General features: G+C 71.5%; 49 protein-coding genes and 1 pseudogene. 30 read left to right on the top strand and 20 right to left on the bottom strand.

From position 1 onward, the window contains the following. Positions 1-192: 192 nt before the first annotated feature. Entirely contained in the window at positions 193-981 is a 789-nt protein-coding gene (locus tag D458_RS35450) for a VanZ family protein (protein ID WP_083936291.1), read from the bottom strand. 301 nt (positions 982-1282) lie between these two features. Next, positions 1283-2203, bottom strand: a complete 921-nt coding sequence (locus D458_RS0111545) for a fumarylacetoacetate hydrolase family protein (RefSeq protein ID WP_017586909.1) — start codon at positions 2201-2203, stop codon at positions 1283-1285. A 168-nt stretch (positions 2204-2371) separates the two neighbouring features. Here D458_RS0111545 and D458_RS0111540 point away from each other — a divergent pair, with 168 nt between their 5' ends. Both D458_RS0111540 and D458_RS0111535 read left to right on the top strand, forming a co-directional pair. Next, positions 2372-4150, top strand: a complete 1779-nt coding sequence (locus D458_RS0111540) for an IlvD/Edd family dehydratase (RefSeq protein WP_017586908.1) — start codon at positions 2372-2374, stop codon at positions 4148-4150. A 68-nt stretch (positions 4151-4218) separates the two neighbouring features. After that, positions 4219-4977 (top strand): IclR family transcriptional regulator, encoded by a 759-nt coding sequence (locus tag D458_RS0111535; protein ID WP_017586907.1) that lies wholly within the window; start codon positions 4219-4221, stop codon positions 4975-4977. An 18-nt stretch (positions 4978-4995) separates the two neighbouring features. Here D458_RS0111535 and D458_RS0111530 read toward each other — a convergent pair whose 3' ends face one another. Beyond that, a complete protein-coding gene (locus tag D458_RS0111530; RefSeq protein WP_026119206.1) occupies positions 4996-6381 on the bottom strand; it encodes a GntP family permease in 1386 nt (461 codons plus the stop codon). 239 nt (positions 6382-6620) lie between these two features. Between D458_RS0111530 and D458_RS0111525 the strand changes: the two genes are divergently transcribed. Then, positions 6621-7631 carry a hypothetical protein gene (locus tag D458_RS0111525; protein ID WP_017586905.1) on the top strand — a complete coding sequence of 337 codons (1011 nt, stop codon included), beginning with the start codon at positions 6621-6623 and terminating at the stop codon, positions 7629-7631. A gap of 250 nt (positions 7632-7881) precedes the next feature. Further along, positions 7882-9405 (top strand): depupylase/deamidase Dop, encoded by a 1524-nt coding sequence (gene dop, locus D458_RS0111520; protein ID WP_040702370.1) that lies wholly within the window; start codon positions 7882-7884, stop codon positions 9403-9405. A 42-nt stretch (positions 9406-9447) separates the two neighbouring features. On the opposite strand, the gene D458_RS0111515 is transcribed toward dop, so the two are convergent. From D458_RS0111515 to D458_RS0111505, 3 genes are all read right to left on the bottom strand, one after another. Next, the gene (locus D458_RS0111515; protein WP_017586903.1) at positions 9448-10092 is read right to left on the bottom strand and encodes a DUF4352 domain-containing protein; all 645 of its coding nucleotides are present in this window, start codon (positions 10090-10092) and stop codon (positions 9448-9450) included. Positions 10093-10325: 233 nt separating this feature from the next. Continuing rightward, positions 10326-11477: a S1 family peptidase gene (locus D458_RS0111510; RefSeq protein ID WP_017586902.1), complete on the bottom strand. Its 1152-nt coding sequence runs from the start codon at positions 11475-11477 to the stop codon at positions 10326-10328. Between the two features lie 492 nt (positions 11478-11969). Further along, positions 11970-13121, bottom strand: coding sequence for a S1 family peptidase (locus tag D458_RS0111505; RefSeq protein ID WP_017586901.1), 1152 nt, complete (start codon positions 13119-13121; stop codon positions 11970-11972). A 678-nt stretch (positions 13122-13799) separates the two neighbouring features. Between D458_RS0111505 and D458_RS0111500 the strand changes: the two genes are divergently transcribed. The 6 genes from D458_RS0111500 (at position 13800) to D458_RS0111475 (ending at position 19994) form a co-directional block, all read left to right on the top strand. Continuing rightward, a complete protein-coding gene (locus D458_RS0111500; RefSeq protein WP_017586900.1) occupies positions 13800-14000 on the top strand; it encodes a ubiquitin-like protein Pup in 201 nt (66 codons plus the stop codon). A gap of 173 nt (positions 14001-14173) precedes the next feature. Then, a complete protein-coding gene (gene prcB / locus D458_RS0111495; RefSeq protein WP_017586899.1) occupies positions 14174-15025 on the top strand; it encodes a proteasome subunit beta in 852 nt (283 codons plus the stop codon). 70 nt (positions 15026-15095) lie between these two features. After that, the gene (gene prcA, locus D458_RS0111490; protein ID WP_026119204.1) at positions 15096-15872 is read left to right on the top strand and encodes a proteasome subunit alpha; all 777 of its coding nucleotides are present in this window, start codon (positions 15096-15098) and stop codon (positions 15870-15872) included. A gap of 109 nt (positions 15873-15981) precedes the next feature. Further along, complete coding sequence (pafA, locus tag D458_RS0111485; protein ID WP_017586897.1) at positions 15982-17340, top strand: Pup--protein ligase; 1359 nt, start codon at positions 15982-15984, stop codon at positions 17338-17340. Positions 17341-17555: 215 nt separating this feature from the next. Beyond that, positions 17556-18680, top strand: a complete 1125-nt coding sequence (locus D458_RS0111480) for an FKBP-type peptidyl-prolyl cis-trans isomerase (RefSeq protein ID WP_026119203.1) — start codon at positions 17556-17558, stop codon at positions 18678-18680. Positions 18681-18917: 237 nt separating this feature from the next. Next, positions 18918-19994 (top strand): methionyl-tRNA formyltransferase, encoded by a 1077-nt coding sequence (locus D458_RS0111475; RefSeq protein ID WP_017586895.1) that lies wholly within the window; start codon positions 18918-18920, stop codon positions 19992-19994. A 35-nt stretch (positions 19995-20029) separates the two neighbouring features. Here D458_RS0111475 and D458_RS0111470 read toward each other — a convergent pair whose 3' ends face one another. Further along, a complete protein-coding gene (locus tag D458_RS0111470) occupies positions 20030-21136 on the bottom strand; it encodes a DUF3866 family protein (protein ID WP_017586894.1) in 1107 nt (368 codons plus the stop codon). 108 nt (positions 21137-21244) lie between these two features. On the opposite strand from D458_RS0111470, the gene D458_RS0111465 reads away from it, so the two are divergent. The 10 genes from D458_RS0111465 (at position 21245) to D458_RS37555 (ending at position 33322) form a co-directional block, all read left to right on the top strand. Beyond that, a complete protein-coding gene (locus D458_RS0111465; RefSeq protein ID WP_017586893.1) occupies positions 21245-23296 on the top strand; it encodes a helix-turn-helix transcriptional regulator in 2052 nt (683 codons plus the stop codon). A gap of 312 nt (positions 23297-23608) precedes the next feature. Beyond that, complete coding sequence (tatA, locus tag D458_RS0111455; protein WP_017586891.1) at positions 23609-23947, top strand: Sec-independent protein translocase subunit TatA; 339 nt, start codon at positions 23609-23611, stop codon at positions 23945-23947. 150 nt (positions 23948-24097) lie between these two features. Continuing rightward, complete coding sequence (tatC, locus tag D458_RS0111450; RefSeq protein ID WP_017586890.1) at positions 24098-24949, top strand: twin-arginine translocase subunit TatC; 852 nt, start codon at positions 24098-24100, stop codon at positions 24947-24949. Between the two features lie 80 nt (positions 24950-25029). Next, positions 25030-25455, top strand: coding sequence for a DUF397 domain-containing protein (locus D458_RS0111445; RefSeq protein ID WP_017586889.1), 426 nt, complete (start codon positions 25030-25032; stop codon positions 25453-25455). 99 nt (positions 25456-25554) lie between these two features. Beyond that, positions 25555-26451, top strand: a complete 897-nt coding sequence (locus D458_RS0111440; RefSeq protein WP_017586888.1) for a diacylglycerol/lipid kinase family protein — start codon at positions 25555-25557, stop codon at positions 26449-26451. Between the two features lie 12 nt (positions 26452-26463). Further along, positions 26464-29316, top strand: coding sequence for a DEAD/DEAH box helicase (locus D458_RS0111435; RefSeq protein ID WP_017586887.1), 2853 nt, complete (start codon positions 26464-26466; stop codon positions 29314-29316). Positions 29317-29663: 347 nt separating this feature from the next. Then, positions 29664-30068 (top strand): aspartate 1-decarboxylase, encoded by a 405-nt coding sequence (gene panD / locus D458_RS0111430; RefSeq protein WP_017586886.1) that lies wholly within the window; start codon positions 29664-29666, stop codon positions 30066-30068. Between the two features lie 165 nt (positions 30069-30233). Then, positions 30234-30473 carry a hypothetical protein gene (locus D458_RS0111425; protein ID WP_017586885.1) on the top strand — a complete coding sequence of 80 codons (240 nt, stop codon included), beginning with the start codon at positions 30234-30236 and terminating at the stop codon, positions 30471-30473. Positions 30474-30573: 100 nt separating this feature from the next. Beyond that, positions 30574-31878, top strand: coding sequence for an MFS transporter (locus D458_RS0111420; protein ID WP_017586884.1), 1305 nt, complete (start codon positions 30574-30576; stop codon positions 31876-31878). A gap of 217 nt (positions 31879-32095) precedes the next feature. Then, positions 32096-33322, top strand: a complete 1227-nt coding sequence (locus D458_RS37555) for a DUF4352 domain-containing protein (protein WP_239647944.1) — start codon at positions 32096-32098, stop codon at positions 33320-33322. A 48-nt stretch (positions 33323-33370) separates the two neighbouring features. Here the strand turns inward: D458_RS37555 and D458_RS0111405 are convergent, their stop codons facing one another. From D458_RS0111405 to D458_RS0111395, 3 genes are all read right to left on the bottom strand, one after another. After that, on the bottom strand, positions 33371-34231 hold the full coding sequence (locus D458_RS0111405; protein WP_017586881.1) for a (2Fe-2S)-binding protein: 861 nt from the start codon (positions 34229-34231) through the stop codon (positions 33371-33373). 240 nt (positions 34232-34471) lie between these two features. Further along, positions 34472-35284 carry a DUF2306 domain-containing protein gene (locus tag D458_RS0111400; protein ID WP_017586880.1) on the bottom strand — a complete coding sequence of 271 codons (813 nt, stop codon included), beginning with the start codon at positions 35282-35284 and terminating at the stop codon, positions 34472-34474. Between the two features lie 135 nt (positions 35285-35419). Beyond that, the gene (locus D458_RS0111395) at positions 35420-36175 is read right to left on the bottom strand and encodes a DUF2306 domain-containing protein (protein WP_017586879.1); all 756 of its coding nucleotides are present in this window, start codon (positions 36173-36175) and stop codon (positions 35420-35422) included. A 134-nt stretch (positions 36176-36309) separates the two neighbouring features. On the opposite strand from D458_RS0111395, the gene D458_RS0111390 reads away from it, so the two are divergent. Continuing rightward, positions 36310-37101 carry a TetR/AcrR family transcriptional regulator gene (locus D458_RS0111390; RefSeq protein WP_017586878.1) on the top strand — a complete coding sequence of 264 codons (792 nt, stop codon included), beginning with the start codon at positions 36310-36312 and terminating at the stop codon, positions 37099-37101. Positions 37102-37247: 146 nt separating this feature from the next. Here the strand turns inward: D458_RS0111390 and D458_RS0111385 are convergent, their stop codons facing one another. After that, entirely contained in the window at positions 37248-38462 is a 1215-nt protein-coding gene (locus D458_RS0111385) for a JmjC domain-containing protein (protein ID WP_017586877.1), read from the bottom strand. 350 nt (positions 38463-38812) lie between these two features. Beyond that, positions 38813-41098, bottom strand: a complete 2286-nt coding sequence (locus D458_RS0111375) for a prolyl oligopeptidase family serine peptidase (RefSeq protein WP_040702369.1) — start codon at positions 41096-41098, stop codon at positions 38813-38815. A 190-nt stretch (positions 41099-41288) separates the two neighbouring features. On the opposite strand from D458_RS0111375, the gene D458_RS0111370 reads away from it, so the two are divergent. Further along, complete coding sequence (locus tag D458_RS0111370) at positions 41289-41783, top strand: TspO/MBR family protein (protein WP_017586875.1); 495 nt, start codon at positions 41289-41291, stop codon at positions 41781-41783. A 196-nt stretch (positions 41784-41979) separates the two neighbouring features. Here D458_RS0111370 and D458_RS0111365 read toward each other — a convergent pair whose 3' ends face one another. Further along, a complete protein-coding gene (locus D458_RS0111365; RefSeq protein ID WP_017586874.1) occupies positions 41980-43200 on the bottom strand; it encodes an ABC transporter ATP-binding protein in 1221 nt (406 codons plus the stop codon). A 633-nt stretch (positions 43201-43833) separates the two neighbouring features. On the opposite strand from D458_RS0111365, the gene lnt reads away from it, so the two are divergent. Beyond that, on the top strand, positions 43834-45477 hold the full coding sequence (lnt, locus tag D458_RS0111360) for an apolipoprotein N-acyltransferase (RefSeq protein WP_026119200.1): 1644 nt from the start codon (positions 43834-43836) through the stop codon (positions 45475-45477). Between the two features lie 194 nt (positions 45478-45671). Next, positions 45672-46268, top strand: a complete 597-nt coding sequence (locus tag D458_RS0111355) for an FxsA family protein (protein ID WP_017586872.1) — start codon at positions 45672-45674, stop codon at positions 46266-46268. 78 nt (positions 46269-46346) lie between these two features. Here the strand turns inward: D458_RS0111355 and D458_RS0111350 are convergent, their stop codons facing one another. Beyond that, positions 46347-47084 carry a potassium channel family protein gene (locus D458_RS0111350; RefSeq protein WP_017586871.1) on the bottom strand — a complete coding sequence of 246 codons (738 nt, stop codon included), beginning with the start codon at positions 47082-47084 and terminating at the stop codon, positions 46347-46349. A gap of 191 nt (positions 47085-47275) precedes the next feature. Between D458_RS0111350 and D458_RS0111345 the strand changes: the two genes are divergently transcribed. The 3 genes and pseudogenes from D458_RS0111345 (at position 47276) to D458_RS0111335 (ending at position 48483) form a co-directional block, all read left to right on the top strand. Further along, a complete protein-coding gene (locus D458_RS0111345) occupies positions 47276-47602 on the top strand; it encodes a nuclear transport factor 2 family protein (protein WP_017586870.1) in 327 nt (108 codons plus the stop codon). Between the two features lie 231 nt (positions 47603-47833). Then, a pseudogene (locus tag D458_RS33380) lies at positions 47834-48118 on the top strand (type II toxin-antitoxin system RelE/ParE family toxin); the annotation flags it as partial. Next, a complete protein-coding gene (locus tag D458_RS0111335; RefSeq protein ID WP_026119199.1) occupies positions 48115-48483 on the top strand; it encodes a helix-turn-helix domain-containing protein in 369 nt (122 codons plus the stop codon). The pseudogene D458_RS33380 and the gene D458_RS0111335, both read left to right, overlap by 4 nt. 67 nt (positions 48484-48550) lie before the next feature. Here D458_RS0111335 and D458_RS0111330 read toward each other — a convergent pair whose 3' ends face one another. Both D458_RS0111330 and D458_RS0111325 read right to left on the bottom strand, forming a co-directional pair. Beyond that, positions 48551-48889 (bottom strand): ADP-ribosylglycohydrolase family protein, encoded by a 339-nt coding sequence (locus D458_RS0111330; RefSeq protein WP_017586867.1) that lies wholly within the window; start codon positions 48887-48889, stop codon positions 48551-48553. 130 nt (positions 48890-49019) lie between these two features. Further along, a complete protein-coding gene (locus tag D458_RS0111325) occupies positions 49020-49508 on the bottom strand; it encodes a nucleoside deaminase (RefSeq protein ID WP_017586866.1) in 489 nt (162 codons plus the stop codon). 121 nt (positions 49509-49629) lie between these two features. Between D458_RS0111325 and D458_RS0111320 the strand changes: the two genes are divergently transcribed. Further along, complete coding sequence (locus D458_RS0111320; protein ID WP_026119198.1) at positions 49630-50109, top strand: GNAT family N-acetyltransferase; 480 nt, start codon at positions 49630-49632, stop codon at positions 50107-50109. Positions 50110-50142: 33 nt separating this feature from the next. Continuing rightward, on the top strand, positions 50143-50349 hold the full coding sequence (locus D458_RS35445; protein ID WP_275042281.1) for a DMT family transporter: 207 nt from the start codon (positions 50143-50145) through the stop codon (positions 50347-50349). Here D458_RS35445 and D458_RS0111315 read toward each other — a convergent pair. The 4 genes from D458_RS0111315 to D458_RS33370 all read right to left on the bottom strand — a co-directional run bounded on the left by D458_RS0111315 (position 50272) and on the right by D458_RS33370 (position 56138). Beyond that, positions 50272-52323 (bottom strand): heavy metal translocating P-type ATPase, encoded by a 2052-nt coding sequence (locus D458_RS0111315; RefSeq protein WP_017586864.1) that lies wholly within the window; start codon positions 52321-52323, stop codon positions 50272-50274. The genes D458_RS35445 and D458_RS0111315 overlap by 78 nt on opposite strands. After that, on the bottom strand, positions 52316-52744 hold the full coding sequence (locus tag D458_RS33375; protein ID WP_152521115.1) for an ArsR/SmtB family transcription factor: 429 nt from the start codon (positions 52742-52744) through the stop codon (positions 52316-52318). The genes D458_RS0111315 and D458_RS33375 overlap by 8 nt, the downstream gene beginning before the upstream one ends. 89 nt (positions 52745-52833) lie before the next feature. Further along, on the bottom strand, positions 52834-53430 hold the full coding sequence (locus tag D458_RS0111305; protein WP_017586862.1) for an NUDIX domain-containing protein: 597 nt from the start codon (positions 53428-53430) through the stop codon (positions 52834-52836). A 158-nt stretch (positions 53431-53588) separates the two neighbouring features. Continuing rightward, on the bottom strand, positions 53589-56138 hold the full coding sequence (locus D458_RS33370; RefSeq protein ID WP_017586861.1) for an HAD-IC family P-type ATPase: 2550 nt from the start codon (positions 56136-56138) through the stop codon (positions 53589-53591). Positions 56139-56474: 336 nt separating this feature from the next. On the opposite strand from D458_RS33370, the gene D458_RS0111295 reads away from it, so the two are divergent. After that, a complete protein-coding gene (locus D458_RS0111295) occupies positions 56475-57257 on the top strand; it encodes an NRDE family protein (protein ID WP_017586860.1) in 783 nt (260 codons plus the stop codon). The last annotated feature ends 414 nt before the right edge of the window (positions 57258-57671 follow it).

The raw sequence follows: 57671 nt of genomic DNA, 5'->3' as shown, positions 1-57671 counted from the left end.
CGGAACCCGTGTCCGGAGTCGGCCCCGAACGATGAACGGACCGGTGTTTCCAAGAGTCTTCGCCCACCGATCCGGCGCCCAATTGGAGAAAGGAAGATGTTGAGAGTTGTCCCCCGCTCGGCTGCTGTTCTCGGAGCCGTGGCTCTCACCTTCAATTCGCTGTCGCCCACGGATTCTCCGGTCGAGGATGACTCACAGGAAACCACCGGCCGAGTCCTTGGAGGAACAACGGTCACCGGCACCGACAAAGTGACCTAGGAGGGCGGAGCCACGTTCTCCTCGATCAGGGGCGGGGTCGGACAGTTCTCTTGGGGGCCGAATTCGACAAGGGCGTTTTCCGCGTGAGTACAGCACGCCCAGCAACGGGACGCACCGTGTCGAGGTCGACTCGAGCAGCGACTGCTGACTTCTTCCGCCGGTCGCCGAGAGCGCTGATGGGGCCGAGCTCTCCCGCTCGGGCCGGCGCCTTCGTGCGCGCCACCAGGGCCAGGTCAGGAGTGAGCCGAGCACGGCACCGGTGCAGTTGAGGATGACGTCGTCCACAGAGGTGATGCGTCCGGTGCCGAGGACGTACTGAAGGATCTCCACCGTGACCGAGACGGCTCCGGAGGCGGCGAGCACTCTGGGGAAGCCGGCGAGCCTGCCTCCCAAGGTGAAGGGGAGCAGCACGCCCAGGGGTAGGAACATCGCGATGTTGCCACCGTTCTGATAGGCCCCTGTCCGGCTCCACCCCGAAGCCGTGAGGTCGGCGAAGGGTACGAGTTCCACGCCGCCGCCCCCGCCGGGGTTCACCAGAGTGACGACGGCGATCAGGGTCAGTACTCCCAGAGCCAGCGTGTCCACGGTGCTGTTGAAGACAGCCTGTGGCCATTTTCGTGTATTCCGTCGATGAAGCAGAAAAAGGCCGATGGCGACAAGGACAGCTATCGGAGAGAGAACGAGAACATCACTTGCCAAGCTGGTCGCGGATGAAAAACCCATTGGGCGAACCTAGCCTGTTGCAGCCGCGCTCACCAACGCGAGGTTTGCGTGCGGGAGCTCATACGTTCAGCTGTCTGCTCTTGGACATATTCGCCTTCTTGTGTCGGTCGACCGGTTTTGGAACTGCCGCAAGCCAAGAGCGACTCGTCACCGGGAGGGTTGGATGGGCTTCTGGTCGGCGGCGCGATGAGAAACGCGGCTCCGCTGCGTCGGCTTCCCTCGGGGTTGTGCGGCCGTGGTGCCAGGAGCACAGCAGTCGCGGGTGCTTCGACCGGTGACCGGCGGGCCCCGCTTGCGTGGGTCAGTTCCGGCGGCGGGCGGCGGGGGTCTCGCGCGCGGCGACGAGCCAGTCCATGGCTTCCCGGCCCCGGACGACAGGGTTGGTGAGGGTCCCCACCCCGGTGATGGCGATGTCGACCGTGTCGCCCGCGGCCAGGGTGAAGTCCATGTCGGGGACGATGCCGGTGCCGGTCGCGAGGACGGCCCCGTCGGGGAAGGGCTGGGAACGGAACAGGTGTTCCACGAGGTCGGCGGGGTCCCGGCGGAGCGAGCGCAGGCGGACGCGCCCCTCGAAGGCGCTTCGGCCGCGGCGGAGGACCCGCATGGTGACCTCGCCCGCGAGGGGGTCGGGGAGCTCCCAGGAGGGGCGGACCAGCGGGCTCAGGGAGCAGCTGCCCGCGTACACCTTCGCCTGGGGCAGGTAGAGGGCGTTCTCGCCCTCGATGGCGCGTGAACTGACGTCGTCGCAGACGCAGTAGCCCACGATCTGGCCGTGGGCGTTGGCGACCACCGCGAGTTCCGGTTCGGGGACGTTCAGGGAGGAGTCCGAGCGGACGGCGACGGGCTCCGCCTCGGTCACCACGCGCCAGGCGGGGGCCTTGAAGAACAGCTCGGGACGCCGGGCCGTGTAGACCCGGTCGTAGATGTCGGCGTGGTCGCTCTCCTCGCCCCGGGCCCGGCGCGAGCGTTCGTAGGTCACGCCGGCGGCCCAGACCTCGGTGTCGCCGTCGACCGGGGGGAGCGGGGTGATGGCGTCGGTGTTCGTGAGAGGCGGCGAACCGGCTGCCTCGCCTGCCAGGGTCCGTGCCTCGTCCAGGGGGAGTCGGAGCAGCTCCGCCATGCTCCGTACGCCGGGGACGGCGTGGACGGTCCTGCGTTGGCCGTCGTGCCAGCCCAGTCCCTGCTGGTCGTGGCGGTCGTAGTAGCGCAGGAATCCGTCCATGGTTGCCGCCTTTCGGTGCCGCGTTCCCGGGGCACGGAGGGGTTGACGTTCGTGCACCCCTTGTCTAGCGTTTTATTCGATATATTGGCAAGCTTTCGAAATATCGAACACGTTGGCCGGGCGTAGTAGCCGAGCGGAGTATCCGCGCACCCCCCGAAGGAGCCCTCGATGACTCACCACTCCCAGCGGCGACCCGGTGGCGCGGCACCGAACGAAGGCGGGGGCGGGCGCAGGCTCCGCAGCAGGGAGTGGTTCGGCGCGGACGGCCGTTCCGGCATGCTCTACCGCTCCTGGATGCGCAACCAGGGTTTCGCCGACGACGTCTTCGACGGTCGGCCCGTGGTCGGGATCGCGGTGTCCGGCTCCGAGCTCGCCCCCTGCAACGCGCACCTGTCCAGGCTGGCGGAGTCGGTCAAACGGGGGGTCTGGGAGGCCGGGGGCTTTCCGTTGGAGTTCCCCGTCATGGCCCTGGGCGAGACCGTGCTCAGGCCCACGGCGATGCTCTACCGCAACCTCCTGGCGATGGAGGCCGAGGAGCTGTTCCGGGCCAACCCCCTGGACGGGGTCGTGCTGCTGTCCGGGTGCGACAAGACCACCCCGGGCCTGCTGATGGCAGCGGCCAGCACGGACCTGCCCTCCCTGATGCTGACCGGCGGACCCATGCTCAACGGCAGGTTCCGGGGTGAGCAGATCGGGTCGGGCACCCACGTGTGGAAGTTCGAGGAGGAGGTGCGTGCCGGGCGGATGACGGAGGCCGACTGCTCCTTCGCCGAGGCCTGCATGTCCCGTTCCAACGGGCACTGCATGACGATGGGCACCGCCTCCACCATGGCCTGTATGGCCGAGGCCCTCGGGATGCAGCCCGCCTACGGGGCGACCTGGCCCGCCGTGGACGCCCGCCGCTACGCCCTGGCCCAGAAGTCGGGCCGGCGCATCGTGGAGATGGTCCACGAGGACCTCAGGCCCTCGTCCGTCATGACCCGTGAGGCCTTCGAGAACGCCATCCGCGTCAACGCGGCCATCGGCGGCTCCACCAACGCCGTCATCCACCTGCTGGCGATCGCCGGGCGCCTGGGTGTGGACCTCACCCTGGACGACTTCGACACCCTGGTCCGTGACATCCCCACCCTCCTCGACCTGATGCCCAGCGGCCGTTTCCTGATGGAGGACTTCTGTTACGCGGGCGGGCTCCCCGCGGTCGTCGCCGAGCTCGGCGACCTCCTGCACACCGACGCCGTGACGGTGACCGGTGAACCCCTCGACGCCCCCGCCCGGGCCGGGGCGGCCCAGTGCCACGACCGCGAGGTCATCCGTCCCCTGGACGCGCCGCTGCAACCCGCCGGGACCGGGACCGCGGTGCTGCGCGGGAACCTGGCCCCGGCGGGCGCGGTCGTCAAGCAGTCCGCGGCCAGTGAGCACCTGATGGTGCACCGGGGCCGGGCCAGGGTGTTCGAGTCCCCCGAGGACTACTACGCGGTGGCCGAGGACCCCGACCTGGACGTGGACGCCGACACGGTGCTGGTGCTGCGCAACTGCGGGCCCGCCGGGTACCCCGGTATGCCCGAGGTCAGCAACGTCGCCCTGCCCTCCAGGCTCCTGGCCCAGGGCGTCACGGACATGGTGCGGATCTGCGACGGCCGCATGTCCGGGACCGCGTACGGGACCGTGGTGCTGCACACCGCCCCCGAGGCGGCGGTCGGGGGCCCGCTCGCCCTGGTGCGCGACGGGGACGTGATCTCGCTGAACGTGCCCGAGCGTTCGCTCACCCTGGAGATCAGCGACGAGGAGATGGAACGGCGCGCCGCCCTGTGGACGGCGCCCGCGCCCCGCTCCGACCGCGGCTGGGTGCGCCTGTACTGCGACACGGTGCTCCAGGCCGACCGGGGGGCGGACCTGGACTTCCTCGTCGGCTCCAGCGGCCACGACGTGCCCAGGGAGTCCCACTGACCGTGCGGCGGCCTGCCGATAGCCTGTGCGGGATCACGTGGTGCTCTCCAGGAGGACGGTCAGTAGATATGGCACGCCGTACGCCGGCTCTGCAGCGGAGCCTGGACATCCTGGAGCTCTTCACCGACGGGCGGGAGTCCGTGAGCGCTCCCGAGGTCGTTGAGGAGCTCGACCTGCCCAGGACGTCGGTGCACGAGCTGCTGCACACCCTCGAGAGCCGCCGGTACCTGCACCGCCACCCCGACATTCCCGGCCGCTACCAGCTGGGGATCCAGCTCTTCCGGCTGGGCAGCGCCTACGCGGACCAGCTGGACGTGCCCAAGACGGGGCAGCGCATCGCCCGGGAACTCGTGGAGCGGTGCAACGAGACCACGCACGTGGCGGTCCTGGACCACCGGCACATCGTGTACATCGCCAAGGTCGACAGCTCGCACGCGGTGCGCATGGTGTCCAGCCTGGGGCGGCGGCTGCCCGCCCACTGCACGGCCCTGGGCAAGGTGCTCCTGGCCCACCTGCCGGAGGAGGTGCTGGCGCGCAGGCTCGGGGAGTCCCCGCTGGAGTCCCTGAGCGAGCGCAGCATCACCGAGGTCCCCCGGCTCCTCGAGGAGCTGGCGCAGGTGCGCCGGTCCGGTTCGGCGGTCGAGGTCTGCGAGGCCAACCCCGACGTGTGCTGTGTGGCGGCCCCCGTGCGCGACCGCACCCGGCAGGTGGTCGCGGCCCTGAGCATCTCGGTGCCGCTGCACCGCTGGTCCGAGGAGCGCGCGGAGGAGCTGCGGGCGCTCGTCACCGAGGGGGCGCTGAAGTACTCCGCCGAACTGGGCGGGTAGCGCCCCTGGCCCGCTCCCTCAGAAGATCAGGTAGAGCAGGCTGACGAGCGCGAAGGACATGAGCCCCACCGCGGTCGACTGCACGGTCCACGTCTTGAGCGTGGTCGCGGTGTCCATCTCCAGGAAGCCCCGCACGAGCCAGAAGCCCGAGTCGTTCACGTGGGAGAGCACGATGGACCCGGCCGCCACGGCGATGACGATCAGCGCGAGCTGGAAGCCGGAGAAGTCCCCGCCCGCCAGGACCACGGGCGCGATCAGCCCGGCCGCGGTGGTGGCGGCCACGGTCGCCGACCCCTGGGCCACGCGCATCACCGCGGCGATGAGGAACGCGGCCAGCAGGACCGGGATGCCCAGGCGGTCCAGGCTCTGGGTCATGGCGTCGCCGATACCGCTCCGGCTCAGCACGGATCCGAACATCCCGCCCGCCCCGGTCAGCACGATGATGCTGCACACGGGCGCCAGCGCCTTGTCGACGAGCCGGTTCAGGACGTCGCCGCCGTGTCCGCGCCGCCGGCCGAGGAGCCACAGGGCGGTCAGGACGGTGAGGAACAGGGCGGCGGGGGTGGTGCCGATCGCCCGGAGGGCCTGGACCCACAGGTCGCCCTCGTCCACGTGGCCCGTCACGGTCAGCATGCCCAGGCCGGTGTTCAGGAAGATCAGGATCAGCGGCAGGAACAGGAGGAACAGCAGGACGGCCAGGCGGGGAGGCGGGCCGAGCCGGTCCTCGTCGCTCGTGGCGCCGCCGCCGAGGATCTCGGGGACGGGCAGGTCGAACCGGCGGCCGAGCCAGAGGCCGAGGAGGTGCCCGGCCACGTACCAGGTGGGGATCCCGACCGCGAGCCCGAGCACGATCACCAACCCCATGTCCGCACCGATGACCTCGGTCGCGGCGACCGGGCCCGGGTGCGGGGGCAGCAGGGCGTGCATCACGAGGAAGGCGCCGGTCGCGGGGAGCGCGTAGACGAGCACCGACCCGCCGAGTCTGCGTGCCACCGAGAAGATGATCGGCAGCATCACGACGAAAGCGGCGTCGAGGAAGATCGGGAAGCCGAACAGGAGCGAGGCCACGCTCAGTGCCAGCGGGGCCCGGTGCTCTCCGAAGAGCCGGAGCAGCCCGTCCGCGAGAACCTGTGCGCCGCCGGAGACCTCGACCATGCGGCCGAGCATCGCGCCGAAGCCGATGAGGAGGACGACGGAGCCGAGGGTCTGGCCCATGCCCTCGGTGAGGGTGGGTACCAGCTCGGCGACGGGGACGCCGGTGGCCAGAGCGGTACCGGCGCTGACCAGGATCAGCGCCAGGATCGGGTTGAGGCGCACCCTGATGACGAGGAACAGCAGGGTGAGGACGGCGAGTGCGGCGATGGCCATGAGCCAGCCCACGGAGAGGCTCGCTGTGTCTGTCATGGGAGGGGGCCTGCCTGTCGGGGGTGTCAGGGCTGGGGAACCACGATCCACAGTTCGAAATATCGAACAGCGTTTTCTATTTCGGAACCGTAAGCGTAATCATGTGACGTGGATCCATCAAGACAGTGACGGGGGTCACCTTCATCTCGCGGCGCATGCGGGCGTTGACCGGCTCGCGGGGGCGATCTACAGTGATGCCGAAATAAGGAATAGCGTTCTAAATATCGAACACATTGTTCATGGTGGCCCCGACAGCGCACCGAGAGGACCGCGAACCCGTGACCGCGCCCCCGGAGGACCGTCCCTTCCCGCCCGGCCGTTCGGAGCTGGAGAGCCTGGGCCTGCCCGGCCCCGCCGCCCCGCCGACCTCACCCCTGGCCTTTCCCGACGGAGGTGCCTGGCGGCTGGAGATCCCCAGTGTCGAGGGACCGGAGGCGCTCGCGGAGGTGATCCGCACGGCCGGGCGGCTCGAGGTCCCCGTGCACCGGGTCTCGCAGGGATCCGGGGTCGGCATGCTCAGGGACGTGGAGATCGGGGACATGGTGCAGGCCGCCGAGGAGAACGGCATCGACCTGTGCCTCTTCGTCCGGCCGGGGGCGGACTGGGACACCGGGGCGTCGGCCGGGACCACGGGGTCGGTCTCGGCCCGCAGCCGGGGGAGCGCCCAGCTCCAGGCGGGGATCGCTCAGGCCCGGCGGGCGGCCGCCCTGGGGGTGCGCAGTCTGCTCGTCTCGGACGAAGGGCTGCTGTGGTCCCTGCACCGGTTGCGGGAACGGGGCGACCTGCCCGCCCGGACCCGGTTCAAGGTGTCGGTCATGGCGGCGCCCGCCAACCCGGCGGCCTTCCGCGTGCAAGGGCTCCTGGGCGCGGACACCGTCAACGTCCCCTCTGACCTGACCATCCACCAGCTCGCCGAACTGCGCGCGGCCGGCCCGGCGGCGATCGACTTCTACGTCGAGTCCCCCGACAACGTGGGCGGGTTCGTGCGGCACCACGAGATCGCGGAGGTCGTCCGCGTGAGCGCCCCGGTGTACGTCAAGTTCGGGCTGCGCAACGCACGGGGTGTGTACCCGGCGGGCGAACACCTGGCGGCCGAGGTCCTGGCCGCGACCCGCGAGCGGGTTCGCCGTGCCCGCCTCGGCCTGGACGAACTCGAACGCCACTCCGCCGTCCGGGCCGCCTCACCGGTCGGCTCGCACTCCCTGGCCGCCGCGGAACGTTTCCCCGGGCCGCCGCCCGCCGCCCCTTGACAGCGGCGGCGGGTGAACGCACCGCTCTGTCTGCCGAGAGGGCCGAAGGGGCGGCGGCGGATATCGGGGACGAACTCCGCGAGGCCGGGGACCCGAATCCGCTCCGTTCGTTTTCGGAGCCATTGCCACCCGCTGCGAAGTGCGAGGACACGCTCGCTGAAGGCCTTTGGAAACGCCCGGGAAGACGGCGCTTAGGCCACAATTGGCGTGGAAGCGTTCAAGAGCGGTCCCTGGCGGATAACCTCTCACCATGAGTGTGCGGCGGATTATGGGTATCGAGACCGAATACGGGATCTCCGTGCCGGGAAACCCCGGGGCCAACGCGATGGTCACCTCCACCCAGGTGGTCAACGCCTACCTGGCCGCCTCGGCGGCCCGGGCCAGGAGGGCCCGCTGGGACTTCGAGGAGGAGAACCCGCTGCGCGACGCCCGCGGGTTCGACCTGGCGCGCGAGGTCGCCGATCCCACCCAGTTGACCGACGAGGACCTGGGGTTGGCCAACGTCATCCTCACCAACGGCGCGCGACTGTACGTGGACCACGCCCATCCCGAGTACTCGGCCCCCGAGGTCACCAACCCGCGCGACGCGGTGCTGTGGGACAAGGCGGGGGAGCGGGTGATGGCCGACGCGGCGGCCCGCGCCGGAGCCACACCTGGCATCGAACCGATCCAGCTGTACAAGAACAACACCGACAACAAGGGCGCCTCGTACGGGTGCCACGAGAACTACCTGATGAGCCGGTCGACGCCCTTCGGCGACATCGTCCGGCACCTGATCCCGTTCTTCGTCTCCCGACAGGTGGTGTCCGGCGCGGGCAAGGTCGGGATCGGCTCGGACGGCCAGGGCAGCGGCTTCCAGATCTCCCAGCGAGCCGACTTCTTCGAGGTCGAGGTCGGCCTGGAGACCACCCTGAAGCGTCCCATCATCAACACACGGGACGAGCCGCACGCCGATCCCGAACAGTACCGGCGCCTGCACGTCATCATCGGTGACGCCAACATGAGCGAGGTCTCCACCTACCTCAAGCTGGGGACCACCGCGCTGGTGCTGTCGATGATCGAGGACGGCTTCCTCAGCACGGACCTGTCCCTGGAGACGCCCGTGGCCGACCTGCGGGAGATCTCCCACGACCCGGGGCTCACCCACCGGGTCCGCCTGCGCGACGGGCGCCGGATGACCGCGCTGGAACTGCAGGGCGAGTACCTGGACCAGGCCCGCAAGTACGTCGAGGACCGCTACGGCACCGACGTCGACCCCGACACCGCGGACGTGCTCGACCGCTGGGAGTCGGTCCTGTCGCGCCTGGCCTCGGACCCGATGAGCCTGGCCGGTGAACTGGACTGGATCGCCAAGCTCAAGCTGTTGGAGGGCTACCGCTCCAGGGACGGGCTGGAGTGGTCCCACCCCAGACTGCAGCTGGTGGACCTGCAGTACTCCGACGTGCGCGCGGACAAGGGCCTGTACAACCGGCTGGCCGCCCGCGGCCGGGTCCAGCGCCTGGTGGAGGAGTCCGAGGTCGCCCGCGCCGTCACCGAACCGCCGGAGGACACCCGCGCCTACTTCCGCGGCCGCTGTCTGGCCAAGTACGCCGACGAGGTGGCCGCCGCGTCCTGGGACTCGGTCATCTTCGACCTGCCGGGCTACGACTCCCTCCAGCGGGTGCCCACCCTGGAACCGCGCCGCGGCACCAAGGAGCACGTGGGAAGCCTGCTGGACGCCTCCGCCACCGCCGCCGAACTCGTGGCGGTCCTGGCCGGGGGGCGCAAGGGCTGACCTGCCGGGTCGGCGGGCCCCACGGGGCGCGCCGACCCCGGCTCACTCCTCGACCGCCAGTTCGGCCACCCCGGCCCCGTCCCAGACCCCGGTCAGCAGGGCGACCTCCACCGCGGTCCCCTCGGCCAGCTCGAAGGGGATGCCGACGGTCGTGGATCCGCCCGGGTTGACCTCGGTGTACATCGCGTCCTCGTCGTCCAGGGCCAGGAGGGCGTCGAAGTCGTAGGTGTAACGGTTGCCGTCCTCGTCCACGACCACGCAGTCCTCCACGTCCGGGGACTGGGGGCCGTTGGAGGCGTTGGTCATCTCCGCCTCCAGCACCAGGTACTCCCGCCCTTCGGCGGCTGTCGCGCTCGAGTAGGAACCCGAGACCTGGCTCGTGCGCTCCACCCCGGTCAGGGTGATGTCCCATGTGCCGTCCGAGGCGCTCTCACCCATGGGTGCCGCGTCGGGCCACGGGTCGGCGGCCCCGGGGGCGCCGGGTTCTTCAGCCGGCTCCGCGGGCTCCTCGGCGGGCTCTTCGGTGGGCTCCTCCGCCGGTTCGTCCGGGACGAGGTCCTCCATCGCGGACTCGATGCCGTCCCTGAGGTAGAGCTGGTGGGAGAACCACCCGGCCCCGAAACCGAAGACCAGCGCCAGGGCGACGGTCACCGCCGACGCGGCGGCGATCAACACGCTCTTGTCCATGTCCGCTCCCCACGTGTCACGGCGCGACGTGTCACGGCGGAAGCCGTCGGGACCTACATGCGCCGTTACGCGCTGTTCGCTTCAGAGTACGCCTGTCGGCCCAGCTCGAGCGGGGTGCGGCCCTGGCCGGACAAGGACGGGGAAACCGCGAACGCCCCCGTCCGCGAATGCGGACGGGGGCGCCGGAAGCAGGGACGCGCTACAGGGCCGCCCCGTTGAGCGGTCGGTTCGGATCAGGTCCGGAGCCGCACACCCCAGGAGTTGATCATCGGGTTGACCTCCTGGTAGTACGTCGTGCCGCCGGTGCGGCAGTTGCCGGAGCCGCCCGAGGTCACGCCCTGGGCCTGGGTGCCGGAGATGAAGGAGCCGCCGGAGTCGCCGGGCTCGGCGCACACGGAGGTCCGGGTCATGTTGGTGACGGTGCCCTGCGGGTAGCTCACCGACTGGCCGCGGGCCTGGATGGTGCCGCAGTGCCACCCGGTGGTGGAGCCGGAGCGGCACACGGAGGAGCCGATGGGCGCCGCGCTGGAGCCGCTCACGGTGGCGTAGCCACCGCTGTTGTAGCGGCTCACCAGGTTGGTGAGGGTGAAGTTGGACGTGCCGCGGACGAAGGCGGCGTCGTTGCCCGGGAAGACGGAGCGCTCGAAGACGCCCCGGCCGTTGCCGATGCTGACCTGGGTGCCGACGGTTCCGCAGTGTCCGGCGGTGACGAAGCCGGGCTGGCCGGCGGAGTTGGTGGCGGCGAAGCCGACCGAGCAGCGGCCGCCCATGGTGTAGGCGAGGCCGCCGATGATGTCGGCGTAGACCTGGGGCTGTTCGTCGGTGGTGGCCACCTCGACGGCCGAGGCGTCCACACCGGCCTCGGCGAGCAGGCCGTCCACGTCGGCCCCGGAACCCTCCAGGACCTCCAGGACGACAGTGTCGCCCTCGACGTCGGGGTACCAGCCGACCACGCCGGGGACGGTCCCCGCGTCGTTGAGGTCCTCGACGATCTCGTCGAGGCCCTCGATGCCGAAGTCGACCACCTCGGCCTCGGCGCCCGCGGCCTCCACGGCCTCGACCGCGGCGGCGTCGGTGACCAGGACGGTCAGGTCCAGGGTCTCGGTGTCGAAGACGGAGCCGCCGTAGGCGTCTCCGGCTGCCTCGGCGGCGGCCTCGTCGATCTCGAAGGCCGTGTCCTGGGCGGTGAGCAGGCTCTCGGCCTCGGACGGGGTCAGGTCGAGGTCGCGCTGGAGCGCTTCCTTCATGGAGACGGCTTCGGCCTCGGGGGTGGGTGCCTGGGGAAGCGGTCCGGAGGCCGCGAGGGCTCCCGGGGCGGCGGCCAGAGCCAGCCCGAAGGCAAGGGCTCCGGTACCGATGGCGGAGGCAACGGGGGAGGGTCGCATTGGTCCCTACTCTCCTGGGGGATTGACGGGGGATCGGGGCCGGATGTTCGCCGGCCCCTGCTGTTCACCAAGACATTCGGTAAACAACGCCTAACCATAAGTGCACGTTTTGGTGAGGGAAAGACCGTCAGAACGGTGAAGCATTCAAGCCGGGATGGGGTCAACCGATGATGGGTCCGATGTTGGTCGCTGAACGTGGTGACGTGAACGGCCACCTTGCGCTTTCGGATTCGATTCACTACCGACTGAATTCGATCCGGCCCCGCAAGGGGGGCTTTCTGGCCACATGCGGACAGCGGTACCGCGTACCAAACGTGTCCGGTCGGACACGCACGCGTAACACCTGTGGTCACGGGCTCGGAATCGGCGCCCCGGAGTGCGGGAAGCGCACCGGTCGCCGGAATGCGAAAGGCCCCGGTTCCCCGTACACGGAAAACGCCCCCGCCCGCCTTGCGGCGGACGGGGGCGCGGTGCTGCGGTACCGCTCGATTGCTAGCCCGTGACGAGGCTGAGGCCCCAGGTGCTCAGCGCCGGGCCGACCTCCTGGTAGTACGTCGTACCACCGAAGGTGCAGTTGCCGGAGCCGCCCGAGGTCATGCCCTGGGCCTGGTCGCCGGAGATGAACGAACCGCCGGAGTCGCCGGGCTCGGCGCACACGTCGGTCCGGGTCATGTCGTTGACGGTGCCCTCGGGGTAGCTCACCGACTGGCCGCGGGCCTCGATGGTCCCGCAGTGCCACCCGGTGGTGGAACCCGAACGGCACACGGCCGAGCCGACCGGCGCCTGGCTGGAGCCGCCGACGGACTGGGTGCCGCCGGAGCTGTACATGTTGACCAGGTTGGTGACGGTCCAGTTGGACGTGGACCGGACGAAGGCGGCGTCGTTGCCCGGGAAGACGGACTCCGCGAAGGTGCCCGAGCCGCTGCCGTCCGCGCTCTCGGCGGAGGTGCCGACCGTGCCGCAGTGGCCGGCCGTCACGAATCCGTCGTTGCCCGCGCTGTCGGTGGCCGCGAACCCGACGGAGCAGCGTCCGCCGCCCATGTAGTACGCGTCCCCGCCGACGATGTCGGCGTACAGCCGGGGCGCCTCGTCGGTCGTCTCCACCTGGACGGCGGAGGCGTCCACGCCCGCGGCCTCGATGAGGCTCTCGGCGCCGGCGGGGTCGGTGGCCTCGATGACGACGGTGTCGCCGGCGATGTCGGGGTACCAGCCGACGACGCCCGGCTGGCTGCCGGCCGCGTCGAGCTCGTCCACGATCGCCGCCAGGCCCTCGGTGCCGTGGGAGACCAGTTCGGCCTCGGCACCGGCGGCCTCGACGTCGGACACCGCGGCGCTGTCCGTCACCAGGACGGTCAGTTCCAGGGTGTCGGTGTCGAAGAGGGAGCCGCCGTAGGCGTCTCCGGCGGCCTCGGCGGCTGCCGTGTCGAGCCCGAAGGCCTCCTGCTGGGCGTCGAGCAGGTCTTCGGCCTCGAACGGGGTGAGGCCGAAGTCCCTCTCAAGCGCTTCCTGCATGGTCGCCGCTTCGCCCTGGGGTGAGGGCTCGGCGGGCGCGGTCACGGCGGATGCGCCGGGCGCGACCGAGAGCGCGAGCCCGAAGGCCAGCGCTCCCGTGCCGATGGCGGAGACAACGGGGGAGGGTCGCATTGATCCCTACTCTCCTTTGGGGAATGGGTGGGGGTCGGGCCCGGCTCTCCGGAGAGAAAGAACGGGCCCGGGGGAGGACCCGGCTGGGCCGGGAACTCCTTTGTCTACTAAGACACTCAGTAAACGATCCCCAACCATAAGTACACAACTTGGACAACGAAAGCCCGTGGAGCTGATAATTCACTCAAGTGACAATGGGATCATCGGATCAAAGGATTCATTGCGGTTCTCACTCTGGGTGACAGGGTGTCTGACCTCCCGTTTCGATGACTGGGTGTACACGGATCACAAACCCGCCAGTAGAACAAGGGGAGGAAAATGGCCGGATGCGGACAGCGGTACTTCGTACCATCTGTGACGAACCGGCCACGTAGAAGTAACCCGCGTGGTCAGGGATGTGCTTTGGGTGAAGATCATGTTCGTTATGTGTACGGGTATTCGTATTGAGAACATGGGCGCGAGTCGGGACACGACGCAGTGTCACAAAACCGGGTCGAGGTGTCTTCGGGTCCCGTGGGAGGACACGCCCGGGGTGTGTTCGCGCACCCGTGCCGCCCCGTGTGCGCGCACACGGGACGATTCGAGGTAACTAGCGGGTATCGGGCCCCGTGAAGGGGGTTGAGCCGGGTGCCGTTGGGCCAAGATAAGGGCGAGAGCCCCGAACGGGAGGTAGTACCGATGGCGAAGGACAACGGCGGCCAGAAGCACTCGTCACGGCGTGACGAGGAGGTCGAGGAGACCGAGGCGTCTGCCGAGGCCCAGGAACGCAACGAGCAGCTGGACGAGGACGTCGACGACATCCTGGACGAGATCGACGACGTGCTGGAGAGCAACGCCGAGGACTTCGTGCGCCAGTTCGTGCAGAAGGGCGGCCAGTGACCGCCGGGTTCGCTGACAGCGCACCCGGGTGCCGCCGGCCCCGGGGCGGGCAGGGTTAGGGTCGAGCTCATCGGCCGGATGCCACACCGGCCGTCACACGGACAACAGACAGACGGACGACAGGCGCCCCACCCGCCCCCGAGACGGGGTGGGGCGCGAGCGGAGGGAGTCGCGTGTTCGAAGGCTTCGAGGGCGGACGGATGTCGGCCGCTTTCATGAGTGCGGGGACCTCGTCCTTCACCGAGTTTCTTCGGGAGGTCAAACCCGACCTGCTGCCCGGCCAGCACCTGGGATCGGGCGGTGCCGCCACCAGCGCCGAGCACCTCACCCCGGACGCGACGACCATCGTCGCGCTGACCTTCCCCGGCGGTGTCCTGCTGGCCGGTGACCGGCGTGCCACCCAGGGCAACGTCATCGCCAACCGCGACATGGACAAGCTCTACCGGACGGACGAGTTCTCCGCGGTGGCCATCGCCGGTTCGGCCGGGATCGGTATCGAGCTGGCCAAGCTCTACCAGGTCGAGCTGGAGCACTACGAGAAGCTGGAGGGGCGCTCGCTGTCCCTCGAGGGCAAGTCGAACAAGCTCGCCCAGATGGTGCGCGGCAACCTCGGCATGGCCATGCAGGGCTTCGTCGTGATCCCCCTGCTGGTCGGTTTCGACGAGAACACCGAAAAGGGACGGGTGTTCAGCTACGACGCCGTGGGCGGCCGCTACGAGGAGCACCGCTACTACTCCGTCGGGTCCGGCTCGGTCTACGCCAGGGGCTCCATCAAGAAGCTCTACCGCGACGACCTGGACGAGACCACGGCGATCAAGGTCGCGCTGGAGGCGCTCTACGACGCCGCCGACGACGACTCCGCCACCGGCGGCCCCGACCTGCACCGCAAGATCTTCCCCCTGGTCGACGTCATCACCGAGGACGGCCACCGGAGGATCTCCACCGACGAGGTCGCCCGGCTCGCGACGGAGGTCGTCGAGGGGCGCGCCGTCAACCCCGACGGACCCAGGGCCCGACTGGGCTAGGACACCGCCGAGCTGAGGCGGCCACCGCCCCACACCAGACATCTCCCTACTAGGTAAGGAACGATCCGCGGTGTCGATGCCGTTCTACGTCGCCCCCGAACAGCAGATGAAGGACAAGGCGGACTACGCGCGCAAGGGCATCGCGCGCGGCCGCAGCGCCGTCGTCCTGCAGTACGAGGGCGGAATCCTGATGGTGGCGGACAACATGTCCCGCACACTGCACAAGATCAGCGAGCTCTACGACCGCATCGGCTTCGCGGCGGTCGGCCGCTACCCCGAGTTCGAGAACCTACGCCTCATGGGCGTCCGTTTCGCCGACGTACGCGGGTACCAGTTCGACCGCCGCGACGTCAGCGGCCGTCAGCTCGCCAACATCTACGCCCAGACCCTGGGCACCGTCTTCAGTGAGAGCCTCAAGCCCTGGGAGGTCGAGATCGTCGTCGCCGAGGTCGGCGACACGGCTGCCGAGGACGAGATCTACCGCATCACCTTCGACGGCTCCATCGTCGACGAACAGGGCTTCGTCGCGGTGGGCGGCTCCTCGGAGCACGTCTCCACCCAGCTCAAGGACCGGTTCGCCGCCGACGCCCCGCTCAGCGCGGCGCTGAACGCCGCCACTCACGCCCTCGCCCACGAGAACGGGGAGGAACGCGAACTGGAGGCCGCCAACCTGGAGGTCGCCATCCTGGAGCGGTCCCGGCAGCACCGCAAGTTCCGCCGTATCCACGGCAGCCGCCTGGCCTCCCTCATCGAGGAGGGCCAGCGGGGCACGACCGGGGGCGCCTCGGTGAGCGGGGACAGCGGAACCGGTGCCGGGACCGGCACCGGGGACGAGGCCGACGAGTGATCTGAGAGCACAACGGTGCGGCGTCACACGGGCGCCGCACCGGCCGGGCTGGTGTGGGCGACGCGGCCCCGTCGCGCACACCACGGTGACGGGAAGTTGGTGAGGCCGCGTGGAACGACGGATCTTCGGGCTGGAGAACGAGTACGGGGTCACGTGCACATTCCGGGGGCAGCGCCGCCTGTCGCCGGACGAGGTCGCCCGGTACCTGTTCCGGAGGGTGGTCTCCTGGGGGCGCAGCAGCAACGTGTTCCTGCGCAACGGCGCCCGCCTGTACCTGGACGTGGGCAGCCACCCCGAGTACGCCACCCCCGAGTGCGACAGCCTCGTGGACCTGGTGGCCCACGACAAGGCCGGTGAGCGCATCCTGGAGGGGCTGCAGGTCGACGCCGAGCAGCGCCTGCACGAGGAGGGCATCGCCGGGGACATCTACCTGTTCAAGAACAACACCGACTCGGCGGGCAACTCCTACGGCTGCCACGAGAACTACCTCGTCGGCCGGCACGGGGAGTTCGGCCGTCTCGCCGACGTACTCATCCCCTTCCTGGTGACCCGTCAGATCGTCTGCGGCGCCGGAAAGGTGCTGCAGACCCCCCGGGGCGCGCTGTTCTGCGTCAGCCAGCGCGCCGAGCACATCTGGGAGGGCGTCTCCTCCGCCACCACCCGCTCCCGCCCCATCATCAACACCCGCGACGAACCCCACGCCGACGCCGAGCGGTTCCGCCGCCTGCACGTCATCGTGGGCGACTCCAACATGAGCGAGACCACCACCCTCCTCAAACTGGGCTCGACCGACCTCGTGCTGCGGATGATCGAGGCCGGGGTGGTCATGCGCGACTACACCCTGGAGAACCCCATCCGGGCGATCCGCGAGGTCAGCCACGACATGACCGGCCGTCGCAAGGTGCGCCTGGCCAACGGCCGCGAGGCCAGCGCGCTGGAGATCCAGCGCGAGTACCTGGAGAAGGTGCAGACCTACGTGGACCGGCACGGGACCGACGCCGTGGGCAAGCGCGTCCTGGACCTGTGGCAGCGCACCCTGGAGGCGGTGGAGACCCAGAACCTGGAGACGGTCCAGCGCGAGATCGACTGGGTGGCCAAGTACATGCTGCTGGAGCGCTACCGGGACAAGCACGACCTGACCCTGTCCTCGCCGCGGGTGGCCCAGCTCGACCTCACCTACCACGACATCCACCGCGAGCGCGGTCTGTTCTACCTGATGCAGAAGCGCGGGCAGATGGACCGGGTGGTCGGGGACCTGAAGATCTTCGAGTCCAAGTCGGTGCCCCCGCAGACCACCCGGGCCCGGCTGCGCGGGGAGTTCATCCGCCGTGCGCAGGAGCAGCGGCGGGACTTCACCGTCGACTGGGTCCACCTCAAGCTCAACGACCAGGCGCAGCGCACCGTGCTGTGCAAGGACCCCTTCAAGTCCGTGGACGAACGGGTGGAGAAGCTGATCGCCGGGATGTGACGGTTCCGAACCCGGGGGAGGGCCCCGTGGGAGCGCCGGAGAGCGCCTCCCGCGGGGCCTTCTCCTCGTTCGGGCGGGGTTTTCGCTTTCGGAATCCTCGTGAGCCGGGTTCCCGGCAGCCGAAAACCGAAATCCGGAGCTCCCAGGGGCTGGCCGCGCCCCGACTGTTCGGTAGTGTGACCCTGTCCTGAGCCGGAAATCAGAGGTTGTGACCCATGCACCGACGTGCTGCCGCCCTCGCGGTGCCACTGACCGCCATCGCCTTGGTGGTCTCCAGTTGCTCATCGATCCCGGAGGAGTGGCGTACCCCCGCCTTCCTCCGCATGAACGACGACGCACTCGACTCCCGGTTGCCCGAGGTCACCGGTGAAGTCGGCGAGGAACCCGAGATCACCTTCCCCGACATCGAGCCCCCGGACGAGGAGATCTCCGGTGTCGTCAGCAAGGGCTCGGGGGAGGACGTCCTGGTGGGGGCGGACGACCTGGTCATCGCCAACGTCGTCCAGTACCAGTGGACGGCCCCCGGTGAGGGCGAACCGGTCGAGGGCCAGTCCAGCTACGAGAACGGCGCCCCGGACCTGATCCGTATGGACCAGATGCCGGAGTACATCACCGACACCCTGGTCAGCCAGCCCCTCGGCAGCCGTGCGGTCTACGTCTTCCCGCCGTTGACCCAGGAGGAGATGGACCAGGCCGAGGCCATGGGCCAGCCGGCCCCCGAGGGCGCCAGCGTCCTGGTCATCGACATGGTCGACCGCTTCAGCCAGGGCGCCGTCGTGCCCGGTGAGCAGAGCACCGACGGCGGCGGAGAGCTGCCCACGGTGACGCAGGACGGCCACAGCCAGCCCGTCATCGAGGTCCCCGACGAGGAGGCTCCCGAGGAGCTCGAGGTCGTTCCCCTCATCGAGGGCAGCGGTGCCGAGGTCGAGGAGGGCCAGCAGGTCATCGTCCAGTACACGGGCGTGCGCTGGGAGGCCGACGACAAGGGCAACCACGAGGTCTTCGACTCCTCCTGGAACCAGGGCGGTGTCCCCTTCGACACCACCATCGGTGCCGGATCGGTGATCGAGGGCTGGGACGAGGGCATCGTCGGCCAGCAGGTCGGCAGCCGTCTCCTGCTGGTCGTGCCCGGTGACATGGCCTACGGCGAGTCCGAGGAGGAGGCCATGGGCGCCCCCGCGGGCACGCTGGTCTTCGTGGTCGACGTGCTGGGTGCCTACGACAACCCGCCGCCGCCCGAGCCCGAGGAGGGCGCCGAGGGCGCCGAGGACGCCGGGGGCGACGAAGAGGCCTCCGAGGGCGACGAGGAAGCCGGCGAGTCCGAGGAGGACTCGGAGTAGCGTCCGCCCGCGGAACCGCTGCTGATCGCCCCCGCCGCGCCAGAGTGCGCGACGGGGGCGATTTTCGTGTCGGCTGCCCTGTGCGCCTCCCCGGCCGGAGGCTGCGGGGCCTCGCGCGCCGCGCGGAACCGCCCGGCGCCCGGATCTGACACGCAGACGGTGGCGCTCCTGCACGGGGGAGCGGAGCCGGATGCGTAGAGTCGATCACTCAGGGTGAGTATGGGGCGAGGAGGAACCATGCCAGGCCAGCGGCGGTACTGCTACGTTTCCGGTCTGCGTCTGGGGGTTCCGGCGCTGGAGGAGCTCTGTGCCCAGGGCCGGCCGCCGAGCCTGGTGGTGTCCTACCCGGCCGAGCTGGCGCACCGCTCCGGCTACGTCGACTTCGAGGAGATCACCCGCCGTCACGACCTCCCGCACGTGCGGGCGGCCGACATCAACACCGACGAGGTCCGTGACGCCCTGCTCGCGCACCGGATCGACCTCATGGTGGTCGCGGGCTGGTCCCAGCTGGTCCACGAGGAGGTCCTGGCCGCGCTGCCGCTGGGCGGGGTGGGCCTGCACCCCTCACCCCTGCCGGTCGGCCGCGGCCGCGCACCCATCCCCTGGACGATCCTGAGGGACATGCGCTCCACCGCCGTCACCCTCTTCCACCTGGCCCGCGAGGCCGACACGGGCGACATCGTGGACCGGATCTGGTTCGACGTGGCCCCCGACGTCACCGCCACGGGCCTGTACGAGAGGGCCGGCCGCCTCCAGTCCGAGCTGCTCGTGCGCAACCTGGAGGCGCTCCTGGAGGAACGCGCGCCCCGCCGCCCCCAGAGCGGTCACGTCTCGGTGTGGCCGCGGCGCCGTCCCAGTGACGGCCGACTCGACCTGACCGCGGCCGGGCGGGACGTGGACCGGATGGTGCGCGCCCTGGCCGACCCCTACCCCGGCGCCTTCGCGATGTTCGGCGGGGCCCGGATCACCCTGTGCGGCGGGACGCTCTCCGACGAGGTGGTGGGCGGTGACCCGGGCCAGATCGTCTCCGCCGGCCCCGGGCGCGAGTGGGGTGTCACCTGCGGGGACGGCAGCGTGTTCGTACCCGAGGTGGTACGGGTGGACGAGGGTGTGCGCGCGGACCCGACCTCCCTGGCCATGTTCCGGCCGGGGCGTTACTTCGACGCGCCCTCCGAGCACATGCTGGCCGCGACCCGGCGCACCCCGGTCCCGGGCAACGGCGACGCCGAACACCGCCGCCCCGCCGAGTTCCAGGGCCCGCTCGACGGCCAGGTCGGTACCCGGGCCACCTCGGCCGCGGACAACCGCAGCTGACCGGAAGAGCGCGACGAACCGCTTCCAGCGCCCGTTCAGGCGTCGACGAGGGTGGCGGCGTGGCGTCCGGCCGCGGCCGCGCTCAGGAAGGCCGCCCGGTCCTCCTCCAGCCCGCGTCCCATGGTGGACACCTTCACCGGCAGTGCGCGCAGCTCGTCCTCCAGACCGGCCACCGACACCTCCACGAGCGTGTGGCGGTCGCCCAGGCTCCAGGCCTGGTCGCGCACGCGCTCACCGAAGAAACCGGGCAGGTTGGGGACCACCACCTCCGCGGGGGCCAGCGCCACCCGCCCGTAGGCGGTCAGGCTGTGGTGCGAGACCCCGCGGTGCCGTTGGCGCGGATCGGCCTCGCTGACCCGCAGGCCGGCCACCGGGCGCCCGCCCAGGACGGCGGCCGCGTTGACCGCCTCGCCGCAGGCCACCCCGGAGAAACCCCACGGAGTGCCCGTCCCCAGGTTGCCCGGCCCCTGGCAGACCACCGCGATCTCCGCCCGCAGCACGTGCCGGGCGGCGAGCAGCCCCGAGTGCACGGTGACCGCCTCCAGGTCGCCGCCGAACGCCTGTCCCGTGGTCACGCACCCGCTGAGCAGGCCGTCCGCGCGCAGTTCCCCCAGGATCCGGGAGAACGCAGCGGGCAGCGCACCGCCGTCGAGCATCACGTGGACCACCCGGGTGCCGGGGCGTTCGGCGCGCACCCCGGCCAGGACGGCGGGCAGGGCGGAGTGCAGGTCGGCCACGACCACGGGCATCCCGTCGATGCCCTCGGCCGAGCGCAGCGTCTCGTGGTGGGGCGAGCCCTGCTCGTCCGCGCCCAGGACGGTGGCCTGGAGCGGGGTGTAGCGGGCCTTGACCAGGTGTCCGGGGTCCTCGCGGTCCTCGGGAAGCCGGTCGGGCACCGCCACGACCAGCGCGTATCCGCCGGTGCCCAGGCCCATGTCCAGGGCTCCGGTGTTGAGCAGGACGGTGTCGCCGACCTCGGGGGCGCCGACCAGGTCGGTGTAGGCCAGCGCCCGGCAGGTCGTCGGCGGAGCCGGGGCCCGGTCCGCTCTCCCGCCGCCGGCGGGCACCGAGACCGCGCACAGGCGGACCCCGGGCCACGAGGGCAGGACCTGAAGGACTTCACCACGGCGCCACCGGATCATGCTGGGCACGGTACCGTCGGAGCTGAACCGAAGGTGGGAGGACGCGCCCTGGCGGCCCCGCCCGGTCCACCACAGCGGGCAACACAGCGGGCAAGAGGAGTGCGGACGATGTCGCGCAGGAAGACCGAACGGCAGCTGAACCTGGTCATCTGCCTGTTGTCCACGCGGCGGCACCTGACCGCGCAGGAGATCCGCGCTACGGTCCAGGGGTACGCCGAGGCGGACACGGAGTCGGCCTTCAAGCGCATGTTCGAACGGGACAAGCGCGAGCTGCGGGACAGCGGCATCCCCATCCAGGTCGGCACCGGGGACGCCTTCAGCGGCGAGGAGGGGTACCGGATCTCCCGCTCGGACTACGAGCTGCCCGAGATCGAGCTCCTGCCCGACGAGGCGGTCGTGCTGGGCCTGGCCGCCCGCGCCTGGCGCCACGCCTCCCTGGGCGAGGCCGCCGCCAACGCCCTGTTCAAGCTCCGCTCGGCCGGCGTCCCCGTGGACACCGAGGCCGCGCCCGGGCTGACCCCGGCGATGCGCACCGACGAACCCGCCTTCGGCCCCGTCTGGCAGGCGGTCCGCGACCGCCGCCCGATCTCCTTCGACTACCGCAAGCCCGGGGAGAGCTCGGCGCAGCGGCGCGAGGTCGAACCGTGGGGCATCGTCAACCTGCGCGGCCACTGGTACGTGGTCGGCCACGACCGGCTGCGCGACGCCCGGCGGGTGTTCCGCCTCGGCCGGATCCGGGGCGGGGTGACGGTGGAGCGCACCGGGCCGGACGTGGTGGTGCCCGAGGGGGTGGACCTGCGCTCGGTGGTCTCCCAGCAGACCGCCGTGCCGGAGCGGACCGCGACCCTGCGGGTGCGGACCGACGCCGCGCACGCCCTGCGCCGCCGTGCGCTGCGCGTGGTCCCGGGGGAACGGGACAGCGGCGGCAGCGGTTGGGACACCCTCACGCTGCCCTACACGAGCACGAGCGGGCTGGTGCGCCAGGTGGCGGAGCACGGTTCGCGTGCGGTGGTGGTGGAGCCCGAGCAGGCCCGGGCCGCGATGGCCGAGCACCTGGCCGGGGTGGTCGAGGGCACCGACGCGGCCGAGAACACGGAGGCCGTGGGGGAGCACGGGGGCGAGGACGCTCCCGCGCGCGGCCCCCGCTCCGCCGACCAGCTGCGCCGGCTCCTCATGCTGGTGCCCTACGCGCTCGGCCGCGACGTGCGGGTCCCCGAGGTGGCCCGGCACTTCGGCCTCAGCGAGAAGCAGGTGGTCTCCGACCTGAGCCTGCTGTGGATGTGCGGCCTGCCGGGCTACACGCCCGGTGACCTGATCGACGTGGACCTGGACGCGGCCAAGGAGACCGGTGAGATCATCATCGGCAACGCCGACACCCTGGCCCAGCCGCTGCGGCTGACCGCCGACGAGGCGGCCAGCCTGGTCGTGGGCCTGTCCCTGCTGGAGGCGCTGCCCGAGGCGCAGGGGGTCGAGGGCGGTGCCCTCAAGCGGGTGGGGGAGAAGCTGCGCACCGCCGCGGGCACGGCCGTGGGCGACCTGGCCGACGCGGTGCAGGTGCGGGTCGAGGTGGACGAACAGGTCGCCCAGACCCGGCGGCGCTGCGCCGACGCCCTGAGCGCCGGGCAGCGCCTGCACCTGCGCTACCTGTCGGGGTACCTGGACCAGGTGACCGAACGCGACGTGGACCCCATGGGCCTGGTCGTCCAGGACGGCCAGACCTTCCTCGAGGGGTACTGCCACCTGCGCGAGGACGTGCGGCTGTTCCGGCTGGACCGGGTGCTGGAGCTGACCGTGCTGCCCTTCGCCGCGGAGGTGCCCGAGGGCGTGGCCCGGCGCGACCTGTCCGCCGGGGTGCTCCAGCGCTCCGAACGCGACGCCCTGGTGACCCTGGTGCTGGAGCCCTCCGCGCGCTGGGTCACCGAGGACTACGTGTGCGAGTCGGTGACCGAGCTCCCGGGCGGAGGGGTGCGGGCGACCCTGCGCACCCCCGCGCCCGCGTGGGTGGCCCGGCTGGCCCTGTCCCTGGGGCGGGAGGGGCGCCTGGTGTCTCCGCGGGGCCTGGCCGAGGACGTCCGGGCCGAGGCGGAAAGGGCCCTTCGGCACTACGACAGGGGCCAAACCTCCGGGAAATTGGTCGAGACCACTTCGTCTCCGGAGTGAAGCTCACCTGTTCACCGGGGGGAGGGGTGTAGGTCATCCCGAAAGGGATATGGTGAAAGCGTGATCGCCCTCGCTGTCCTTTTCGGCACGCTTTGCATCGGAGCGTACGTCGTCGGCACGCTCGTTCTGAGAGCGCGCCGCCAGGCCTCCGTGCTGTCCGAAGAGGTGACACGGGCGGCGGGCGGGTACCAGGCGAGCAGCGCTGACCTGCGTGAGCGCATCCGCCGGGGCGGTGCTGGGACATGACGGCCCCGTGGAGGGATGCGCGTACCATCAGAGGCGCTTGGTCGCGCCCAGTAGAGAGGTAGAACCATGGGACCGTTCAACGGACCTACCATCGCCATCCTGGTGATCCTGGCCATTCTGCTGTTCGGAGCCAAGAAGCTCCCGGACCTGGCCCGTTCCCTGGGCCGGAGCGCCCGCATCCTCAAGGCCGAGAGCAAGGGCCTGGTCGACGACGAGGAGACCAAGGGCGAGGGGGAGACCCCGGAGCCGCAGGCCCAGCCCCAGCAGACCCAGCCGCAGGCCGCGCAGCCGAACGCGCCCCAGCCCGGCCACCAGCAGGCGCAGCAGGGCTACCCGCAGCTGCCCCCCGGCCAGCGCGTCGTCAACGAGTCCGGTGAGCCCACCAACCAGACCTACAACAACTAGTTCTGCCGGGCGGGCTGGCGCGGTGCCGACGGGCGCCGCGCCGGACGGCTGCTGTCAGCGGGGAGTCCGCGCCGTCAGCGCGGGCCCGAACGAGAAGAGAGTGACCGCACGATGAGGTCCCGAAACCGATCGGCCAACCCGGATGCCCGGATGCCGCTCATGGACCACCTGCGCGAACTGCGCAGCCGGCTGGCCAAGGCGATGCTCGTCCTGTGCCTGGGAGCCGTGGTCGGTTTCGTCTTCTACGACCAGATCTGGGACTTCCTCACCGAGCCCTACTGCTCGCTGCCCGCCTCCCAGGTGGTCGAGGGCGGCGGCTGCTCGCTGATCGTCACCGGCCCCTTCGACGCGTTCTTCGTCGCCTTCAAGGTCTGGCTGTTCGTCGGAGCGCTGGTCACCGCCCCGTTCTGGCTCTACCAGCTGTGGGCCTTCGTCGCCCCCGCGCTGCACAGCAGCGAGAAGAAGTACGCCTACATCTTCGCCCCGGTGGCCGGGCTCCTCTTCATCTCCGGTGCGGCTCTGGCGTACACGATCACCTCGCTCGCCCTCCAGATGCTCTTCGGTTTCCTGCCCGAGGACGCGGACCCGTTCCTGACCATCGGCGAGTACCTCAGCTACATGCTCATCATGATGGGCATGTTCGGCCTCGGCTTCGTCATGCCGTTGCTGGTGATCCTGCTCAACCTCATCGGCATCCTCAGCCACGAGGCCATCGCCAAGTGGCGCCGGGTCATCCTCTTCTGCGTCTTCGTGGTCGCGGCGGTCATCACCCCGGCCGAGCCCGTCTCGATGCTGGCCCTGGCCATTCCCCTCGTGGCGCTCTTCGAGGTCGCCGAGCTGTTCTGCTTCCTCAACGACCGCCGCAAGAAGCGCAGGGACCCCACCAGCGACCTGGACGACGACCAGATCTCCGAGCTGGACGACCAGCCCTCCGACCTCGACTACACCCCCTCCTCCCTGGACGAACCCGACTCCGAGGGTGAATCGACCAAGCGCTCCTGAGGTCGCCCGTGACGCGCTAGGGTTCGGCAGGGGAGAGCCAGAGCCCTCCCGCCAAAGAGCTCCCTGAGTAGGAAGTCCGGATGAGCGAGCAGATCGAGACCAAGAGGGAACTGCCGCCCGAGGCCATGGGCAACGAGAAGTGGCACGACACCACCGACGCGGTGTGGATGCGTTCCTCCCTGTCGAAACCGGACGCCGAGGCGGTCGTCGAGGTCGCGGAGTTCGACGACGGGTTCCGTGCGGTGCGCGACGGCAAGTCCCCGGAGAAGGGCACCCTGTTCTTCACCCCCGCCGAGTGGGAGGCCTTCGTCCTGGGCGCCCGCGACGGCGAGTTCGACATCCCCGAGGAGTACCTCACCGAGGAGGAGATCGCGATCCAGCGCGGTCAGACCGAGGTCGAGGCGACCTGGGTGCCCTCCCCGCTGAACACTCCCAAGGCGATGGAGGAGTACCATCGCCGCCAGCGTGAGGAAGCCGGGCAGGAGTCCACGACCGAGGACGACTGAACCGGTCACCGGCACCCGGGCGCGCGGGTGTACGGGAACCCCACCAGCCCCCGTACACCTCCTCGACGACCCCAGCCCTGGGTAGCGAAGGACCGGCATATGCCCCCTCATATCGCCCTTCTGGTCAACCCGGCCTCCGGCCGGCGCCGCGCCGCCGTCATCGCGGTCCGCCTGAAGGAGGCCCTGCGTGCCGCGGGTGCCCGCGTGCACGTCTACACCGGCCGCTCCGCCGCGGACAGCCGGCGCCTGGCCCGCCTGGCCGCCTCCGACCGCCCCGACGCGCTGGTCGCCGTCGGCGGTGACGGACTGGTCCACCAGGCGCTCCAGGGAGTGGTCGGCAGCGGTGTCCCCCTCGCCGTGGTCCCGGCGGGCAGCGGGAACGACGTGGCCCGTGCCTTCGGGGCCCCGCGCGGCTCGGCCCGCAGGACGGCGGAGGCGATCCTGGCCGGGCGCACCCGCCCCAGCGACGTGGTCCGCCTGACCACGGCCGACGGCGCCCAGCGCTACTACATGAGTGTGCTGGCCTGCGGTTTCGACGCCCGGGTCAACGAGCGGTTCAACAACTTCCGCTTCGGTGTCGGCCGGGCCGGCTACGTGATCGGGCTCCTCGCCGAGCTGCGCTCCTTCCAGCCCATCGACTTCGAGATCGACATCGACGACCGCCGGATCGCCGAACCCGGCATGCTCGTGGCGGTCGGCAACACCAGCTCCTACGGCGGCGGCATGCGCGTGTGCGCCGAGGCCGTCCCCGACGACGGGCTGCTGGACGTGGTCTTCGTCAAGGAGGCGCCGCGCGGCCGGTTCCTGCGCCTGTTCCCCAGGGTCTTCAACGGCAGCCACCTGGGCCTGGACGAGGTGGTCTTCGAACGGGGGCGCGCCGTCACCGTCCGCGGTGACGCGGGAACGGCCTTCGCCGACGGGGAACGCACGGGTCCCCCGACCCTGGTGTGCGAAGTGGTTCCCAAGGCGGTCGAGATGTTGGAGCTGACCTCATAGGCTGGTAGCCCTATGAGTAGTCACTCCGAGCGTTACGCCGCCTTCCGCCGGCGCCAGAGCGCCTCCAGCGCCGCGATCGAGGCCTTCCAGGGACTCTACGGGTTCGAGTTCGACCCCTTCCAGATCAGGGCCTGCAAGGCTCTGGAAGGCGGACACGGGGTGCTGGTCGCCGCGCCCACCGGTTCCGGCAAGACCGTGGTCGGCGAGTTCGCCGTGCACCAGGCCCTGACCGAGGGCACCAAGTGCTTCTACACCACGCCGATCAAGGCCCTGTCCAACCAGAAGTACAACGACCTGGTCAAGCGCTACGGCGCCGACCAGGTCGGCCTGCTCACCGGCGACAACAGCGTCAACGGTGAGGCGCCCGTGGTCGTCATGACCACCGAGGTGCTGCGCAACATGCTCTACGAGGGCTCGTCCACCCTGGGCGGACTGGCCTACGTGGTCATGGACGAGGTGCACTATCTCGCCGACCGCTTCCGCGGCGCGGTCTGGGAGGAGGTGATCATCCACCTGCCCGAGTCGGTGCGCATGGTCGCCCTGTCCGCGACCGTCAGCAACGCCGAGGAGTTCGGCGAGTGGCTCCAGCAGGTGCGCGGCGACACCACCGTCATCGTCGACGAGAAGCGCCCCGTGCCGCTGTGGCAGCACGTCATGGTGGGCAAGCGCATCCACGACCTGTTCGTCGACGAACAGCCGGAGGAGACCGCCTCCGAAGAGGACGGCGAGGGCGAGCAGCGCGGCGGACGGGCCAAACGCAAGCGTGACCGCCGCCGCTCCCAGCACCAGCGGCCCCGCGAGATCCAGGTGGGCGGGCGCAAACTGCTCATCAACCCCTACCTGACCCGCACCGCCGAGGACGACGCGCGCACCACCCAGCTGGCCGACCGTCGCCGCCACCCGCAGACCCGGGCCCGCGGCAACGTGCGCCCGCGCACCCGCTTCGCCCCGCCCACGCGGCCGATGATCATCGAGGAGCTCGACGCCGAAGGGCTGCTCCCGGCGATCATGTTCATCTTCAGCCGCGCCGGGTGCGACGACGCCGTCCGCCAGTGCGTGGCCTCCGGGCTGGTGCTCACCTCTCCGGAGGAGGCGGACTACATCCGCGAGTACGCGGAGACGCGGTGCGCGGACATCCCGCGCGCGGACCTGACGGTGCTCGGCTTCGACTCCTGGCTGCGCGCCCTGGAGGCGGGCATCTCCGCGCACCACGCGGGCATGCTGCCCACCTTCAAGGAGATCGTCGAGCACCTGTTCTCCAAGGGGCTGATCCGGGCGGTCTTCGCCACCGAGACCCTGGCCCTGGGCATCAACATGCCCGCGCGCACCACGGTGATCGAGAAGCTCGACAAGTGGAACGGCGAGACCCACGCCGCGCTCACCCCCGGTGAGTACACCCAGCTCACCGGGCGGGCCGGGCGGCGCGGCATCGACGTGGAGGGGCACGCGGTCGTCGTCTGGCAGGCCGGGACCGACCCCGAGTCGGTGGCCAGCCTGGCGGGTACCCGCACCTATCCGCTCAACTCCAGCTTCAAGCCCTCCTACAACATGGCGGTGAACCTGGTCGGCCAGTTCGGCCGCCAGCGCAGCCGCAACATGCTGGAGGCCTCCTTCGCCCAGTTCCAGGCCGACCGCGCCGTGGTCGGACTGGTCAAGCAGCTGCGCAAGCACGAGGAGGCCCTGGAGGGCTACGCCGAGGCGGCCGAGTGCCACCTGGGCGACTTCATGGAGTACGCGGGGCTGCGCCGCGCGCTGAGCGACCGCGAGGCCGTGCTGTCCAGGAACCGTTCGGCCCAGCGCCGGGACGAGGCCCTGGAGAGCCTGGAGCGGCTGCGCACCGGCGACATCATCCGGATTCCCGCGGGCCGCTACTCCGGGCACGCCGTGGTGCTGGACCCGGGACTCAAGCACGACCTGCCCGCTCCGCTGGTGCTGACCGTGGACAAGCAGGTCAAGCGGGTCAACTCCAGTGACTTCCCGGTCCCGGTGCACGCTTCCGGGCGCATGCGCATCCCCAAGTCCTTCTCCGCGCGCTCCCCGCGTTCGCGCCAGGACCTGGCCTCGACCCTGCGCAACAAGCTCAAGGAGCAGGGCACCTCGGCCTCCTACGAGCGGGGCGGGCGTCGCGGCGGCCAGGAGGATCCCGAGATCCAGCGGCTGCGCACCGAACTCAAGGAGCACCCCTGCCACGGCTGCTCCGACCGTGAGGACCACGCCCGCTGGGCCGAGCGCTACTTCCGCCTCCAGAAGGACACGGACGCGCTGCGCCGCCGTGTGGAGGGGCGCTCGCACGTCATCTCCCGCACCTTCGACCGGGTGTGCGGCGTCCTGGAGGACCTGGAGTACCTGTCCGGCGACGACGTCTCCGAGGACGGCGGCAAGCTCGCCAAGATCTACTCCGAACTGGACCTGCTGGTCGCCGAGTGCCTGCGCCGGGGGGTGTGGGAGGAGCTCAATCCGGTGGATCTGGCCGCCTGCGCCGCGTCCCTGGTCTACGAGGCGCGCCGCAACGAGGACGCCTTCCCGAGGCTGCCCGAGGGCAGGGTCGAGGAGGCGCTCACCGAGATGGTGCGGCTGTGGGGCGAGCTCAACGAGGTGGAGAGCCGGCACCGGGTCTCCTTCCTGCGCCAGCCCGACCTCGGGTTCGTGTGGACCGCGCACCGCTGGGCGCGCGGTGACCGGCTCGACGCGATCCTGCGCCAGTCCGACATGACCGCCGGCGACTTCGTGCGTACCGCGAAGATGCTGGTGGACATGCTCAGCCAGATCGCAGGGGCGGCCGCCGACCCGCAGGTGCGGAGCAACGCCCGCAAGGCCGCCGACCTGGTCCGCCGCGGCGTGGTCGCCTACTCCTCCTTCAACTAGCGCGGGCGCGCCCGCCCGGGCGTCCTCCTTCCGCGGCCGGGACCGGTCGCGGAAGGAGGACGGTCCGAGCCGAGCCGTTCCTCCGCCTGGCGGCCTGCCTCCCTGCCGTCGTCAGGGGGTCGGCCCCGCGCCGTGTCCGGTCCCGTCGGTGGTTCTGCTGGTGGTCTCGGGCACGGGGGCTCCTTCGGGTGGGCGGTGGGGGCGGAACATCCGGGTGGGGGCGGGTGTTCGGGGCATAGTGGGGCCCCGGTGGACGAAGCAGGCCACAGGGGGCGCCATCATGGGATACGCACGGGACCCCGAAGGGGCCTGTAGTCCGCAAGACATCCTGAAACGAGGCTTCAGCAGTGCTGCGCACCCTCATGAACGGCAAGATCCACCGTGCCACGGTGACCCAGGCCGACCTGCACTACGTCGGCTCGGTCACCATCGACGCCGACCTGATGGACGCCGCCGACATCGTCGACGGCGAACAGGTCCACATCGTCGACATCGACAACGGCAACCGCCTGGTCACCTACGCCCTGGTCGGTGAGCGGGGCAGCGGCGTCATCGGGATCAACGGCGCGGCCGCGCGCCTGGTCAGCCCCGGCGACCTGGTCATCATCATCGGCTACGCCCAGGTGGACGAGAAGGAGCGGCCCGACCACGTCCAGCACATCGTGCACGTGGACCGGGACAACCGGATCGTCGCGCTGGGCAACGACCCGGCCGAGCCGGTCCCCGGCAGCGACCTGGTCGCCGGTCGCTGAACCCGCCCCTCCCACGAACGCCCGTGCTCCGGCACGGGCGTTCGTGTCTGTCGGGGTCCGTGCGTCCGCTCCGCGGAGAGGACGGGCGAGGGAGCCGAAAACCCCGCAGGATGGCCGGTTCCGGCCGGATCGGACATCCGGGCGCAGGGTATGCCCAGGGGCGGCATGGACGAACGGGACGAGGAGCGGCGCCAGGTCGCCGAACACATCGAGTGGCAGAAGCAGGGTGCGTGGGTCGTCCTCTGGGGGACCTACACCCGGTGCTTCTGGGCGTTCGCCTGCTGGCCCGTGATCCCCGAGGGCGGTGTGGTCGTCCACGCCGAGGACCCCGACCTGCTGTACGCCGAGATGCGCTACGTCGAGCGCGAGCACGACTTCCTCCAGTGGCGCTACGGCCGGGGCTGAGCGGCGGCCCCGGAGGGTACGGGTCCGGGCGGCATGGCCCCCGGGCACCTCGGAGGGCTACGATTCATCCGTTGGCCGGACGAATCGGAGATGTCACCTCGTGTCCACAGAAAGCTCCCAGGTCGGGGGCGTCCTCACCGAGACGGCGAGGGCGCACCTGCAACGGCGCACCGTCCTGGTCCTCATGCTCGCCCAGGTCGTCGGCAGCATCGGCATGGGCGCCATGCTGGCCGTCGGCGCGCTCATCGCCCTGGACCTGAGCGGGTCGGACGCCTGGTCCGGGATGGCCACCACCATGATCACCCTGGGCGCGGCCGCCTTCGCCCTGCCCCTGGCCTCCCTGGCCGCCCGGCGCGGCCGCCGCCCCGGCCTGGCCCTGGGCTGGTTCCTGGGCGCCCTGGGCGGGCTCGTCGTCATCGCCGCCACCCTCTCGGAGCTGTTCGTGCTCTTCCTGGTCGGCATGCTGCTGATCGGCGCGGGGACCGCCACCAACCTCCAGGCCCGGCACGCCGCCGCCGACCTGGCCACCGAACGCACCCGCGGCCGCGACCTGTCGATCGTGGTGTGGGCGACCACCGCGGGCTCGGTGGTCGGGCCCAACATGATCGGCCCCACCGGAGGACTGGCCGAGTCCCTGGGCCTGCCCGACCTGCTGGGCCCGGTCCTGCTCACCACGGCCGGCTTCCTGGGCGGGGCCGTGCTCATCGGAGCCCTGCTGCGCCCCGACCCCCTGCTCACCGCCACCGCCGAGGCCGACCGGGCCGATCGGGACCGCGGGCAGGCACCGAAGCCCAGGGCCGGCCTGGCCGACGGGCTCCGGGCGATCGGGCGGAGCCCGGCCGCGCTGCTGGCGGTGGTGGGCATCGTGGCCAGCCACACCGTGATGGTCGCGGTCATGACCATGACCCCCGTGCACCTGTCGCACCACGGTGCCGCGCTCACCGTCATCGGACTGACGATCTCCCTGCACATCGCCGGAATGTACGGGCTCTCCCCGATCGTGGGCTGGCTGGCGGACCGCTTCGGGCGGGTGCCCGTGCTCCTGTCCGGGCAGGTGATCCTGCTGGCGGCCACCGCGGTCTCGGGCACGGCCGGGCACAACGAGGCGATGGTGACCACCGGGCTGGTCCTGCTCGGCCTGGGCTGGTCCTTCGGGCTGGTCTCCGGCAGCGCCCTGCTGGCCGAGTCGCTCTCCGCCGACGTGCGACCCCGCGCGCAGGGGTTCAGCGATCTGGCGATGAACCTGGGCGCCGCCTCGGCCGCTGCCCTGTCCGGCCTGGTCCTGGCCGCGGTGGGGTTCGGCGGCCTGAACCTGTTCGCGGCCCTGTTCACCGTCCCGGTGTTCGTGCTCGCGATCCGCGCCCTGCTGGCCCGGCACACGGCCGAACCGGCTCCGACCGCCTGACCGGCGAGCCGTCCCCCTCCTGCCCGTCCCCCTCCTGCCCGGCCACGCGGTCCACCGGTGCCCCGGCTTCCTCGGCCGAACGGCGCAAACCCGGCCGGACCTTTACCGGAAACGCCCCGTGAGCTGCCCTCGGACCCCGCTTTACGCGGTTACGGTGCAGTTTTGGGTGCCTACCGGTTTCGGTGGGCCCGTGCCGCTGGACGAAGGGGTGTTCTCAGTGAGCGATCGGGAACCCGAGGAAGGGGCCGGTGAGCGCTCGGAGCGAGATCCGGTGAACCACCATCCGCCGGAGGAGTGGCGTCCGGGGGACCCCGGTGATCCGATCGAGGGCGGTCCGCAGCCGCCGGGGGAGCCGGAGCACGGTTTCCCCGACTACGGTCGGCCCCTGGGCGAGGTCCACCGGTACGGCGCCCCGTCGGGGCAGGAGCCGCCCTCCGAACCCCCTCCCGGCGGCGCGCACCAGTACGGCGACCCGTCACCGGACCAGCCGCCTCCGCCGCCCCCGGAGCCGCCTTCGAGCGGATCCCACGCGTACGGCGGACCGCCCGGCGACCAGCCCTACGGGGACCGGCCGCCCGGTGGGCCGCCACCCCAGGAGCCCTTTCCGGGTGACGGCCACCGGTACGGCGCCCCGGTCGGAGAGCAGGCGTCCTACGGGCCTCCCGGGGCGGAGGACCGCCCGTACGGTGCCCCGCCCCCGGGGCAGCCGCCGGGAGGTCAGCCCACCGGTGGGGCGGCACCCGGGCCGGTGGACCCGGGAGAGCTCTCCGAGGGTCCCAGCGGGCCGGTGGACGCGGGCGCCGAGTACCAGGGCTACGCACCCGGGTACGGCAGCTACCCGAACGAGCCGTCCGGGTACGGGGCTCCCAGCGCCTACGGAGGCTACGGCGGTTACGGCGGGCCGGGGCACGGCGGGTACGGGCCCCCGCCGACCAAGCCGACCCCCTGGGGCAAGATCGTCGGGATCGGCTGCGGTCTCCTGCTCCTCCTGCTCCTGCTCCTGGGCGGCTGCGCGGCTGTGCTCCTGGTCCTCGCGGGCGGCAACGCGCCCAGCGCGGGCGGACCGCCGGAGACCGGTCGGCCCGAGGCGGAGGGCCAGGAGGAGACCGTGCCCTCGGAGGCGGAGCTGACGGCCTCCCGCGCCGAGTTCGATCCCAGTTCGCTCCACGTGGAGGGTGAGTACACCAGCGTCGAGGTGTCCGTGACCAACACGGGTGAGGACGCCCTGGACGTCAACCCGCTCTACTTCACCGTGGTGGACACCCAGGGGGTCGCGCACAGCCCGGAGGAGGCGGTCGCGATGGACGACAACGAGATCGGGGTGCAGACCGTCGACCCGGGGCAGAGCGCCGACGGCGTGGTCACGGTCCCCGGGGAGGTCGAGCCCGAACGGGTGCTCTTCGAACCGTTCTTCACCGGTCCGGTGGAGGCACCGGTGTCCTGACCCGGGACGCGGTCGGAACACCGGGGGCCGGAAGGCCCGGAGGTTCTGTCAGGGGGCCAGCGCGGGATCGCGCAGCCACTCCGACAGGGCCTCCTTGCGTTCGCTGTCGCACTTGAGCGGGCAGGTGGTGCAGTAGCCGTGCTCCGGGTCGCCCTTGTAGTCGAAGCAGCAGGTGCCCCGGACCGCCCACGTGCCCCGGGGGTCCTCCGGGGCGAACGGGAACAGGCGCGGGCGTTTGCGTGTGACGGCGCCCGCGGCGACCACCGCGTCACCGAGCCGGGTGGCCAGCTCCCAGGCCTGCTCGGCGTCCTGGCCCAGGTAGCGGGCCGGGTTGAGCATGTAGAAGTGCAGGGTGTCGAGCACCCAGCCCCACAGGGTGCGCTTTCCGGCCCGCGAGTGCGCGTGCAGGGCGTCGATGAGCGGCTCGAAGGTGGCGAACAGCCCTTCGGCGGTCAGACGCAGCTGCTCGTCCTCGTCGCGGGCGACCACGGTGTCCGGGTGGTCGGCCGCGGGGTCGTCGGGCAGCACCACGGTGCGGACGCCGGTGACGGCGGGGGTGCCGAACCTGGATCGGGCGGTGTCCCAGGGCAGGTGGAGGGAGTCCGGGGTGAGCAGCGGGCCGCGGCCGGTCAGGTACAGGGAGGCGGCCACCATGAAGATGGGTTCGCGCAGGGTGACCCGCAGGAAGTTGGTGGCGGCGGGGAGCCGGTGGCCGGGGCCGTGCTCGGTCTGGAGCTTGTCGAACAGGACCGGGAGCCAGCCGTGGCCGGTCATCGAGGTGACGGTGTGCCGTTGGGTGCCGTCCGCGGGGCGACTGCGCAGCCGGCCGGGGCCGGTGGTCTCGGGCAGGGGCGCGAACTTCAGCCGCGCGCAGACACCGTGGAGAGCGTCGAGCGGATCTGGAGTCACCGGGCAACCCTTCGTCGCATAGCGGAACCGTCAAGGCCGGGGGTGGTGTGGTCGCAGCTACCACCGGGGGACGGGTTCACCTGCGCCTCTTAAGTGAGGCTACCCTAACCATACTTTCGGTTGCAATGCGTTCCGGGATCGGTTTGCCGAAATCTGGACGCCCCGTGCCCGGATGAGGGCCTGGTCAGGGCGGGAACACGGCCCCGGGCGCGAACGAGTTGTGAAAGTTGTGCCCAGTGGTCAGGCCGTGTGTGTTGGGGCGGGTGTGGCGGGCGAGACGGTGTCCTTGCCGGTGGCCCGGGCCGGTCGGTTCCGGCGGCGGGGCTTGCGGTACTTGAACCACCACTCGAGAGCCAGCAGCGGCAGGACCGTGTTGATCAGGAGCGAGTTCGGGCCCAGGTCCGCGGCCAGCGCCCAGGCGCCGCCCTCGTAGCGGGTGTCGATCCACGGCATGAGGATCGCGATCGGGAAGATGATGGTGAACCTGGCCAGGGCCACGCCGTAGAGCAGGACCACGCTGCGCAGCATCCACTCCCGGTGGCGGTCGAACCGGCGCCGTCGGGCGGCGGCGTACCCGAGCAGGACGAAGGCGAGCCATCCCACGGCCCAGGCGACGTTGTTCACGCCGATGGCGAGGGGGCCGTTGCTCAGCGGCGCGATCAGCAGCGCCGGGACGCCCACGAACGGAACGCCGAAGAAGACGTAGACGCGTCCGCTCCAGCGGTGCAGGGCCGGGCGGCGACGGCGCAGCCACGGCCATACCTGGCCGATCGCCACCACCATCAGCACGGCTCCGCCGAAGATGTGCGACAGGAGCAGGGGGTGGTACCAGGCGGGTTCGGGCCGGATCGGGATCGGCGCGGTGGCGGGGTCCAGGTTCAGGTAGGGCGGGACGCTGAAGGCCAGGAAGACGAGGGTGAGCAGGGCCAGCGGCAGGATCCACGGCCGCTGCCACCAGCGGACGGGCGGGGGTTTCGCGGGTGTGCGCTGCGGCGCGGCGACGGTGGGCGGGGATGCCGAGCGGTCTCCCGAGCCGGAGGGCAGTCGAGTCATATCGTTTATCTCGCAAACTGTGTATCGGCTACGCGAATCAATTACTATAAGAGATATACAAAGTTGGGTCGGGAGTCAACCGGGAAGGCGGGCCGGAGCCGGTTCGGCGGGCGGGGCGGCCTTCTCGGCGGTGGCTCAGCGCTGACGGGCGCGGCGGCGGGGCTTGCGGTACTGGAGCCACCACTCCACGAACAGCAGGGGCAGGATCCACGAGAGGAAGCCCGACGCGGCGCCGAGATCGAGCGACATCGCCTCGAAGTCGCCTCCGTGGACCGTGTCCACCCGGGGTGCCGTGATCACCAGGAGGAGGACGTGCAGTACGCGGTTGAACGCGATGCCGTAGACCAGGGCGAAGCTGCGCAGCATCCACTCGCGGTGGGCGGCGAACCGCCGTCGGCGCGCCATCACGTAGCCGAGGACCGTGAAGGCCGACCACAGTGCGGCCCAGACGAGGCCGCTGATCTGAGCGCTCGCGCCGGCCTCGCCGAAGGGTGCGACGAGCACGGCCGGAACTCCGACGAGGGGGAGCCCTGCCAGGACGTACACCCGTCCGCTCCAGCGGTGCACGGCCGGGTGGCGGGTGCGCAGCCACGGCCACACCTGGAGGATCACCAGCAGTGTGATCAGTGCTCCGCCGAAGACGTGGACGACGAGTGCCGGAAAGTACCAGGAAGGGCTCTCCGGAACCGGCAGGCGTGAATCGGCCGGATCCAGGCTCAGGTAGGGCGGGACGGCGAAGAGCAGGAACGCGGCGCTGAACAGGGCCAGCGGCAGGATCCAGGGCCGCTCCCACCAGCGGACGGGCGGGGGTTTCGCGGGCGTGCGCCGCGGCGCGGTGCCGGCGGGCGGGGTCGCCGCGGGGCGGGATGAGTCGGTGGCGGGGCGAGTCATATCGCGTACCTCGCAAACTGTGTATCGCCTACACGTTACAGTTTAAGCAATACACAGTTCTAGGATGGGTGTCAACCGAGAAAGCGGGCCGGAGCCGCGGTTCGCGCACGGGCCGCGCCGACGACTGGTGGAGTATGACGAGCGAACAACAGCCGACGACCGGGGTCACCCGCGAGGTCGAACTCCTGTGGGGGCTGCGGGAGGGAGGCAGGCGCGGGCCCAAGCCCAAGCTCAGCCGTGCGGCGATCGTCGACGCCGCCATCGCCCTGGCCGACACCGAGGGGCTGGACGCCGTCTCCATGCAGCGCGTGGCCGAGCGGCTCGGGTACACGACCATGTCCCTGTACCGGCACGTGGACAGCAAGGACGACCTGGTCACCCTCATGTGGGACGTCGCCATGTCCGAACACCCGCCGGGGCCGCGCACCGACGGCGACTGGCGGGCCGGAATCGAGGCGTGGTGTCAGGGGGTGGTCGACCAGTACCGGGAACACCCCTGGTACGTCCACATCTCGAAGTTCGGCCCGCCCGCCGGGCCCAACGGGCTCAGGTGGATGGAGGCGGGCCTACGCGAACTCAACGCCTCCGGTCTCACCCCGGCCGAGTCGCTCCAGATCCTGTTGCTGCTCAACACCACCCTGCACAACGTGCTCCGCATGGACCACGACAGGAAGCTCGCCGCGCAGAAGAGCGGTGTCCCCCTGGAGGAGTCCGAGCGGGAGTGGTTGGCGGGCCTGCGCCGGGTCCTCGACCCGCAGGAGTTCCCGACGATCACGGGAACCATCGACGCGGGCACCTTCGAGGAGGGGCCGCCGGACGCCGACCTGCCGGAGGGCCTGCACTTCCCCGTCCAGCGCATCCTGGACGGTGTGGAGGCCTACGTGCGCGCCCGCGGTGGGGCGCCGTCGGCGGGCCGACCGCGCTGACCACGTGCCGGTCCCGGGCCTGTGCCCGGCGTGCGCCGAGGTAGGCCGGACGGCGCACGCCGGGAAGGCGAAGGGGTCTTCGACAGCGGAGGCCCCTGCCCGGACTGCCACCGCCGGGAGTCCGACCGGCCCGGGCCGGCCCTCACTCAGCGCACCAGGACCAGGTGGTGGCGGCTCAGCGCGGCCACCACCTGGGCGCACACCTCCACCGCCACGCCCGCGCGGTCGGCCAGCTCCGCGACCGACAGTTCCCGGTGCTCGGCGATGGCCTCCAGGACCGGTTCCGTCACCACGGGGAGCCGGTACCGCTTGCCGGCCACGGTGAGCGCCACCCTGGCCTCCTCGCCCTCGCCCTCGTGCTCCAGGGGCGGGGGCAGGATCGGTACGAACTCCACCAGGGCGTCGGCGGGCGGCGCGCCGTCCTCCACCGCCCAGGGCAGTGAGAACGAGGTCCGGCGGGGGAAGCGCGCGTCCCGTTCGGCGAGGAAGGCGTCCAGGTCCAGGCTCTCGGCCAGCTCCGTGATGCGGGCCACCAGCTCGTGCCGATGCTTGCGGCGCGTGTCCGGTTCGGCGAACCGGGGCAGGTCCTGCCGGAAGACCTCCTGCTCGAACAGCCGACGCACCAGGGTATCCGCCCAGTCGACCCCGGTCGCCCGGGTGAAACCGAAGGTCAGGTGCATGCTCACCTCACCGGTCCCGGTCACCGTGTGCCACCAGCCGCGCGGCACGTGGATCACCTGGCCGGGCCGCAGCACCCCCTGCCACACCATGTGCAGCTCGCCGTCGGCGTCCCGGGGCGGGGTGTGGGCGTGGTCGGTGTCGTTCTTCATCGGGTAGGGGCGCGAACCCGGCCCGTGCACCTGCCAGTGCTTGGTCCCCTCCACCTGGACGATCACCGTGTCGTGGTCGTCCCAGTGGGTGTCGAACCCCCGGGACTCACCCCAGATCAGGTACAGGTTGGCCTGCGTGCGCTCCCGGGTCAGCCGCATGAGGTCGTCGGCGGCCGCGCCGACCGGCGGGTGCATCCGGTCCATGCCGTCCAGCACCAGGCTCGCCCCGGCGCGCAGTTCCCGGTACAGCGACTCCGGGCGCACGATCCGCCGCGCGGTCCGCGAGGCGGTGCCCTGCTCTGTGTAGCGGTCCAGCGGCACCGGAGACCCGTCCCGGTGCAGCCGCAGGCGGGGCGGCTCCGGGGCGCACGTGGCCAGCAGCGAGTTGAGGTCGTCGAAGGTCAGGAGCGAGCGCACGGCGTCCGCGCCCAGGTCGGCGAAGACGAACTCCTCGGAGAGCCGGGTGGTCAGGGCGTCGCGGCCCACGACGTCGCACAGGGTTCGGGTGAACAGGCTGCCGGGATCGGTCACGGCTGTCCTTTCCGGGGTGGTACGGCGGGACGGTTCGGGAGGGCGCGCGGACTGCTCGGGGAGCACGTGGGCTCAGGGGTCTGCCGGGGGTCCCGGGGCCAGGGGCGGGGCCACGTCGGGAGGGTGCGGGGGTGAAGGACCCGCCCGGCCCGGGACGTGGCAGCCGGGCCGGGCGGGACCGGATCAGATGAAGTCCGAGCTGGAGTCGGTGCCGTCGCTGTCGCCGCCCGCGGTGATGTCGCGGGAGGTCACCTCCGCCAGGTCCTCGACCTCAACCTCGATGGGGTCCATACCGCACCTCGCTTTCTGTGTTGCGTTGATCCTCTTGACCAGGACTCTCCCGTGCGCCGTCAGCGCCCGGTCAGCCCCGTCCGGTGGGCCGCGAACGCGTGTGCGTCGGCGGCCAGTCCCACGGCCCTGCTCACCGAGCGCGGGCCGTGCCCGACGTCGCGCTCGTAGCGGAGCAGGGCCGCCGGTCGGTCGGCTTCCCCGCCCGCGGCCGCCAGCAGCGCCGCGCACATCTTGCGCGGGTGGGCGGCGTCGGTCCGGGTATCGCCGTCGAACCCGGTGAGCAGGACGCTGGGATGGTGCAGCCCCGGTGTGCGCAGGGCGCTGTCCAACGCCCGGTGGTAGGGCGAATAGGACATCAGGGCGGCGAAGTCGTCGGGGTCGGCCGCGGTACCGAACTCCCGTGTCCACATGCGGCCCAGCCCCATGCGCTCGAAGCGGGCCATGTCCGCGAGCGGGGCCGAGGCGATCACCGCCGCGCACAGGTCGGGTCGGGCGGTGGCTGCGGCCAGCACGAGCATCCCGCCGGCCGATCCGCCGGACAGGCACAGTTGGCCGCGGGTGCACCACCCGGCGCCGACCAGGGTGTCGGCGGCGGCCACCAGGTCCTCCACCGCGCGCGGCTTGTGGCGGCCCGAACCCTCCAGGTGCCAGCGGCGTCCGGCGTCGCCGCCGCCGCGCACGTGGGCCACGGCGTACCGGCCGCCGGACAGCAGCCAGGCGAGGACGGTCGCGCTGAACCCGAACTGGCGCGGGCGCCCGAAACCGCCGTAGGCGTGCAGGAGGGTCGGCCCCGGAGCGGAGCCGCCGGTGGCGTCGAAGACGGTGACCGGGACGCGGGTGCCGTCCTGGGAGCGGCACCACACCACGGTCCGCACCACGGCGGGGGAGGCCGTGGGGGCGGCCGGGGGAACGCGCCCGGAACCGGTGGTGGCCGAACCGGAGCCGGCCGGGCCCGGAGCAGCCGGATCCGCGGGGCGTGCCTGAGGCGGGGACACGGAGACGGGGCGGGCGGGGCCCGAGTGCGTGGTGTCGGTGCCGGCCGCCGTTCCCGGAGGCGGCCAGAACACGGGTTCGTACCGGCCGGGAGCCAGCCTCAGCACCCGCTGCTGGGTGGCCACGTCCGCGTAGCCCAGGTACAGGGTGCCGTCGGGGGTCGTGACGGGCTCGGAGGCCATGCCCTCGCCGGGCAGGTCCACCGTGCGGGCGCGGGCCCCGGTGACGGCGTCGTGGACGGCGGCCTCGCTGATCCCCAGCCGGGTGCGGAGCACCAGCAGGGCCGGGCCGTCCGGGCCCGGGTGCGGGCAGAAGGCGTCCAGGGTCGCCCCCGGGTCCTCGGCGACGACCTCGCGCCAGTGCCCGGGTGAGAGCTCGGCCGGGGGCGCGCCCGGGTCGACCGCGCAGATCCGGCGGCGGGGCGCGTCCAGGGTGGTGCGCAGGTACAGCAGGCCGTCCGGGCCCAACCGCGCCTCGGTCTCGGCCTCGGGCCCCACCTGGACCGGGTGGAACCCGGGCCGTTCCGGCGGGCCGGCGGACAGGTCGGCCAACCACAGGTCGGTGCGGTGCCCGGTGCCGTGGCTCTCGGTGACCAGCAGCCACCGCCCGCCCAGCACCCGCACACCCGGGACGGTGCCCGCGGCACAGGAGTACACGAGGGTCTCGGCGCCGTCCGCGACCCGGCGCAGCCACACGCCGCGAACTCCCTGCTCGCCGTCGCGGCGCACGTAGTAGAAGGACCGTTCCGTCCCCGGCAGCCAGGCCACGTGGGAGTAGCGGACCCCGGGCACGGTCGGGCCGACCGGATCGCCGGTGCCCGCGCGGACCACGCGCAGACCGCCGCGCTCCACCCCGCCGGAGGAGGTCTGGAGGGCGACCAGGAGGCCGTCGGGGCTGGGTTCCCAGGCGTCCAGGGTGGTCCGCCCGGTGGGGTCCTCGGCGCAGGGGTCGTACACGGTGTGCGCGGCAGGGAAGGGTGGGGGGACCGGGGTGGAACGCGCGGAACCGTTGCCGGTGGGGGAACCGGGGCCGCCGGGCCACATGACGAGGCGGGGGTGCTCGCTGCCCGCGGGGCGCACGGTGCCGAACAGGGTCCCGGCCCGGTGGACCGGCGGGGTCCACAGGTCGGTGGCCACGAGCGCGCGGATGCGTTCTGCCAGGTGCTCGCGCAGCGGCCAGGCGGCCGCCTCCCGCTCGTACTCCCGGCCGCGTTCCTCCAGCCAGCGCAGGGTCTCGGGCGAGTCAGCCGTCTCCAGCCAGCGGTAGGGGTCGGGTACGGGACGGCCGTGCAGCGTGTCGACGACCGACACGGGTTCGAGGGCTGGGGCGACTCCTGGGGCTCGGTTGCGCACTTTCACATGGTTCAAGCGTCCCGACGCGACGGTCAAGGAAGAGATGCCTGGCCCAGCGGAACACGACTCTCACCACAAGGAAAGGTTTGTGTACCGGGCCAGCCAGGACGGTCCGGGTCACCCGGGAGCGGAGCGGGTAGGTCCCGGGAGAGGCCGCGTCCGAGGAGAGCCGGAGTCCGAGGAGGGACCGATGGAGAAGACCGTCCGAACCACACCCGCCCCGAGCCGTTCGCTGCCGGCAGCCGCGGGTTTCGCGGCTGCGGTCCTGGCCACCGCGCTGGTCGGGGGCGTCGCGGCCGCGGGCTCGGGTGGCGTCTACGCCCGGCTGGACCTGCCCGCGTGGGCTCCGCCCGCCTGGCTGTTCAGCCCGGTGTGGATCGCCCTGTACGTGTGCGTCGCCGTGGCGGGCTGGCTGGTGTGGCGCGCGGCGGAGGAGGGCGTGGCCGCCTTCCTGGCCGTCTACGCGCTCCAGCTGCTGCTCAACGCCGCCTGGACGCCGCTGTTCTTCGGGGCCGCGCTCTACGGGGCCGCCCTCGTGGACATCGTGCTCCTGGCCGCGGCGGTGGCGGTGACCCTGCTCCTGGCCCTGCGGCACAGCCGGGCGGCTGCCCTGCTGCTCGCCCCCTATCTGGCCTGGGTGGTCTTCGCCGCCGCGCTCAACGCCGCGATCTGGGCGGCCAACTGACCCGCCCACCGGAACCCGGGTGACCGGCTCCGGGAAGCGGGCGCTCCGCGGGAAGGAAGCGGGCCGGCCGGGAACCGGAACCACGGAGAAGACGATGCGGGCGGCGCCCCGGGGGATCGGGGCGCCGCCCGCACGTGCCGGTCCGGGGGAGGACCGTGGGGAGGGGTCGGTCGGAGAGGAGCTGAGACGTCAGGGCTCAGACGTTGTCGGGGTGGCCGATGGCCAGACCGCTCTCCTGGTCGAAGAAGTGCAGCTGGCTGACGTCCACCGACAGGCTGATCGTGCTGCCCGGGCGGACGCTGCTGCGCGGGCTCACGCGGGCGGTGAACAGCGAGCGGTGGCTGCCCAGCGGCATGGCGGCCTCGGCGCTGTCCTCGTCGTCACCGGCGGCGTCCTTGGCCAGGGCGGTCGCGTCCTCGTGGCGCACCGGCGGGGCGTCGACGCCGAAGATCACGTTGATCTCGGTGCCCAGCTCCTCGGTGACGTTGGCGACGACGTCGATGCGGGGGTCGTCGTTGCCGTCGAACTCCGCGTCGCTGAAGTCCGAGGGGCGGATGCCCAGGATGACCGAGCGGCCCACGTACTCGCTCAGGTGCGGACGCTCCTTGAGGAGACTGGCCGGGATCGGGAGCTTGTGGTCGGCGAACTTGAGCACCGCGCCGTCACCGTCACGGGAGATCTCGGCGTCGACGAAGTTCATCGCCGGGGAGCCGATGAACCCGGCCACGAACAGGTTGACGGGCGAGTCGAAGAGGCGCTTGGGGGTGTCGACCTGCTGGAGGCGGCCGTCCCGCAGCACCGCGACCCGGTCGCCGAGGGTCATCGCCTCGATCTGGTCGTGGGTGACGTAGACGGTGGTGACGCCCAGGCGCTCGTGGAGCTGGTTCAGGGAGGCGCGCATCTGCACGCGCAGCTTGGCGTCCAGGTTGGACAGCGGCTCGTCCATGAGGAAGGCCTGCGGCTCGCGGACGATGGCGCGGCCCATGGCCACACGCTGGCGCTGACCGCCGGAGAGCGCGCCCGGCTTGCGCTTGAGGTAGGGCTCGAGGCCGAGCATCTCGGCGGCCTCGCCGACGCGGCGGGCGATCTCGGTCTTGGCGACCTTGCGCAGCTTCAGGCCGAAGGCGAGGTTCTGCTCGACGGTCATGTGGGGGTAGAGCGCGTAGTTCTGGAAGACCATCGCGATGTCGCGGTCCTTCGGCGGACGGTCGTTGACGATCTCGTCACCGATGACCAGCGTGCCCGCGGAGATCTCCTCCAGGCCGGCGATCATGCGCAGCGCGGTGGACTTGCCGCAGCCGGAGGGGCCGACGAGCACCATGAACTCGCCGTCGTTGATCTGGAGGTTGAGGTTGTCTACGGCCTTGACGTCGCCGCCGTAGACCTTGTCGACGCCCTCGAGGACGATCTCCGCCATGGCTGTCAGCTCCTGCTTCGGGTCGTGGGTGTGGCGTATTCAATGCGGGCGGATCCTGTGGGTGAACTCTTCCACCAGATCCTGCCAACCCGGCTCAGTGTTCGAAGTTGATCGAAACGGGCTGGTTTGTTGATCACATCAGACATGATCGCGATCAAAATGTCCATAGCATCTTTGATTTCGATCCGATTGCGGTCATGCGCAAACCGCCCCGGGTCAGCTGGCGTGCTGAGCCCAGGTGCGTTAGCCTGTCCGACGGTTCATCTCTTGCTTCCCTCCCATCACTTGACGCGGTAGCCACGACACGGCGCCCGGGTTGAGACAAGGGGTCGGGGAGTCTGGGTAACCTAACGACCAGTCCAGCACTGGACGGACCGGTTGTGCGGCCCCCACTCGTCCGATTGGACGCTGCATCACGCGCCAGGTGCAGTTGGGATCGGGTGAGGGGCGGAGTACCGCGACCGGGCGGGGGGTTGGACCCGGAAAAGGCCCGAACATCCAGTAGACAACGGTCTTCCGAGCTCGCCGCCGACGGGACGGAGCCGGTCCGAAGGGTGGCTCGGGCCTTTTCCGCGTCCCCCCATATGCTGACCGCCAGGACCCTCATAACCCAGCGGAAAGCGAGCACCCCACGTGGTTGCCGAGCAGAAGGGGCCGGAGCCCGCTCCGAGCCCCGACAGACCCTCGCCGAACACCACGGCGCCGGAGTCCGAGGCGCGGGCCACAGTGTGGTCCCCCTTGGCCCCGGGGCACCGCTGGGGACGTCTCGATCTCCTCTGGCGGGCTCTGGCCGCGGTCGGAGCGGGCCTGGCCCAGCTCTTCGCGCTCCCGCCGTACGGCTTCTGGTGGCTCGGCCCGCTGAGTGCAGCGCTGCTCCTCCTGGCCGTCGGCGGGACGCGGACGCGCCGCGCCGCCTGGCTCGGCGCCCTCTCCGGCGCCACCCTCATGGTCCCGCTGGTCAGCTGGCAGGACATCTTCGGCATCGACGTGTGGCTGGCCATCGCCGGCGCCGAGACCGTCTACTTCCTTCCCATGGCCATGGGCCTGGCCCTGGTCGCGCGCCTGCCCTACTGGCCGCTGTGGACCGCCGCCCTGTGGGTCGCCCAGGAGGCCGTGCGCGCCCGCTGGCCGCTCGGCGGCTTCCCGTGGGGCAAACTCGCCTACGCCCAGCCGGACACCCCCTTCGTGGGCTACGCCGCCCTGGGCTCCTCGGCCCTGGTCACCTTCGCCGTCGCCCTCACCGGGTCGATGCTGCTGTGGACCGTCCTGCGCGCCGTACCGGCCCGTGGCCGCGCCAGGGCGCTCGTTCCGGCCGTCGGCCTGGCCACCAGCGCCGCGATCGTCCTGGGCGGCCTCGTGGCCCCCGCGATCGGCCGTCCCGCCCCGCTGGAGACCGTCACCGTCGGCATGGTCCAGGGCAACGTCCCCAACGTCGGCGAGATGTCCGTCCTCGGCGAGCGCATGCAGGTGCTCCGCAACCACGCCGACGGCGTCCACGACCTCGCCGACGCGGTCCGCGCGGGCGAGTACCCCGAACCCGACCTCGTGCTGCTGCCGGAGAACGCCAGCGACATCGACCCCTTCCGCGACCCCGTCGCCGAGGAGACCATCCAGGAGGCCGCCGCGGACATCGGCGTCCCCCTCCTGTGGGGCATGAGCCGCTTCAACGACGACGGCACCCGCTACGTCCAGAGCGTGGTCTGGGACCCCGAGACCGGCCCGGGCGAGACCTACGAGAAGCGCTACCTCGTCCCGTTCGGCGAGTACATCCCCTACCGCGACTTCTTCACCCGGTTCGTCTCGCGGCTGGAGCAGGTCAGCTCCGACGCCGTCCCCGGCACCGAGCCCGGCGCCCTCGACATCGCGGGCACCACCCTGGCCGTGGGGATCTGCTTCGACGTCGCCTTCGACCCGCCGGTGCGCGAGTCCGTGGCCGCGGGCGGGCAGATCATCGTGATCCCCACCAACAACGCCAACTACAACTTCACCGGCCAGTCCAACCAGCAGCTGGCCATCACCCAGCTGCGCGCCGTCGAGCACGGCCGCCCCGCCGTGGTGGTCTCCACCAGCGGGATCAGCGCCGTGGTCGACCCCGACGGCACGGTGGTCTACGAGTCGCCCGAGGCCGAGCCCGACATCCACGTCGCCGAGCTCACCGCGATGGACGGCCCCACGGTCGCCACCCGGCTCGGAGCGGTGCCCGAGGCCCTGATCGCGGCGATCGGCCTGGCCGCCGTCATCGCCTCGGTGATCGTGGCCCGCCGCGCGCGCTCCTGAGGCGCCGCCCGGGGAGCCGGCCGGGTGCTGGAGCGCCGTCCGGGTCCGGGGGGACACCTGTGCCGAAGGTGTGCTGCGAAGGGGCGTCCCGTGTGCGTGAGAGGCCCGGTGCCGGGAACCATTCACACCACGGGGACGTTCTCCCCATCAGGGGAAGACCCGGTTTCGGCCCACGACACTGAGGATGGTTCGCGATGCCGCTGCTGATTGTGCTGGCACTGATGGCACTGCCCTTCCTTGAGGTGGGCCTGATGATCTGGGTCGGCGGCCAGATCGGTGTGCCCTGGACACTGGCGGCCCTGGTCTCGCTGATGATCCTGGGCGTGGCGGTGCTGAGGCACACGGGACGGGCCTTCCGCGAGGTCGTCCAGGAGGCCGACGAGGCGATGCGCACCGGCGACCAGCCCCGCAAGGGCCTGCTCGACCCGCTGATGCTCATGGCCGGCGGCATCCTGCTGGTCATCCCCGGCTTCCTCACCGCGGCGGTCGGCGTCCTGCTGGCCACCCCGGTCACCCGGCCCGCCCTGCGGTGGGTGTTCGCGGGCTGGGCGGCCCGCCGGATGAAGAAGATGCAGGAGCGCGTGAACGAGGAGTTCGCCGCCCGCGGCGCCACCGTCCCGAACCAGGGCCCCTTCGGCCCGGGCGGTCCGGCGGGTTCCGGCACACCCGGAAACCCCTTCGGGCAGACCCCGGGCGGCCCGAACCCCGGCGCCGGCCAGGACCGTCCCGCCGCCAACCGGGGCCGCGTCATCCAGGGCCGGTTCGAGCCCGACGAGGACGACAGGAACTGATCTTCCGGCTCACGGGGGCGCACACGCCCCCGTGAGGAGCAGTGGAGGCCCGCCGCGGATCGCACCCGGCGGGCCTCCTCACGTGTGGCCCGGTCGGCCGCGCTCGTCGGCGGGACCGGGAGCCTCCGGCGGGCCGGGGGAGTCCGGGGCGGCGGGAGAGACGTAGGCGCCCACGATGCGGGCGATGACCGTGGCCAGGAACAGGGTCCCCGTCGCCGCCTCGCCCGTGGCCAGCGAACGCGCCCAGGGGGTGAGCGGCACGATGTCCCCGTATCCCAGCGTGACCAGGGTGACGAAGCTCAGGTAGGTCAGGTCCTGCCAGTCCACCGGTGTGTGCGGGGCGAGGGAGTCCTCGAAACTGCCCGGCCAGAGGGCCTCCACCATGCCGAACAGCGCGGCGAACACCCCGCCCAGCAGCAGGTAGGCGCAGACGGCCGCCAGGATCAGCTGCGGGCCGTGCGGCGGGCTGCGCCGGCGCCGGTACCTGAAGACGAACATCAGCAGCTCCAGGATCAGGTAGCCCTGGAACAGCACGATGGAGGTGAAGAGCCCGAGGCGGGCGAGGGGCTCACCCGGGTGGAGGGTCGCCCAGAAGCCGGTGGCCAGGAACACCGCCGAGAACACCGCCACGGGGACCAGTCGCCGGCCGGCGGGCTGGACCACGCGCACACCCAGGAAGACCACGGTCGGGTACAGCAGCGTGTACAGCACCGGCCCCAGCAGCCCGTGCAGGGTCAGCGGATACGCGAAGTGCAGCAGCACCGCGGCGGCCAGGAACACCACCAGGGACCTCGACAGCCCGGGCCGACCGCGCATACCCGTTCCCCCGCATCCTCCGCGACGACGCCACCGTTCCCGGGGAGGTTAGCCCGGCGGCCGCGGGGGGCAGTGCGAGGCACGGGAGTTGTTTGCCCGACCTTGGAGCCGTGTCGGTACGCGGCAGCACTCCCGTCCGGAAGCATCCTCGATGAGCAGGGCAACGTCCGTTCCCGAACCACGGAGAGAGCATGAGCACGAGCATCCCCGAGCCGGTGGCGTCCTTCATCGACAAGGTCAACGAGCACGACGAACAGGGCTTCCTGGACGCCTTCGCCCCCGACGGGGTGGTGGACGACTGGGGACGCGAGTTCCAGGGGTACGACGCCATCAAGCGGTGGAGCGACAAGGAGTTCATCGGGGCCCGGGGCGTCCTCAGCGTCCGGTCGGCCGAGGCCGACGGGGGCGGGGTCACCGTGGTCGGTGACTGGCGGTCCGAGCACGCCAACGGGCTGAGTTCGTTCGCGTTCGCCGTGCAGGGGAACAAGATCACCCGCATGACCATCCGCGAGGGCTGAGCCGGGCCGGGCGGGGCTGAGGAGCTCCCGGCGGGTCCCGGCGAGCCGCTGCGGATCACTCAAGAACCAGCACAATCGCCAACTTCTGTCTCTTCCTCGATTTCACAGGTATCATTATATGAATATTTATATATTCGAGCGGTGGACGAACCCTGGAAGATCGAGATCGAACCGGAGGTCCGACAGTGGCTGGAGCTGCTTTCAGGCGCGCACTAGGACAAGGTTGAACGAGCCGCTGACATGCTGGCGACCCGACCGACAACGTTGGGTGAGCCGTACTCCCGCCACCTGGGAGGCAAGCTACGAGAGCTGCGCTTCATCATGGATGGCAGCTCAGTGCGCATCACCTATTGGCTCGCTTCGGAACGGCGGATCGTCCTGTTGACAGTCTTCCGTAAGACACGTCAACGGGAGAGAAGCGAAGTCGATCGGGCCTTGCAAGCACAGAAGGAGTGCGAGGCACTCCATGGCCGGGCCGAGCACCGGTACGAGCGGACCAGGGAGGAGAACCCGTGAACCACTCCCAGTGGCGCACTCGTAGGACCAGGCGCCTGGTGAACGAACAAGTCGAGGAATCCGCCGCCTACGTGGAAGCCGGTCACGCCTTCGCCCTTGGCCAGGCGGTGTATGACCGACGGGTCGAGCTCGGCCTGTCACAGGCCGAGGTGGCTCGACGGGCGGGGATGACCCAACCCCAGATCTCCAACATCGAGGGTGGTGACTCGGTGCCCACGATCCCGTTGCTCAACCGTCTGGTGCGGGCTCTGGACGCGGCGATGACCATCGATCTCGACGGTGACACCTCGGTCTTTCGATTCGTCACCCCCGAGGGCCCTCAACCGGAGGAAACCGGGACCGGGGGCCGTTCCTCCGCCGCCTGACACCGGAACCGGCTCCGATCCTCATGCCATGGAAGTGCGGCCGCGGGCGCGGTGTGCGTGAGGAGTGCTAACAGGCCGAACCCGTGGCTGTGACCAAGGCGGGGAGGGGCTCTCGGCCCTCCACACAGGTTCTGGGAACGCCCGCATCACCGGTGCGGGCGGCGACCACACCACCCGCGATGGCACACGTGGTGTCGCGGTCGCCCAGGCCCGCGACGGTGGTCCACAGCGCCCCGACCAGGTCGTCCGGGTGCCCCGCCGCGCACCACAGCGCGAACGGCACGGTGTCCTGCGCCGACAGCCCGGTGCCGTTCCCCAGGACCGCCGCCGCGTGCTGGGGCAGGGTCCCCGGCGCCACCTCGCGCCAGGCCTCACCGTCCCCGATCCGGCGCAGAAGCCGGTTCATGGACGGGCCGTAACCTCGACCGGGGGCGTATCGGTCGACGAAATCCCTGGCCAACCGGTCATGATCGATTCGATCGTTTTCGATCAGCACGGTGAGGGCGGACGCACGGCCCTCGCCGCGCGCCCCCGGTTCAGGGCCGGGGCCCGCGGCCGTGGAGGCGGGCGTGCAGGGCGCGGACCTCCTCGGTGAAGGAGTCCACGGGGCCCTCCACCCGCAGGCCCGGGGCGACCTCGGTGATCGCCAGGGTCCGCACGGGACCGGCCGGGACACCCCACTCCGCCAGCCAGGAGCCCAGCTGCCGGGAGGAGGCGGCGTACACGATCCGGCCCAGCCCCACCCAGGCGTGCGCGGCCGAGCACATCGGGCAGTGCTCGCCCGAGGTGTACACGGTCGCTTCCGCGCGGTCGGCGGGGGAGAGGTGCTGCGCGGCCCATCGGGCGATCGCGAACTCCGGGTGCTGGGTGGAGTCGCCCCCGGCCACGTGGTTGTGGTCCTCGAACAGCACGGTCCCGTCCGCGCCCACCAGCACCGACCCGAAGGGCTCGTCACCCTTGTCCAGCGCCTCCGCCGCCAGGTCCACCGCGCGCCGCAGGTGCCGAAGATCGGTCTCGCTCACCATCGCCTGACTCCTTCGCTCCGAGTTCGGCGCCACCGTATCGCGCGACCGGCCCGGTGCCGTGACCGCCGTGCCCCCGGAAAACCCGTGGTCGGTCCGGGCCGGGTGTGGTTACGCTCCGGCCATGGACATCAGTATTCGCGCCTGTGCCCCGCAGGACCACGAGGCCGTGGTCGCCCTGGCTCTACGCGCCTGGGAACCCGTGCACGCCTCGATGGCGAAGGTGATGGGCGCCGAGATCTACGCGCTGACGGTGGGGGACTGGCGCCTGACCCAGGCCCGGGACGTGCGCGCCGACCTGGACGCGGAGGAGGTCCGGGCGTGGGTGGCGGTCACCGACCGCATCGCCGGGTTCGCCACGGTGCGACTCGACCACGGGGAGCGGGTGGGGGAACTGCACATGCTCGCGGTCGATCCCGACCAGCAGGAGCGGGGCGTGGGTTCGGCGCTCATCGAGGCCGCTGAGGGGTTCATGCGCGAGGAGGGCATGAGGGTCGCCCTCGTCAGCACCGGCGGCGACCCCGGCCACGCCCCGGCCCGCGTCGCCTACGAGAGCGCCGGTTACACCGCGATGCCGGCGGTCAACTACTTCAAGGCCCTCTGAGCCCGTTTCTGCCGACGGGTGTCCGGGACCGCGGTGGCGCTGGTGAGTCCGGCGATGCTGTCGTTCGCGCTCCGGGAGCTCCCGGTCGGCGGCGCCTACGCCGTGTGGGTGGGCGTCGGGGCGGTCGGCACCGCCGGGGCCGGGATGCTCTTCCTGGGGGAGTCAGCCTCTCCCGGTCGGCTGCTCGGCCTCGCCGCGATCGTGGTCGGGGTCGCGGGCCTCCACCTCGTGGGCGGCTGAGACGCGCGGAGCCCCGGCCCCCGGACCCCTCACCGGGCGGCGGCGTCCGGCGCGCATGCCGTTGGCGATGACCACGACCTCCGCCACCTCGTGCACCAGGACCACAGCGGCCAACCCCAGCACACCGAACAGGGCCAGCGGCATCAGGCCGACGATGATGGCCAGCGACAGCCCGATGCTCTGCCACATGATCACCCGGGAGCGGCGGGCGTGTGCCAGTACCCGGGGCAGGTTGCGCAGGTCCTCGCCCATCAGGGCGACGTCGGCGGTCTCCACGGCCACGTCGGTGCCCATGGCGCCCATGGCCACACCCAGGTCGGCGCCGGCCAGGGCCGGGGCGTCGTTGACCCCGTCGCCGACCATCACCACCTGGCCGCCGGAGCGGAGTTCACCCACCACCCGGGCCTTGTCCTCGGGGAGCAGCCCGGCACGGACCTCCTCCGGGTCGATCCCGGCCTCCGCGGCCAGGGCCTCGGCCGTGGCGCGGTGGTCCCCGGTCAGCATCGCCACCCGGTAACCGGAGCGGCGCAGCTCGGCGACGACCTCGGCGGCCTCGGGGCGCAGTTCGTCCCGGACGGCGAGGGCGCCCGCGACCGAACCCCCCTCCTCCACCAGGACCACGGTCGCCCCCAGGCCCAGCAGCCGTTCCACGGTCGCTTCGAGGGGTCCGGGGTCGACCCAGCCGGGACGGCCCAGCCGCACCTCCGTGCCGTCCACCCGTCCGACCAGCCCGGACCCGGGAACCGCCCGGACGTCCTCGGCCGGAGCGGGGCCCCGGCCGGGGGACCGAAGGGCGTGGGCGGTCAGGACGGCACGGGCCAGCGGGTGCTCGCTGCGCGCCTCCAGGGCCGCGGCCAGGTCCAGGACCCGCTCACGGGTGTACCCGGGGGCGGGGGCCGTCTCGACGACGGCGGGATCGTTGCGAGTGAGGGTGCCGGTCTTGTCCAGGGCCACGACCCGGACCCGGCCCATCGCCTCCAGCGCCGCGCCGCCCTTGACCAGGGCGCCCTGGCGGGACGCGGCGCCGATCGCCGCGACCACGGTGACCGGGACGGAGATCGCCAGGGCGCAGGGCGAGGCCGCGACCAGCACGACCAGCGCCCGTTCGATCCAGGTCAGCGGGTCGCCGAGGAGCGAACCGACCCCCGCCACCAGCGCGGCGGCGATCATCACTCCGGGAACCAGGGGGCGGGCGACGCGGTCGGCCAGCCGCTGGCCCCGGCCCTTGCGGGCCTGCTCGGCCTCCACGATCCGCACGATGCGCGCCAGGGAGTTGTCCTCGGCGCCGGCGGTCACGGTGATCTCCAGCGGGCCGGTGCCGTTGACCGAACCGGCGTACACCTCGTCTCCGGGACCCGTCTCCACCGGCACCGACTCCCCGGTGATGGCCGAGGTGTCCAGGCTGGTGTGCCCGGAGGCGACCACGCCGTCGGTGGCCAGCCGCTCGCCGGGGCGCAGCACCAGGGTCTGGCCGGGGCCGAGCTGGTCCGGGGAGACGGTGTGCTCGCCCCCGTCGCGCAGGATGGTCGCCCGGGCCGGGACCAGGTCCAGCAGCGCGCGCAGGCCGCGCCGGGTCCGGGCGACGGCGTACTCCTCCAGGCCCTCGGCGATGGTGAACAGCACGGCCAGCATCGCGGCCTCGCCGACCTCGCCCAGGGCGACGGCGCCGACGGCGGCCAGGGTCATCAGGGTGCCGACCCCGATCCGGTTCCGCAGCGGACCCGGCCGGAACAGGCGGCGCAGGGTCGAGGGGACGAACGTCCACGCGGCGACCAGCAGCGCGGCGCTCTTGAGGACGAGGCCGGCGGCCTCGGGGGCGCCGAACCAGCCCGCCGCGTACCCGGCCAGCAGCAGGGGCGCGGCGACGGCGGCGAACCGCATCTCACCGACCTGCCAGAGCCGGGTGGGGCCTTCGGGTTCGGTGGCGGAGTCAGACTGAGCGGGGGAGTCGCCGCCGCAGCAGGCGTCACTCATCACGCACCGCCGCACCGGATCCCGCCACTGGAGCCGCCCCTGCCGGCTCCGCCGCGGCCGCGCTGTCGGTTCCGTAGGTGGGGCACAGGGCCACCGCGTTGCCGGTCGAGGCCAGCAGGGTCTCCGCCGCGGAGAGCAGGTCCATCAGCTCGGGACGGCTGAGCGAGTAGAACACCTGCCGCCCCTGCGGGCGCCCGTCCACCAGCCCGCAGTCGCGCAGGCAGGAGACGTGCTTGGAGACCGTGGACTGAGCCAGGCCCAGCTGTTCCACGAGGTCGGTCACGCGGGCCTCGCCGCGGGCCAGGCGCTGCACGATCGCCAGCCGGGTGCTGTCGGAGAGGCTGTGGAAGAGGGCCTCGGCCGCGTCCAGCCCGGAGCCCTCGCAGGCCCCCTCCACACCACCGTCATCATTCATCGTCATGGGGCGATCATATTCACATATGGCGATGAATCAAAGCGGGGGTCACCCCCGGCACCCGGCGAGACCCCGAACCCGATACAGGGGAGGGCTCAGACCCCGCTCACCTCACCGGCCTCCCGGGTGGCCGCCGCGCGGCTGGTCGCCAGCGTCTGGGAGATCTTCGCCGCCAACCGGGCCGAGGGGACGTCGGTGTGCGGCCGCCAGGCGAGGGCGCCCGAGGCCCCGCCGCCCGCCGGAACGGTCGCCGCGGTCGCCCGGTACAGGTACAGGAAGGCGAAGTGCTCGTGCTCGGGCTCGCCCCGGCCGGCGTCCTCGGGGACCCGGTGGATGTCCAGGTCCAGCGGGACCGGGTCCGCGGCGGGTTCGACCTGCGCGGGTTCCAGGCCGGTGGCCTGCGTCAGGCGGCTCAGCGACGCCTCGTCCAGCGCGCCGTCCTCATCGATCAGGTGACCGCCCGGCAGGAGCCAGGGCCCCCGGTCCCCCTCCCGGACCATCAGCACCCGCCAACACGGGTCGAGCACCACGGCCCCGGCGGTCACGTGCCCGACACGGAACTCCTTGGGCGAGGAGAGCTCGTGCTCACCGTCCAGGGCTCGCACCAGGGGGCCGGTCGCGTCGGCTTCCTTGGGGAAGCGTTCCAGATAACCGTCCAGCACGGCGCGGATGTGCGTGTTGGGGATGCTCAATGTGGCTCCTGTCGATCCAGACACGTGGCGCACCCAGGATCGCGCTCGGCACCGGCCGTGAACAGTTCCCACGCTGGGCGGCCGCGAGGTGGTTCCCGAACAGGTACCTCATGGAAGAGGGCCCGCCACGGTTGCGTGGCGGGCCCCTTTTGTCCAGGTCAGGACGGTGTCTCGGCGGTCTCCCGCTCCTGTGCCGCCTTTGCGTCGGCCTCGGCCTGCGATCGGCTCAGCATCCGGTCGTCCACCACCCGGATCACCGTGATCACCGCGATCGCCGCCCCGGCCACCGCGAGCCCCGTGAGGACCTTCGTCGGGTCGCTCACGTCGAGTTCGAAGAACCACTGCCCCAACGGCGTCACCATGGCCAGGGTCAGGAGCCCCACCATGGAGCCGACCAGCAGCACCTTCCACCACACGTACGGTTTGGCGACCAGCAGCAGGACCCACAGCGTGGTCGCGCACAGCGTGATCACCACCGCCGTGCGGTCCGAGGGGTCGGGCACCGTCCGCCCGCCGAGCACCAGCAGGTAGGTCGTCACCGCCGCCAACCCGGCCACCATCCCCGACGGGACCGCCAGCCGCAGCGTGCGCAGCACGAACCCCGGCCGCGCGATGTCGGTGTTGGGCGCCAGCGCCAGGAAGAACGACGGGATCCCGAAGGTCACCGCGTTGATCAGGGTGGCGTGCCGGGGGAAGAACGGGTAGGCCACGGCCAGCAGGCCCACGATGATCGCCAGCGTCATCGTGTACACGGTCTTGGTCAGGAACAGGCTGGCCACCCGTTCGATGTTGCCGATCACCCGGCGGCCCTCGGCCACCACCCGCGGCAGGACCGCGAACCGGTTGTCCAACAGCACCAGCTGGGCCACCGAGCGCGAGGCCGGGCTGCCCGACCCCATCGCCACCCCGATGTCGGCCTCCTTCAGCGCCAGCACGTCGTTGACGCCGTCACCGGTCATCGCCACGGTGTGCCCGCGCTCGCGCAGGCCGCGCACCATGTCGCGCTTGCGCTCGGGCGTCACCCGGCCGAAGGCGGAGCCCTCCTCCACCAGCCGGGACAGTTTCTCGGGGTCCTCGGGCAGCTCGCGGGCGTCCACCGGCCGGTCGGCGCCCTCCAGACGCAGCTCACGGCCGACCGCGCCGACCGAGGCGGCGTGGTCGCCCGAGACGATCTTGACGTCCACGCCCTGGTCGGCGAAGTAGTCCAGGGTCGGTCCGGCGTCCTCGCGCACCCGCTGGTCCAGCACCACCAGGGACACCGGCTCCACGGTTCCCGGGGCGGACTCCTCGTCCACCCGGGCCGCGGCCCGGGCCAACAGCAGGACCCGCAGGCCCTGCGCGCCCAGGCGGGCGGCCTCGGCGGCGGCGGGGGAGCGCGGATCGACGAGGACGTCGGCGGCGCCGAGCACCCAGTGCTGCTCACCCGCGGGGGTCACCAGGCTCGCCCCGCTCCACTTGCGCGCGGAGGAGAACGGGGCGAGGGCGCTCACGCTCCAGTCGGGGGTCTGCTGCCCACTGGCCGCACACCCCTCGGCGATCGCGACCATGCTCGGGTTCGGATCCGGGTCGCAGGCGGCCAGCGCTGCCAGCACCCGGGTCGGGGACACCGGCGCCGGAATTCGCTTCGCGGCGCCGCTGCCGTTTCCGTTGCGGACACCGTTGCCGTTGGCACGCGCGCCCTCGTCGGCGCGCACCTCCTCGTACGGCCGGCCACCGCCCAGGTCGCGGATCTCGGCCAGCTTCATGCCGACCTCGGTCAGCGTGCCGGTCTTGTCCGTGCACACCACGTCCACCCGGGCCAGGCCCTCGATGGCGGGCAGCTCCTGCACCAGGCACTTGTGGCGGCCCAGCCGGATCACCCCGACCGCGAACGCGATGCTCGTCAACAGGATGAGCCCCTCGGGGATCATCGACACCAGCGCCGCCACCATGCCGCGCAGCGCGTCGGCCAGCGGCCCCGAGACACCACCGGAGACGGGCTCGTCCAGCGCGACCTGCCCGTTCATGAACAGCTGGCTGTAGACGAGCAGGGCGCCGATGGGGAACAGCGCGAACGTGATCCAGCGCAGGATGCTGTTGATCCCCGACCGCAGCTCCGAGGAGACCAGCGAGAACCGGCTCGCCTCCTCGGCCAGCCGCGCCGCGTACGCGTGCCGGCCCACCTTGGTCGCCCGGAAGCGCCCGGACCCGGCCACCACGAAGCTGCCCGACATCACCGTGTCCCCGGGCTGCTTGAACACCGGGTCGGCCTCGCCGGTCAGCAGCGACTCGTCGACCTCCAGGCCCCCGGCCCAGGTGACGGTGCCGTCCACGACGATCTGGTCGCCGACTCCGATCTCCAGGACCTCGTCCAGGACGATCTCCTGGGTGGCCACCCGCACCGTCTCGCCGTCGCGCACCACCCGCGGGCGGGCAGCGTTCACGATCGCGAGCTTGTCCAGGGTGCGCTTGGCGCGCAGCTCCTGGGTGATGCCGATCAGCGTGTTGATCACGATGACCAGCGCGAAGAGCCCGTCCTGGACCGGTCCGATCACCGCGATGATCGAGAACAGCACGGCGATCATCGCGTTGATACGGGTGAAGACGTTGCCGCGGATGATCTGCCCGACGCTGCGGCTCGCCCGGACGGGGACGTCGTTGGTGCGGCCGCCCGCGACACGCTCCGCGACCTCCTCCCGGGACAGCCCTGGTTCCGGGGGCGGTCCCATGAGAGCGGGACGAACCGGTGACGGTTCGGTCGCTGTCGGACCTCGTTCGGTCCGGTCGGCTTCTTCGGGCACGAATGACTCCTGGTCGGGCGGGGAAGGCGAAGCGGGGCCGGAGCGGCGAGAACCCCGCTCAGCCGGGCCCCGGCGTCAATGCTCACAAGAGTAGGGAGCCACCAGAGTAGAAGAGCCCGACCGGTCCGCGCGCGGGGGTTCGGCGGTCTCTTCACCGTGGGGCCTGCACTACCGCGACCTGGGATTGCGTCCCAGGCGGGTATTTTCGGGGTCTCGCGTCGTAGAGTCCTTGCCAAGGGATTCGACCACGTGGGAGTCAACAGGATGTGCACGGTCATCGTCGGTTTCGATCCGGAGGCCAGGACACCGCTGGTCGTCGCCGCGCTCCGGGACGAGATGCGCTCGCGTCCCTGGGACCGGCCCGCCCGGCACTGGCCGCAGCGCCCGAACCTCGTCGGAGGCCGCGACCGCCTCGCCGGAGGCACCTGGCTCGCCGTGGACACCAGCCGTGAGCGGATGGCCGCCCTGCTCAACGGGTGGCCCTGGGACGGCACCATGCCCTGGGAGGGGACGTATCCCGCCAGCCGGGGAGACCTGCCCCTGAAGACCCTGGCCACCCAGAACCGTGATGTCCTCGCCGGCGAGGACCCCACCCGGTACGCGCCGTTCCACCTCCTGGACGCCGACGCGCACAGCGCCACCCTGTACAGCTGGGACGGGCGGTGCCTGGACACCCGAGCCCTGCCCCGAGGCGTGACCACCCTGGTCAACACGGGCCTGAACCCCACCGATCCCCGTACCGCCCGCCACACCCCGGAGTTCACCCGCACCCGCCCCGACCCGGACCTGACACAGGCCGAGTCGGTGAAGGAGATCTGGGGCGAGTGGCCCGGCCTGATCACCAGGGCCGCCCACGCCGAGCCCCGTTCCGCGGGAACGACCCCGGGCGGGGACCCCACGGGCCTGATCGCCCACGCCGACCTGGGGAACGGTGAGGTCTGGGCCACGGGCTCGGTCACCTTGATCGCCTTGGACCGGGAGGTCGTCCGGTACGCCTTCACCGACAGCCCGGGCGATCCCGAGGCCTGGCAGATGATCGAGACCTAGGAGGAAGGGAAGAGGTCGGTCGCCTCGGCGGTCCTGATGTGGGTGGGGCTTCCGCGGCGCGGTCGTGCTCGACCTCAACACGCAGGGCATTCGGCCGTCGGAGGAGAAGTCCGATTTTTCGTTCCCGTACGTGCCACGGGGTGCCGTTCCGTCCTGATCCACCCGAATGCTGCTGTCGTCTTGTGTCAAGGGGTGCCGCCCGGTGCCGCTCTGATCCAGAACTGCGGAGCACGAACGGAGCACGCACGCCCGTGTGAGCGCCCGATGGGAGGGCGAGGCAGTCGACAGGTCGGCGCTCCACCCCTATTGCTGTCCGTGTCGTACTGATGGCTTGGGGTTGTTGCCGCATAGCAACTGTTGTCGGGGCCGCATCCGGTCATGCCCGTGGGTGAAGCGAGCCCTGGCGCCCCTGAC

The organism is Nocardiopsis ganjiahuensis DSM 45031, from assembly GCF_000341085.1.
In the GTDB taxonomy this organism is placed as follows: Bacteria; Actinomycetota; Actinomycetes; order Streptosporangiales; family Streptosporangiaceae; genus Nocardiopsis; species Nocardiopsis ganjiahuensis.
This window is presented reverse-complemented; position numbering and strand designations above follow the sequence as displayed.

Coding starts and splice junctions, on each gene's coding strand:
- D458_RS33370 (WP_017586861.1), bottom strand. CDS start 56,138: ATGGGACCGCCCCCGGAACCAGGGCTGTCCCGGGAGGAGGTCGCGGAG.
- D458_RS0111515 (WP_017586903.1), bottom strand. CDS start 10,092: ATGGACAAGAGCGTGTTGATCGCCGCCGCGTCGGCGGTGACCGTCGCC.
- D458_RS0111330 (WP_017586867.1), bottom strand. CDS start 48,889: ATGAACCGGCTTCTGCGCCGGATCGGGGACGGTGAGGCCTGGCGCGAG.
- D458_RS0111295 (WP_017586860.1), top strand. CDS start 56,475: ATGTGCACGGTCATCGTCGGTTTCGATCCGGAGGCCAGGACACCGCTG.
- D458_RS0111465 (WP_017586893.1), top strand. CDS start 21,245: ATGTCGCGCAGGAAGACCGAACGGCAGCTGAACCTGGTCATCTGCCTG.
- D458_RS0111545 (WP_017586909.1), bottom strand. CDS start 2,203: ATGGACGGATTCCTGCGCTACTACGACCGCCACGACCAGCAGGGACTG.
- D458_RS0111350 (WP_017586871.1), bottom strand. CDS start 47,084: ATGCGCGGTCGGCCCGGGCTGTCGAGGTCCCTGGTGGTGTTCCTGGCC.
- D458_RS0111440 (WP_017586888.1), top strand. CDS start 25,555: ATGCCCCCTCATATCGCCCTTCTGGTCAACCCGGCCTCCGGCCGGCGC.
- tatC (WP_017586890.1), top strand. CDS start 24,098: ATGCCGCTCATGGACCACCTGCGCGAACTGCGCAGCCGGCTGGCCAAG.
- D458_RS0111435 (WP_017586887.1), top strand. CDS start 26,464: ATGAGTAGTCACTCCGAGCGTTACGCCGCCTTCCGCCGGCGCCAGAGC.
- D458_RS0111530 (WP_026119206.1), bottom strand. CDS start 6,381: ATGACAGACACAGCGAGCCTCTCCGTGGGCTGGCTCATGGCCATCGCC.
- D458_RS35450 (WP_083936291.1), bottom strand. CDS start 981: ATGGGTTTTTCATCCGCGACCAGCTTGGCAAGTGATGTTCTCGTTCTC.
- D458_RS0111315 (WP_017586864.1), bottom strand. CDS start 52,323: ATGAGTGACGCCTGCTGCGGCGGCGACTCCCCCGCTCAGTCTGACTCC.
- dop (WP_040702370.1), top strand. CDS start 7,882: ATGAGTGTGCGGCGGATTATGGGTATCGAGACCGAATACGGGATCTCC.
- D458_RS0111475 (WP_017586895.1), top strand. CDS start 18,918: ATGCCAGGCCAGCGGCGGTACTGCTACGTTTCCGGTCTGCGTCTGGGG.
- D458_RS0111370 (WP_017586875.1), top strand. CDS start 41,289: ATGGAGAAGACCGTCCGAACCACACCCGCCCCGAGCCGTTCGCTGCCG.
- D458_RS0111395 (WP_017586879.1), bottom strand. CDS start 36,175: ATGACTCGCCCCGCCACCGACTCATCCCGCCCCGCGGCGACCCCGCCC.
- D458_RS0111365 (WP_017586874.1), bottom strand. CDS start 43,200: ATGGCGGAGATCGTCCTCGAGGGCGTCGACAAGGTCTACGGCGGCGAC.
- D458_RS33375 (WP_152521115.1), bottom strand. CDS start 52,744: ATGACGATGAATGATGACGGTGGTGTGGAGGGGGCCTGCGAGGGCTCC.
- D458_RS0111470 (WP_017586894.1), bottom strand. CDS start 21,136: ATGATCCGGTGGCGCCGTGGTGAAGTCCTTCAGGTCCTGCCCTCGTGG.
- D458_RS0111355 (WP_017586872.1), top strand. CDS start 45,672: ATGCCGCTGCTGATTGTGCTGGCACTGATGGCACTGCCCTTCCTTGAG.
- D458_RS0111535 (WP_017586907.1), top strand. CDS start 4,219: ATGGCACGCCGTACGCCGGCTCTGCAGCGGAGCCTGGACATCCTGGAG.
- D458_RS0111400 (WP_017586880.1), bottom strand. CDS start 35,284: ATGACTCGACTGCCCTCCGGCTCGGGAGACCGCTCGGCATCCCCGCCC.
- D458_RS0111500 (WP_017586900.1), top strand. CDS start 13,800: ATGGCGAAGGACAACGGCGGCCAGAAGCACTCGTCACGGCGTGACGAG.
- D458_RS0111445 (WP_017586889.1), top strand. CDS start 25,030: ATGAGCGAGCAGATCGAGACCAAGAGGGAACTGCCGCCCGAGGCCATG.
- D458_RS0111540 (WP_017586908.1), top strand. CDS start 2,372: ATGACTCACCACTCCCAGCGGCGACCCGGTGGCGCGGCACCGAACGAA.
- D458_RS0111510 (WP_017586902.1), bottom strand. CDS start 11,477: ATGCGACCCTCCCCCGTTGCCTCCGCCATCGGTACCGGAGCCCTTGCC.
- D458_RS0111505 (WP_017586901.1), bottom strand. CDS start 13,121: ATGCGACCCTCCCCCGTTGTCTCCGCCATCGGCACGGGAGCGCTGGCC.
- D458_RS0111480 (WP_026119203.1), top strand. CDS start 17,556: ATGCACCGACGTGCTGCCGCCCTCGCGGTGCCACTGACCGCCATCGCC.
- D458_RS0111325 (WP_017586866.1), bottom strand. CDS start 49,508: ATGGTGAGCGAGACCGATCTTCGGCACCTGCGGCGCGCGGTGGACCTG.
- D458_RS0111320 (WP_026119198.1), top strand. CDS start 49,630: ATGGACATCAGTATTCGCGCCTGTGCCCCGCAGGACCACGAGGCCGTG.
- D458_RS0111390 (WP_017586878.1), top strand. CDS start 36,310: ATGACGAGCGAACAACAGCCGACGACCGGGGTCACCCGCGAGGTCGAA.
- D458_RS0111345 (WP_017586870.1), top strand. CDS start 47,276: ATGAGCACGAGCATCCCCGAGCCGGTGGCGTCCTTCATCGACAAGGTC.
- tatA (WP_017586891.1), top strand. CDS start 23,609: ATGGGACCGTTCAACGGACCTACCATCGCCATCCTGGTGATCCTGGCC.
- D458_RS0111425 (WP_017586885.1), top strand. CDS start 30,234: ATGGACGAACGGGACGAGGAGCGGCGCCAGGTCGCCGAACACATCGAG.
- D458_RS0111525 (WP_017586905.1), top strand. CDS start 6,621: ATGGTGGCCCCGACAGCGCACCGAGAGGACCGCGAACCCGTGACCGCG.